This window comes from Vibrio sp. ER1A (assembly GCF_000733315.1).
In the GTDB taxonomy this organism is placed as follows: Bacteria; Pseudomonadota; Gammaproteobacteria; order Enterobacterales; family Vibrionaceae; genus Vibrio; species Vibrio mediterranei.
This window is the reverse complement of sequence record NZ_JPJA01000001.1, coordinates 56,436-113,171: the sequence shown is the minus strand read 5'-3', so window position 1 is coordinate 113,171 and position 56,736 is coordinate 56,436. Positions and strand designations below refer to the sequence as shown.

Here is a 56,736-nt window from a genome sequence, read left to right as displayed (position 1 = left end):
GACATCGCCAGGCTTTAAATTTGAAAGAGCCCGTTTGAAAAGACGGGCTTTTTTAGTCCTGAAGGGCAACCACTATGCTGATATAGCTCAGGTGGTAGAGCGCATCCTTGGTAAGGATGAGGTCCCCAGTTCGAGTCTGGGTATCAGCACCAGTATTTAGAGTCATCTTGCAGAGCAAGGTGAACCCAAGCAAGATTTTGTTTGGCGACCATAGCATTGTGGACCCACCTGATTCCATGCCGAACTCAGAAGTGAAACGCAATAGCGCCAATGGTAGTGTGGGGCTTCCCCATGTGAGAGTAGGACATCGCCAAGCTTTATTTCCACGCCTCAGCATTTGCTGGGGCGTTTTCGTATGTGTTGCTTGCAGATCGTCGCACCGTAGGATATTGCCAAGCTTTAATTCCACGTTTCCGCATTTACTTATAGTGCTTTGTTACTTATTTCCTTTCGCTACAGTTGTAGTAATGTTTGGATTTATTATTTAATTCCCTCCATCTTCTTCAAACTGCCATCTTTTATCACATCAAAACAGTGTTAGACTCGTTACTATCTTTACCTACTAGCAAGATTACGATGGAACGACATAGTCCCTTTATTATTACAGGCGGGCCAGGGTCTGGTAAGACAACACTGCTTGATGCTTTAGCCGCTCGTGATTGTAAGACGTTTGAAGAAGTACCGAGAAAGCTTATTGAAGAACAGTCGAAACTAGAAAATGGAATACTTCCTTGGAATCAATTAGCTGCTTTTGCTGAGCTATGCTTTAAGGATATGATGAATCAAAGGCAGGCAGCGTCGACAAGCGATCAACTGAGCTTTTTGGATCGTGCTATTCCGGATATATGTGCCTACTTAACCTTTGGAAACGAACCGGTTCCGCCAAGAGTAACGGAACAAGCTAAGCTAGGATATCAGCCTCTAGCTTTTACTTGCGAACCTAACACTGCGACATACGTTCAAGATGACGTTCGACCTTATCCGTTTGAAGAAGCATTAGAGATTCATCGACAATTGATAGAACAATACCAGTCTCTAGGATACCGCTGTATATCAGTGCCTTTTTTAAAACTAGAGCAACGAGTAGAGTTTGTTTTGGCCGAGTCTTATGCTCATTTGGGCCAGACAGCATAGCAAGGATTAATTAGATGCCAATCAAAAGCCCAGATGTGGTTATTAAGAGACTGTTATTTGTTGGGCAAGAAACCTTAAGTTTCTCCCGTTATTTAGCTCAAAGAATGTCTCACGATAGGATTAATGTGAATGCAGGTTATCTTGCCTATATCACTTTACTATCAATTGTCCCTCTTTTGACGGTACTGCTTTCCGTACTGTCCTCATTTCCTGTTTTTTCTAATACGGGAGAAGTGCTTCAAGACTTCATTATTCAGCACTTTGTTCCTGCTGCCGGAGATGCTGTGTACTCAGCGTTAGTCGAGTTTGTATCAAATACCGGTAAAATGACGGCAATAGGTAGTGCTTTCTTATTTATCGCGGCACTCATGTTGATTTCTAATATTGATAAGAATCTCAACTATATTTGGCGTGTTAGAGTTAAACGCCGCATGGTTTTTTCATTTTCCATGTACTGGATGATATTGACGCTTGGGCCAATTTTAATAGGCGCAAGTATAGTTGGTACTTCCTATGTGACCTCTTTGAAAGCTTTAGAACATAATGTGGTCAGCGGTGCTTTTAGTCTCTTTATCGCATGGTTACCAGCAATAATGGCGTTCTTTGCGTTTATCGGGCTGTACATGTTAGTTCCAAACAAAAAAGTACACTTCAGTCATGCTGTCGTTGGCTCAATAGTCGCTACCTTATTGTTTGAAATAAGCAAAAAGGGGTTTGCTTATTACATCACGCAGTTTCCGTCATATCAGCTTATCTATGGTGCTTTAGCGGCGATACCAATCTTATTCCTGTGGATCTATTTGTGTTGGTTTATTGTACTTATCGGTGCGGAGTTCACGGCTGCGATGGGGGAGAAAGAACACTGGCTACCCGATTCGGGCATGTTACAATCTGAAGCTGTGACTGAAATGCGTGATAACAAGGAAACCATAAGTGATAGCACTAATTCAAAGAGTGAGTGAATCGGCGGTAAAAGTAGAAGGCGAAGTCGTCGGAGAGATCGGTAAAGGTTTATTAGTGCTACTTGGTGTAGAAAAAGACGACGATGAAGCGAAAGCAAAACGTTTGGTCGAGCGAGTCACGACATACCGTGTTTTTGAAGACGAAGACGGAAAAATGAATCTCAACGTCAAACAAGTCGGTGGTAGTGTTTTAGTCGTATCGCAGTTTACCTTACCTGCGGATACTAAGAAGGGAACAAGAGCTGGGTTTTCGCGAGGGGCTCATCCCACTGATGCAGAGCGTCTGTATGATTACTTTTCAGATCATTGTTCTGAAGTTTTACCGACTGAACGTGGCCGTTTTGCTGCTGATATGAAAGTGTCATTAGTCAATGATGGGCCTGTTACCTTCTGGCTACAAGTATAATCGAGTAGAGCATTAGTTTGCATGCGAAAGGATATCTATGTTTAAGCTTATTACTCCTAAAACTGTCAACCAGTTAGCTAAATACTACCAATTTAGATGGCAGATGCTAAGAGAGCCGTGGCGACTACCAGTCGGTTCTGAACGTGATGAATACGATGAAATGAGTCATCACCGTATGATAGTGGATGGTCGAGGAAGACCTATGGCTATCGGACGTTTATACATTACGCCTGATAACGAAGGCCAAATTCGTTATATGGCGGTAAAAAGCAATCGCCGTGATAAAGGGATGGGCTCTCTTGTTTTAGTAGCATTGGAATCATTTGCACGTCAAGAAGGGGTGAAGCGCCTAGTTTGTAATGCCCGTGAAGATGCAATTTCATTCTACGAGAAAAATGGATTCACTAGCCAAGGTGAACTTAATGATCAGAAAGGTCCTGTTCGTCACCTACAAATGGTTAAACAGCTTGACCCTTTGGCTAAAGTATTAAGAAGACCTGAATGGTGTGCTGAGCTGCAAGAGCGTTGGGAGCAACAGATACCAATCAGTGACAAAATGGGTATTAAGATTAACCAATATACCGGTTACCGCTTTGAATGTGGCGCCCAACTAAATCCTAACCTCAATCCACACAATACAATGTTTGCCGGTTCTGCCTTTACTCTTGCGACATTAACAGGATGGGGGATGACATGGCTCTTGATGCGTGAGCGAGGTTTACATGCTGATATCGTGTTGGCAGACAGTAGCATTCGTTATCGTCATCCCGTAGAAATGAGTCCAGTATCGGTGACTTCTCTTGATGGTATCAGTGGCGACTTAGACCGATTGGCAACTGGCAGAAAGGCACGCATCATCATCAATGTTACGATCTACAGTGGAGATGTGCCTGCCGTCGAGTTTGTTGGTACTTATATGCTGCTACCAAACTATAAAGACACGCTACTTTCCACATAGTAATCTTAATCGCAGCAGGTTATGGTTGAACCTGCTGCTTTTTTTGATCTGCACATTCCACTTCTTCAAGCCCGATGTGACCAGTCAACAACTCGACATGATATTGAGAGCGGCACTCGGAGTGCAATGTTAATCGAAGTGAACGTAGTGGATCCTTTCTTAGGTCGATAGTGCTTTTTGCTTTCCCATTCCACTCTTGGCTCGAGACCTCGAATGCTGCAAGGGTCAGCTGCCCTCTATCTGCACTTAACTTAAATGGCGATAGAGAAACATTATAAGTATCAGTTTCTTCAGTTGTCATTTGAGTGTTGTAGAAATTGGCTTCAAGAGAGCCCGATAAAGTGTGCTGTAACGATAACTTGTCTGCCGTAAGAGCATTTACTGACAGCGCCACATCGGCTAAGCCGGAAATTTGTATTTGTTTACTGTCAGTTAAGTAATTGAGTAGCTCGACAGGGGCTGAATATGCTTCAGCATCAATTCGTAAAGGCTGACTTGGCGCAGCAAAGTCAAGTTCTGCTGAGGCGCTGATGTATCCTTTGTCATAAGGGATAAACAGCCGGTTGAGTTGCCACTTTCCATCAGTGCTTTTGGTTTCAATGGCCACTTGGTTGGCGATTGTTTTATCGATACTAGCGCTATTGGCTGACGCAATAGCGCTTCCCTGCCAAAAGCCCCAACGATAATCTTTTTTGATAAGTAGATCTTCAGCTTGTAGGTTTAGACCTGTGACTTGCCAATAAGGCTTTCGAGCAAGTTGAATCCATTGACTACGGTTGATATTCAGCGAGTCGATAGAGAGCTGTTTAAGATCGCTGAGATGCAAGTGAGTAAACAGATCCGTTAAAGAGTTATTTTGTTGTTCTTGGTAATACTTGATGCCATCTAAATCGACTTTGTTCAATGCTATTGAATTTGGAGTTAACGTACCTGCTATTTGAATCCGACCTTGTTCAAGGTTGGTATCGAGATCTTTGATGTCGAGTTTATCTGGTGAAAAGCTGAGTTCTAGAGTCGGCTCAATGAAATCAAACTGTTGCCATTGAAGCTTGTCAGCATCGAGCGAGAGATACGCTTGACTTTGTGTCCATATCGAGCGAGTGAGGTCGATGTTTTCTAACGACGCACTAACGTTTTCTGCATGCGCTCCCTGGTAGGTAATATCAGAGTTTAAAAGATCCAAACTGTTAATATGGCCAATCACAGAAGTGAGTGAACTTAACGGTCCTTGGCTGAGTTCTGACAAATCAAATTTTAGCTTATTGATAGTGGTGTTGACTAAAGACCAATGACCATTCTCAATCTGCGCTTGAGTGGTAACTTGCGCCTCTTTCCACGTGAATGAGGCACCGTAGATTTTCGTGTTGTCGCCAGCAAGGGAACCATCAAGGAGAAGCTCATCAATAGCTTCACCTTGATAGTAGACCTGGGAAGCACGAACTTGAAAGTCTGCTCTAGTACTTTCGATTGATGTACCTACCTCTAGGTTTCTTAGTTGGAGCTGCAGATCATTGATGATCACGTCGTGTCCAGAATAATCCACATGATCGAGAGCGATGTTGTTGATCTGGTAATCAGCTAATGCATCTAGGCCCAGCGTAAGGTTTGATAGATTGGCACCACTAACATACAACTCGTTAATGTGTAGCCACTTAGAAGTCGACGTTGGCAGTGAAAACCACACAGATAGCTTGTTGACACTAATGGAATCGTGTTCAGCTTTTGAAAAGTTGGCATTCGAAAAATCGATTCTATTAGGATAGTGATAACTTATCGCCTCACTATCCACTTTTATGTTCAGTGCTTGCTGCAGAGCATAAGTGATAATTGGTTTGGCATACTGTGTATGCAAGACACCAAAAACGATCAAAACTGAAAGTAAGCCAAGTGCAAGCAATGCTATCCAAAGCGCAATTATCTTTCTTATCACGAAGTTATTTTCCTACCTTCCAACATAAACAATAATTTAGCGTGAAAAACACGAAAAAGCCCCTCAAAAAGAGGGGCTAGAGTTAAAAAATTGAACGTTTATCTAACAATTAGTCCAATTGAGGGCCTGCGGCTACCAATGATTTACCTTCTGCATTATCAGTATACTTGTCGAAGTTATTGATAAAGCGTTTCGCTAGATCTTCGGCTTTGCTCTCCCATTGTAGTGGATCTACATAAGTGTCTCTTGGGTCCAAGATGGTTGGGTCAACGCCTGGAAGCGAAGTCGGTACCTCTAGATTGAACACAGGAATACTCTTCGTTTCTGCTTGTTCAATAGAGCCATCTAGAATCGCATCAATGATACCGCGTGTATCTTGAATCGAGATACGTTTACCACTGCCATTCCAACCAGTATTCACAAGGTAAGCTTCCGCGCCTGCTGCTTCCATGCGCTTCACTAGAACCTCTGCGTACTTAGTTGGGTGTAGTGTTAGGAATGCTGCCCCGAAACATGCTGAGAATGTTGGTGTTGGCTCTGTAATGCCACGTTCAGTACCCGCTAACTTCGCTGTAAAGCCTGAAAGGAAATGGTACTTAGTTTGCTCAGGTGTCAATTTAGAAACTGGTGGAAGTACACCGAACGCATCTGCTGACAAGAAGATGACTTTGTTCGCATGACCACCTTTCGATACTGGCTTCACGATATTTTCGATATGGTGAAGTGGGTACGAGACACGAGTGTTCTCTGTCTTCGAACCATCATCAAAGTCGATAGAACCATCGTTGCGAACAGTAACATTCTCTAGTAGTGCATCTCGACGAATCGCGTTGTAGATGTCTGGCTCAGCTTCTTTCGAAAGGTTGATTGTTTTCGCATAACAACCACCTTCGTAGTTGAATATACCGTCATCATCCCAACCGTGCTCATCGTCACCGATCAGTGCGCGTTTTGGATCGGTTGATAGCGTTGTTTTTCCCGTACCTGATAGGCCAAAGAAGACAGCCACATCACCTTCTTCGCCCATATTCGCAGAACAGTGCATGGATGCGATATCTTTTAGAGGAAGGAAGTAGTTCATCATAGCGAACATACCTTTCTTCATTTCACCGCCGTACCAAGTACCGCCGATAAGCTGCATTCTTTCCGTGAGGTTGAATACAGTGAAGTTTTCAGAGTTGAGTCCTTGTTCTTCCCATTTTTGGTTAGTGCACTTAGCACCGTTCATGACAACGAAGTCTGGCTCAAACGTAGCGAGCTCTTCTTCTGTTGGACGGATGAACATGTTCTTAACGAAGTGAGCCTGCCAAGCCACTTCGGTGATAATACGAATGCAGAGTCGAGTGTCTGGGTTCGCACCGCAATATCCGTCAATGACGAATAAGCGTTTGTTAGAAAGTTGACCTGTAACGAGTAGTTTGAGGTCATCCCATGCCTCTTTAGACATAGGTTTGTTGTCATTTTTAACTTTATCGGATGTCCACCACATGGTGTCGCGAGTGGTGTCATCATTAACGATAAATTTGTCTTTTGGTGAGCGACCAGTAAAGATACCCGTATCTACAGCGACGGCGCCAAGTTCAGTGACTACGCCTTTCTCGTAGCCCTCTAGACCTTCGCGAGTTTCCTCTTCAAATAACTGTTCGTAGCTTGGGTTGCGTACAATATCAGTTACGCCAGTGATTCCGTACTTGGTAAGATCGATTTGTGCAGCCTTATTAATGTCCATAACGGTCATAGGTGCTCCTTATTGGATTTTTGTAGGGATTTTAAAATTTTTTTGTAATTCGTTATTTATTATTTGTTTTTTATTTTGAACTCCATGCTAGCAACAGAGACCCGAGAAAACAGGGATATAGTTCAAAAATTATTCATCAGTTATTGATGGTTTTAAGTGTTTTGTCACATATTGAAATTAGGCTAATTCTCCCCAAAGCAAACCTTTGCGTTAGATCAAATGTAACACATGATTTACGTCTTTTGTTAGTGCATTTGCATTAATAATTTGCGTATTTGTTAAATAAAACGAACAAAAAAAGCCAGATCACATCTGATCTGGCTTTTATTCATTTTTACACTCTAAAAATTAGTGTACGGTTTTGTTATCCGATTGGGCATCTGCGTAAAGTGCTTTGATCTCTGGCTCGTCAAAAGCGTAGGTTGAACCGCAGTAATCACAGTGCAGGGCAACTTCGCCATCTTGAGCCAAAATGTCAAAAATTTCTTCCTGAGCGACAGTGACGATAGCTGCGCCACTACGCTCACGTGAACAACCGCAGAAAAATTCCACTTCTTTTGGTTCGAATAGCTGTACTTTATCTTGGTTATATAGACGGTAGAGCAACTCATTGGCTTCTAAACCAAATAACTCTTCATCTTTTACAGTATTCGTTAGCTGCTCTAGATGCTCGAAATCTTCTGGAGAACCGGTACCATCAGGCATAACCTGAAGCAGCATACCTGCCGCATGTTTGTGACCATCTACTTCACCAGTACGGATCCATAAACGAGTCTTCAACTGTTCAGAACGCTCGAAATAGCCCTCTAGCACTTCTGACAAATTGTCACCTTCCAATCCGACAACGCCTTGATAGCGTTCACCTTGATCTGGAGTAATGGTGATAACTAGGTAGCCTTTACCTATCATGTCGTGGATTGAAGCATCATCAGCAATATCGCCTTCCCAGCGAGCAACACCACGTAGTTTTTGGTTGTGGTCTCCATTAATCACCGCTAAGGAAACTGGGCCATCACCCTGCAACTGCATGGTAATTGAACCTTCGAACTTCAACGTAGCAGTTAGTAGACTTGTCGCAACAAGCAACTCACCTAGAAGAGTTTGCAGTGGAGCTGGGTATTCTTTGCTGGATAGTATCTCCTGATAGGCGCTATCCAATTGCACGAGCTCTCCGCGCACTGATAGCTCTTCAAAGAGGTAGCGATTTAATGTGTTGTTAGCCATTTAGGAAACTCCAGCTTATTGATGTTTAAACTTAATAATGTCGCGACGCTGTTTTTTGTCAGGTCGACGCTCAGGGCTTGGGTTGTGAGCATTCAGTTTTCTGCGCAACGCGTTATCTTCTCGTTTGGCAATACTCTCTGATGTTTCGGAGTAGAGAGTTTGGGCTTCCGGTGCACCTCTGCGTTGATCTGAAATACGCTCAATAGTCACTGTCTTTTCTTCATTGCCTTGTCTGAGGGCGATGACAGCACCTAATTCTACAATTTTACTTGGTTTAGAACGTTGTCCATTATAGTGGACTTTGCCACCATCGACCATGTTGCGAGCAATGCTTCTTGTCTTGTAGAAGCGGGCGGCCCACAGCCATTTGTCGAGGCGAACGGCTTTTTCTTCGGAACTCATGCTGAATCCTGCTATCTAACTCAATACCAGTGCTCTTGTGTTCAATAACCTGACAGTTTTAAGTAATTACTGACAAATTGAGGAGAGCTGCTGATAGGTTTATCATGCTAATATTCCTCTAAATGGAGTTTAGATCTAATTATTTCAACCCCATTCTGCGGATTGCACTACAGTCATAATAGATATGCTATAGTCAGATGATTAACCATACAAAAAACGATTGCTGATAATTTAGCAATAACAATTAATTACACAGTCAGTAAATGTTTAGTAGGGCAGGAAGTTAGGAGAGTGAAAGGAATATCCATATCGGCTGCGAGTATCAACACCGCTTCTATATCTTCATTTTTTCGTCGTTGTCTGCAGTATCAATCTCAAATTAGCCTAACGCTTACTCTAATCATGTTAGCGGTGTCCGCATGGATTGCCGGCGTTTTACTGTGGCAATTATTTCCTCAAACTCATTCTGTCAGTCAATGGGTTGCGCCCGTTGCTGTTAATAACCAAGCGCAAACTCAATCTAATAATTTACACTCTTCCGATATCAACAAAGCCAATATCTTTGGACAGTACAATCGCGAGCAAAAAGTAGTGCAGGCGCCAGTGGTGACTGATGCACCTAAAACACGGCTGAATGTGGTTTTAGTAGGCTCGGTAGTAAGCAGTAATCCTAACTTGAGTCTTGCGGTGGTTGCCAATCGTGGCAAGCAAGGTACGTATGGGATTGGAGAACAGATTGAAGGCACGCGAGCGACGGTGAGCGCCGTGATGATTGACCGAATCATTATTTCCAACTCCGGACGTGATGAGACGGTGATGTTAGAAGGCTTAGAATACAAAAAACTTGAGTTGAAGACGGCACCACAAGTCGCTGCCTCCAATATTGCGGGAAATAATCCTATTAATTCAGAAGAAAAGCTGACAGCAATTCGCAGAACGATCACTCAAGATCCACAACAGATTTTTCAGTATGTCCGACTTTCCCAAGTGAAAAGAGATGGTCAGGTAAAAGGTTACCGAGTCAGTCCTGGACGAGATCCAGAGTTGTTTAACGCCGTAGGACTTCAAAATGGTGATATTGCCGTAGCGCTTAATGGTGCCGATCTCACTGACCCTGCTGCGATGGGGAAAATTTATCAGTCTATTTCCGAGCTTACCGAACTCAATTTAACGGTAGAGCGTGACGGGCAACAACATGACATATTCATTCAGTTTTAGTTATGCGTAAGGCATTACAAGGGAGCAACAAGTGAAAAGTTGGCTTAAAACAAGTACCTGGTTATTGATGGGGAGCCTGATGGCTACGCCAGCGGTATCAGCCAATGAATTCAGTGCCAGTTTCAAAGGAACTGACCTACATGAGTTTATCAATATCGTTGGACGCAACCTCGATAAAACTATCATTGTTGATCCGTCAGTGCGCGGTAAAGTCGATGTGCGTAGCTATGATGTTTTAAATGAAGAGCAATATTACAGCTTTTTTCTTAATGTCTTAGAAGTCTATGGTTTCGCGGTCGTAGAGATGGACAATGGCATTTTGAAGGTTATCAAAGCAAAAGATGCCAAGACCTCGGCGATTCCTGTAGTTGGTGATTCCGATAACATCACTGGAGACAGTGTCGTGACACGTGTGGTCGCGGTGAAGAATGTTTCGGTAAGAGAGCTTTCTCCTTTGTTGCGCCAACTAAATGATAATGCTGGTGCAGGTAATGTGGTTCATTATGACCCTGCGAACATCATTCTTATTACCGGTCGTGCCGCAGTTGTTAATCGTCTAGCAGATATTATTCGCCGTGTAGACCAAGCAGGCGATAAAGAAGTTGAAGTGGTTGAATTAAAGAACGCTTCGGCCGCTGAAATGGTTCGTATTGTTGATGCTTTAAATAAGACGACGGACGCTAAAAATACCCCAGCACTCTTACAACCTAAGCTGGTGGCGGATGAACGAACTAACTCTATCCTGATTTCTGGTGACCCTAAAGTTCGTGAGCGTCTACGTCGTTTGATTAATCAACTTGATGTTGAGATGGCAACCAAAGGCAACAACCGAGTTCAGTATCTTAAATATGCCAAAGCTGAAGAACTTGTGGATGTCCTAAAAGGGGTGTCTGATAACCTTCAGAAAGAGAAGCAGTCTGGCTCTACCTCAGGCAGTGGAGCAAACCGCTCTGAAGTGATGATCAGTGCGCACCCTGATACCAACGCGCTTGTGATTACTGCTCCGCCAGACATTATGAAAGCCCTGCTTGAGATCATTAAGCAGCTAGACATTCGTCGTGCGCAGGTTCTAATTGAAGCGCTGATTGTTGAGCTTGCCGACGTTGATGGCGCTAACCTTGGCGTGCAATGGGGTAATGCCTCGGCGGGTAGTGTGGTTCAGTTTTCCAATACGGGAGCTTCTATCGGCAATGTTATGGTTGGTATGGAAGAAGCCAAAGACAAGACCACAACAGAAACTCGTTATAGAGCGGATGGAACGCCGTACAACGTTGAAACCAAAACCACAGGTGACTATACCAAGCTTGCTAGCGCACTCAGCGGTGTCCAAGGTGCTGCTGTGGGTATTGCTCTTGGCGATTGGACTGCTCTTATTACAGCAGTTTCCAGTACCTCCAACTCAAACATTCTGTCTTCTCCTAGCATTACTGTTATGGATAACGGCGAAGCGTCGTTTATCGTTGGTGAAGAAGTGCCAGTATTGACCGGTTCGACAGCTGGCTCAAACAACAGCAATCCATTCCAAACGGTTGACCGTAAAGAAGTAGGTATCAAGCTTAAAGTCGTCCCACAGATCAACGAAGGTAACTCGGTTCAGCTTAATATTGAGCAAGAAGTTTCCAATGTTCTTGGTGCTAATGGTGCGGTAGATGTGCGTTTTGCTAAGCGTCAGCTTAACACTTCGGTGATGATCCAAGATGGTCAGATGCTGGTATTGGGTGGTTTGATTGATGAACGTGCCGCTGAAAGTGAGTCGAAAGTTCCTTTCCTCGGAGATATCCCATATCTGGGTCGTTTGTTCACTTCCACCAGTACAACGGTTGAGAAAAAGAACCTCATGGTCTTCATTAAGCCGACGATTATCCGTGATGGCATGACGTCTGATGGTATCACTCAGCGTAAATATAACTACATTCGTGCAGAGCAGTTATTCAAGGCGGATAAAGGCTTGAAGCTGATGGATGACGGCTACATTCCAGTATTACCTGAGTTCAATAATACCACGCGCTACCCATCTGAAATTCAAGCATTCTTTGATCAGGTAGAAGCGAAGTAATTATGGACACTATCCAACAGCGCCCTTTGGTGACTCGCCTGCCGTTTAGCTTTGCTAATCGCTTTAAGGTAGTGTTCGAGTCTCTAGAGTCAGACGCCGTGCTCTACTATGTAGAGCCGCTGGCGTTGAATGCATTGCAAGAAGTTAAGCGAGTGTTTCGTCAGCCTTTTTCCTTACATGCTCTTTCTTCTGAGGAGTTTGATTCAAAGCTTACTCAAGCTTATCAGCGCGACTCGTCTGAGGCTCGTCAATTAATGGAAGATATTGGTGCTGACAGTGATGACTTTTTCTCTTTAGCAGAGGAGTTGCCACAAGATGAAGATTTGTTGGAGTCGGATGACGATGCGCCGATAATCAAGCTAATCAACGCCATGCTTGGCGAGGCCATCAAAGAAGGCGCCTCGGATATTCATATTGAAACCTTTGAAAAAGTACTGTCGATTCGATTTCGTATTGATGGGGTACTGCGTGATGTGTTGGCGCCAAGTCGTAAGTTGGCACCGCTGTTGGTATCACGTGTCAAAGTTATGGCTAAGCTGGATATTGCGGAGAAGCGAGTTCCCCAAGATGGCCGTATTTCATTGCGTATTGGTGGTAGAGCGGTAGACGTTCGTGTCTCTACGATGCCATCGTCACATGGTGAGCGAGTAGTGATGCGTCTACTAGATAAAAACGCGACGCGGCTAGATTTGCATAGTTTAGGTATGACAGCAGCCAACCATGAAAACTTTAGACACCTGATTAAGAGGCCACATGGCATTATTTTGGTGACCGGTCCAACTGGTTCTGGTAAATCCACGACTCTGTATGCAGGTCTGCAAGAGATCAATAGTAATGAGCGCAACATACTGACCGTTGAAGATCCTATTGAATTTGATATTGATGGTATCGGTCAGACGCAGGTTAACCCCAAAGTAGACATGACCTTTGCTCGAGGTTTACGTGCCATTCTACGTCAAGACCCCGACGTGGTGATGGTGGGTGAGATTCGAGATCTTGAAACGGCCCAAATTGCTGTTCAAGCCTCATTAACTGGTCACTTGGTGATGTCGACACTGCACACTAATACGGCTGTTGGTGCGATTACGCGAATGCGTGATATGGGCATTGAACCGTTTCTGATTTCCTCTTCTCTACTCGGCGTTCTAGCGCAGCGCTTGGTCCGTACCTTATGTAATGACTGTAAAGCACCTTATGCAGCGGATGGCGCTACTAAGCAGCTATTCGGGCTGGCCGAGCATGAAGAGCTGGTACTACATAAAGCTGTCGGCTGTGAGAAGTGTAACCACAAAGGTTATCGTGGACGTACTGGTATCCACGAACTCTTGATGGTTGATGAAACAGTACAGACCCTTATTCATGATGAAGCGGGCGAGCAGGCGATTGAAAAAGCAGTACGCTCACATACTCCGAGTATACGAGATGACGGTTTCCATAAAGTGAAGCATGGGATTACCTCTCTTGAAGAAGTCATGCGTGTGACCAAGGAAGCGTAAGTGGCAGCGTTTGAATATAAGGCTCTGAATGCCAAAGGAAAGCAAGTAAAAGGGTTAGTTGAGGGAGATAATGCTCGCCAAGCTCGCTTACGCCTGAAAGAGCAAGGCATGATTCCTATCGATATTGTCGAAGCGAAAGGTAAGTCGAGCAAAAGTGCCAATGGTGAAACGTCAAAACCAGCCTTTAAGCGTGGTATCAGTACGCCTGATTTAGCGCTTATTACACGTCAGTTATCGACGCTAGTTCAATCGGGCATGCCGTTAGAAGAGTGTTTAAAAGCCGTATCAGAGCAATCAGAGAAGCCACGAATTCGCAGTATGCTTGCTGCAATACGCTCTAAAGTCACCGAAGGTTATACCTTGTCAGACAGTTTGGCGGAGTATCCGCATATCTTTGATGAGCTATTTCGTTCCATGGTTGCGGCTGGCGAAAAGTCGGGCCATCTAGACTCTATCCTTGAACGTTTAGCTGATTACGCTGAGAACCGTCAAAAACTTCGTTCCAAACTACAACAAGCAATGATCTACCCAGTGGTGCTGGTGGTGTTTGCCGTTGCCATTGTGGCGTTCCTTCTAGCAGCCGTGGTACCCAAAATCGTCGGTCAATTTGTCCAAATGGGACAAGAGTTGCCTAAATCGACTCAATTCTTGCTTTCTTCCAGTGACTTTGTGCAGCAATGGGGCATTGTCGTTGTCGCGGTATTTCTGGTGTTGTTTTACCTATTCAAAGCTGCATTGAAAAGACCAGCAATACGAATGAGTTGGGATACCAAGGTGCTTAATCTTCCGTTGATTGGCAAAATAGCACGTGGTCTTAATACCTCTCGCTTTGCTAGAACATTGGCAATCTGTACCTCGAGCGCAATTCCAATTCTTGAAGGCATGAAGGTGTCAGTGGATGTGATGACCAATCATTTTGCTAAGAAGCAGGTTTCTAATGCCGCCGACAATGTACGCGAAGGTGCAAGTCTTCGTAAAGCACTGGAACAAACCAAACTGTTCCCTCCAATGATGCTGCATATGATTGCTAGTGGTGAGCAAAGTGGTGAGCTCGAAAGCATGTTAACGCGTGCCGCTGATAACCAAGATCAGAACTTTGAATCGACCATAAATATTGCTTTGGGAATTTTTACTCCCGCTTTAATCGCACTGATGGCTGGCTTGGTACTATTTATCGTAATGGCGACATTGATGCCAATTTTAGAAATGAACAATTTAATGTCTGGATAATCTAATCAGATAATGAAATCACAACCCTCTGTCTAGAGGCGTTTTCTTTGGAGTGAGAAATGAGAAAAACAAACAGAAAACAGGCTGGCTTTACGTTACTCGAAGTAATGGTGGTTGTTGTTATCTTAGGTATTTTGGCAAGCTTTGTTGTTCCTAATCTACTAGGCAACAAAGAGAAAGCGGATCAGCAAAAAGCCATTACCGATATTGTCGCGTTAGAAAATGCGCTTGATATGTACAAGTTAGACAACAGCGTTTATCCAACTACGGATCAAGGTCTGGAAGCGCTAGTGACTAAGCCGGGTAACCCTGAGCCGCGTAACTACCGTGATGGTGGTTATATTCGTCGTTTACCCAATGACCCGTGGGGCAATGACTATCAATATTTGAGCCCTGGTGACAAAGGCACTATCGACATATTTACGTTAGGTGCTGATGGTCAAGAGGGTGGTGAAGGCGCAGCAGCCGATATTGGCAACTGGAATATTCAAGACTTTCAGTAATCGGTAATCAGTAGGGCGAGTATTCGCCCTACCTTTTTCAGTGGTATGTCATGCGTTCTCTCATGCGACAACATCATCAAGGTTTCACTTTACTGGAAGTGCTCCTAGTATTGGTGCTGCTATCCATCAGTGCCGTCGCAGTCATTTCGACCCTACCTCAGCCGCAAGACGAGCAAGTGAAACAACAAGCTCAGCGCTTATTCCAAAGGCTTCAGCTCTTCAATGAAGAGGCCATGTTAGCTGGAAAGGACTTTGGAATACGAGTTGATGAAGATAAAAAGCAGTATGTGTTTCTGGAGCTCCAAGCTGACGGTTGGCAAAGAGTGTCATTGAATCAGATTCCTGAAGAAACCACGTTGCCGGAAGAGATGACTGTCAAACTCGATTTAAGCAATGGTGTCTGGGGCAATGATGATCGATTGTTTGAACCTGGTACTTTGTTTGATGAAGATATGTTTGCTGACATCGAGAAAAAGAAAAAAGCAGAAAAACCGCCGCAAGTTTTTATTCTTTCCAGTGGAGAGATTACGCCGGGAACCTTTGTTTTAGCGCCTGTAAACCGAGCGCTTAAAGCGCAGTCTTGGTATGTACAAATCCAAGATAATGGTTCGTTGCAGCTAATGGACGACAAGGATTGGAATGAAAACAAACGCTAGAGGGATGACCCTACTTGAGGTGTTGATTGCCCTTGCTATCTTTGCAACGGCGGCCATTGCGATCATTCGTTCAGTGAGTCAGCACATCAATACCTTAAACTATCTAGAAGACAAAGCTTTTGCCGCAATGGTGGTGGATAATCAAATGGCCAAAGTTATGCTGGATACGTCTGCGCTTAAAGCCCAAAAAGGGAGCGAGAAATTGGCGGGACGCGAGTGGTTTTGGAGCGTCACTCCCGTAAAAACATCTGATAATTTACTTAAAGCCGTTGATGTGAGTGTGGCACTAGATAAAAAAGCCAGTCCCATTGTGACGGTGAGGAGCTACGTTGATAGGTAAGCGTTCTCAAGGCTTTACACTGATTGAAGTATTAGTGGCTATCGCCATCTTCGCAAGTCTCAGTGTTGCTGCTTATCAAGTGGTTAACCAAGTTCAGCGAAGTAACGAACTCTCGCAGGAACGCAGTGCTCGTTTGCAAGAAATCCAGCGAGGATTTGTCTATCTGGATAGTGACTTTAGGCAAATGGCACTTAGGCAGTTTAGACACGAGGGAGAGGCGCCGTTAAATCGATTGATCTTGTGGCAGCAAAACTTATTGGAGTCTGAAGGAAAAGGGTTACTTTTTACTCGTCTAGGTTGGCTCAATCCGCAAAATCAATTTCCGCGAGGTGAAGTAGCGAAAATTGGCTATCGACTAAAACAGGACAAACTAGAAAGAGTATGGTGGCGCTACCCTGACACGGCTGTGGGCGAGCCTCCTGTGGTGCTCCCTATCTTTAGCGGTGTAGAAGACTTTGACATGCGTTTTTACAATGGAGAAGCGTGGCTTAAAGAGTGGCAAGCAGACTTGTCACTGCCATTAGCTGTGGAGATTAAGCTTACCTTCGAAGATTATGGCGAGATAACCAGGATTTACCTGACTCCGGCAGGCACCATCAACGCATCATCGGCACCTAATAATGGTGATGGGAATCAAGATGGTAGTGGGAATCAAGGTGGTAATAACCAAGGAGGCAACTCGTGAAGAGAGTGATGCCTAACTCCCAAAAAGGGGTTGCCTTGATTGTTATTCTGCTGCTTTTAGCCATCATGGTATCAATAGCCGCTACGATGTCTGAGCGCTTGTTTAGTCAGTTCACTCGAGCTTCGAATCAGGTTAATTACCAACAGGCTTATTGGTATGCCATTGGTGTTGAGGCATTGGCCTCTGTTGCGATAAAAGAGAGCTACAAAGATAACAAAGACAGTATTAATCTGAATCAGCCTTGGGCTCTTGAGGAGCGCACTTATCCACTGGATTATGGTCAGGCAACTGGCTACATTCGAGATATGCAGTCATGCTTCAATGTAAATGCTCTGGCGAATGTGACACCGAATGCCAATAGCGCCACTAAACCATTTTTGGTGCGTTTCTTTCAGCGATTGCTGGAAGAAAGTGAAGTCGAGAATTACCAAGCCGAACAAATTGCTGATTCGACTTGGGAGTTTATCAATAAGGAAACGACTGTTCGCTCCGTGTCTGGAGTTGGAGACAGTTACTACGAGTCTTTGTCGCCAGCGTACGTTGCCGCTAATGGCCTAATAGCTGACAGCTCTGAGCTGAGAGCCATTAATCAGATGTCTGGTGAGGCTATGTTGAAAATTGCTCCGCTAGTCTGCGCGTTACCGACATCCAGTTGGCAGCTCAATGTTAATACGATTTCGGTCGAGCAAGCACCGTTACTCGCTGCGCTATTTGCACCGAACTTGTCGGTGGATAATGCCAAACAGCTTATTGAAAACCGTCCCTTTGATGGGTGGTCTGGTGTGAATCAGTTTTTAGCAGAGCCACAAATGGGTGCAGTGGATGACAATACAAAGCAGCAAGGTTCTCCTTTTCTGACTGTGGACAGTGTTTACTTTGAGTTAGATGCGCAGGTAGTTGTGGACGAATCAAGACTGCGATTAAGAACCTTATTTTTTAGCCAAGATAGGCAAGATGTGACGGTAGTGCGCCGTCGATTTGGAGGATTTCGTGAGCGAGTTTTTAACCGTTCGCCTGAATAGTCAGCCGACTAGCCCTGTACATTGGGCGGTTTGGTCGACCAATCAGCAAGAAGTGATAGCGAGTGGTGTGCTAGACAGTTTAGCGCAGCTCGAAGAGATCAAGGAATACGCGCAGCAGCGTGTCACAATGCTTATGCTATGTGCACAGGATGTTCACTTCGCTCAAGTTGAGATCCCAGCAGGTGGAGCTAGGCAGTTTGAAACCATGCTGCCATTTCTTGTAGAAGATGATATTGCTCAAGATGTCGAGCAGCTTCACTTTACGATTCTCAATAAACACGCTGACAAAGCGGCAGTGTGTGCGGTTGATAAGCGCTATTTATCTGATGTGCTTGAGGCGTTTTTGCAACATGGTATTGAAGTTAAAAAGGTCGTTCCTGATGTTTTAGCTTTGCCCAAGACACAACATGTTTCTGCGATTGAAATGGATGAGCAGTGGCTGTTTCGTACCTCTGAATGGTCGGGTATGACGGTTGATAACAACTGGCTTGAAGCGGTTATTAAGTCGGATTATTTATCCTCTCGGGAGCAGCAAGATCAAGAAGAGTCTGCTGTAGTAGTCGTAGAGAGCTATTCAGAAGAACCTACGATTGTTGCTTCGTATTCTGACCATGTTTCATGGCAAACTTTGCCAGCAGAACCCGCCATGGCACTACTTTCAAAAGGAGTGGTGGATAGCGGCTTTAGTTTACTCAGTGGTGACTTTAAACCTAAAGCTTCTTTCTTAAAACATTGGAAGGTTTGGAAGAAAGTAGCTATCGCGGCCTCAATACTTATCGTTGCTCTGATTGCGGAACAAGTAGTGCTTGTTAATCAGTATGAAGCTCAAGCAGCAGCTTACCGAGCGGAAAGTGAACGTATTTTCCGAAGCGTGTTTCCAGATAAGAAACGCATTCCTACAGTGAGCTACCTGAAGAGACAAATGCAAGATGAGCTAGGCCGATTAGGTGGCTCCGATATCTCCAGTGCGTCTGTGTTGGAATGGTTGTCGAAATTGCCCGACACCGTGGGTCAAGTGAATGGCATGCAAGTTGAGAGTTTTACCTTTGATGGCAATCGCAATGAAGTTCGTATGAGTGTCACCAGCAAGGATTTTGAAAGCTTTGAAGCGGCAAGAATAAAACTGGAAACGCAGTTCGATGTGTCACAAGGTCCCCTTAACCGTAATGGTGAAGTGGTGATGGGTAACTTTGTGTTGAAGGCAAAATAGGGTCAATCATGAAAGGTCTACTTCTTAGCGCACAAAGCTGGTGGCTTAGCATCAGTCAAAGGGAACAGCGACTGGTTTTGGCATGTTCTGTCGTTGCCATTATTGGGATCATCTATTGGGGGATACTCGCCCCATTTGCTCAGCGAACTGAGAATGCCCAAATGCGTATTCAGTCAGAGCGTCAATTGCTGTCTTGGGTAAGTGAACAAGCCGATACCATCGTTGAAAAACGTCGTGCTGGCGGTGTGGTTGTTTCCAAGCAGCCTTTAAATCAGGTTATCACGTCATCAACAAATCGATTTAATGTCGAGTTGATTCGAATGCAGCCTCGTAACGACCAGCTGCAAGTCTGGATCAAACCGATCCCGTTTGAGTTCTTCGTAAATTGGTTATTCTATTTACAAGAAAACCACGGGGTGACAGTGGAAAATATGGATATTGATAAGGCGGATTTGAGTGGTGTGATAGAAGTGAACCGTCTGCAATTTAAAAGAGGTAGCTAAGTGAAACGAGTCATTAAGTACGCGTTACTTTGCACCAGTGTATTTACCGCTAGTGCTATCTATCACTTGCCTGCAAGCGTGGCATTGAGCTTCTCACCGTTGCCTCAAGGTGTGTTTATTGATGGTGCAGAAGGAACGGTTTGGCAGGGGCGAGCTCAAAATGTACGAGTTCAGAACTACCAACTGGGAGAACTTAACTGGTCCTTCTCATGGTCGAGTTTGCTAACTCTGTCCCCAGAATATGCCGTTAGGTTTGGCCGAGGCAGTGCTATTGGTCTCTCTGGCAAAGGGAACGTTGGTATCAGCTTCTCAGGACCTTACGTGGAGACCTTGTTAGCTTCGATACCGGCAGATACCGTTCTGCAATACTCTCCTATGCCCGTGCCTGTTTCGGCAGGGGGGCAGCTTGAATTGGCGATCAAATCGTTGCAATACCAATCTCCTTGGTGTGGAACAGGAGAGGGCAGTCTGTCATGGAGTGCTGGCTATATTGAAACCCCTGTCGGCAGCTTAAGCTTCGGGCCGACTATTGTTGATTTGGCGTGTAATGACAGTGTATTAACCGCGAAAGGCAGTCAATCTAGTAAGCAAGTCTCTAGTGAGTTCTCAGGGCAGCTGACGCCGAACCGACAATATCAATCCAGCGCGTGGTTTAAACCGGAAGGTGATTTCCCTGCGACCATGCGTCAGCAGTTGAGTTGGCTAGGTAACCCTGATAATCAAGGTCGTTATTCCTTTAATTATCAAGGAAGATTCTAGGAAATGGAGACGAAGTTGTTTGCTGAGTTAACAACTAAAAAGGAGGCTTAGCCTCCTTTTTAGTTTTATTGTAGTGTCTATTCTTGAATGAGAATCTTATCCCAAGCTAGCGATTGATCGCCAATCACAATGAAGTTTGGATTTTCCAATGTCTCTCTTTGATTGTAGGACAGCGGACCTAACTCGGTGCTTAAGATGGCACCGCCAGCTTCTTCGACAATGCATTGGGTTGCTGCTGTGTCCCATTCACCTGTTGGGCCTAAGCGCAGGTAACAGTCCACCGCGCCTTCTGCCACTAGACACGCTTTTAGTGCCGCAGATCCAAGAGGAACCAAATCGTAGTTCCACGCAGAGCTCATTCTTGCTGTGACACGGTTGATATTTTGGCGACGACTAATCGCAATGGCGATGGATTGATCTTGAGCATCATGTTTGAGGACGTTAATTCTCAAGCTTTCATCCATGGATGGGATTTTCCAAGCCCCTTTATTCTCGTAGGCATAATAAGTCACGCCTGACACGGGCGCATAGACGATGCCCATAATCGGCTTATGGTTGCGAACCAGAGCAATGATCGTAGCAAAATCGCCACTGCGAGCAATGAACTCTTGAGTACCATCAAGCGGGTCAACAAGCCAGTAGGTATCCCATTGTGAACGTTGTTCAAGGCTGATATCTGCTGCTTCTTCAGACAGTACAGGGATATCTGGTGTTAACTGACTGAGCTTTTCAACAATCAGCTTGTGAGCTGCGAGGTCGGCGGTGGTGACTGGAGTCTCATCTTCTTTGGTAAAAGCCTCATATTGCTTGTTTTCATAGATGTCTAATATGAGCTGCCCAGCAAGGCGAGCAATGCTGATGGCGTCGGGAATGAGGTGGGAGAGATCTTTATTCAGTGCCGTCACGTTATAGTCCTAGTTCTGACTTCATTCTTAACATCAGCAGTAATGCGGTAATACTGCGCGCTTCGGAGAAATCCATATGAGAGAGGAGTTCGTCTGCCTGAGCCAGTGGCCATTTCACTATCTCTAAAGGCTCTGGTTCATCGCCTTCAAGCTGTTCAGGGTACAAATCTTGAGCAACGAACAAGGTCATGCGACTTGAAAAATAAGACGGTGCTAAGATCACTTCTTTAAGCGGAGTCAGCTTATTTGCCCCAAAGCCGATTTCTTCTTTCAACTCTCGCACCGCTGCTTGGTCAGGTGACTCGCCAGGGTCGATAAGTCCTTTAGGAAAGCCCAGTTCGTATCGCTCTGTGCCAGCAGCGTACTCGCGTACCAATAAAATATCACCATGCTCTGTAATAGGAACCATCATGACTGCGTTACGACCACTTGGCTTCATTCGCTCATAAGTGCGCTTAGTACCATTAGAAAACGCTAAGTCTAACGCCTCAATCTTAAATAGCCGAGATTCGGCAACGGTCTTTTGGGCTAAGATTTCAGGTCCTTTTTTGGACGGCATGGCTTATCTCCTTAGCGTTGTTCCACATAGATTAATGATGTGAGCGTGCGGAACAGAAATTATTGTACTGCTTAATATATATAGGAATTGAGTCATCGCCAAATAGAACCATAAAAAAACAGAGCGCAAAGGTTTCCCTTGGCGCTCTGCTCGAACTTCATGGCCGCGTGGGCGAAAAAGTCACTTAGTAGTATGAGTGCTCGCCACGATCGTGCTCGGTCATATCTCTAACCGCTGTAAGTTCACCAGAGAACTCTTGAAGAAGTTGTTTCTCAATACCTTCTTTCAGGGTTACATCAACCATGGAGCAACCGTTACAACCACCGCCAAACTGAACGATGGCAATACCGTCTTCAGTAATTTCCATAAGACTAACGTGGCCACCGTGACCAGCAAGCTGTGGGTTTACTTGAGTTTGGATAGCATACTCGACACGTTCCATTAATGGCGCATCATCAGCGACTTTACGCATTTTCGCGTTTGGTGCTTTTAACGTAAGCTGTGAACCCATTTTGTCGGTGACGAAGTCGATCTCAGCATCTTCAAGGAAGGGTAGAGATAACTCATCAACATAAGCAGATAGGGCTTCGTATTTAAATTCTGTGTCGTTTGACTCAATCGCTTCTGGTGGGCAATAAGACACACCGCATTCAGCGTTTTGAGTGCCTGGGTTAACGACAAAAACACGGATGTTCGTACCCTCTGGCTGTTGAGCCAGTAGTTTGGCAAAGTGGCTTTGTGCACTTTCTGTAATAGTAATTGGATTTGACACGACGAATACCTGAGTATAGTTGTAGGTTATTACCACTATTCTACTCCTGTCGTGAGTAGATGCCAAAATTATTTGTCTGTATTGTGTGCAACTTGAAGTTCCAGTGGATTACCGACTCATTTTGGCGTGCGGCACAAGCAGTAAATATCGATTTTTTCTACCCCTACATCAAGCAATAATTCGCTTAAATGTCTGACAGTTGCGCCAGTTGTGACCACATCATCAATTATCGCAACATGACTTGCTTTTGGTCGCTGATGTAATGAAAACGCTTGGCGAACATTACGCAGCCGTGCGGTTTTATCTAAGGTTTTTTGCAATGGGGCTCGAGCATGTTTGAGAAATACATTAGGCATGAGTTGAGTTTGAGGCGCGGACTTAGCTATCTCGTTAGCGAGCACTTCACTAAGATTAAATCCCCTTAATAGATATTGATGCCAGTTCATTGGTACGGTGACCACTAAGGGAGCGGGGTGAAGAATTAAACCGCTGAGCATACGAGCTAGAGGAGGAAGTAGCCAATAGCGTTTCTGCCGCTTTATCTGCTGGATGAGCGTTGAAAGTGGGTATTGGTAGTCACCCAAACAGTACATTTGATGCCATGGAGGCGGTGACTTAAGGCACTGGCCACACTTATCGGCCTGTGTTTCTATCTTTAGACCGCAGCAACGGCAGCGTTTAATGTGTAACGTCATTTGTCGATGACAATGCGAGCACCATAAATGGTGCTCCTTGGTTGAGTCGATACGTAAACCGCATAAATGGCACAGAGAGGGTATTGGAAGTGACAGTTTCATTGGTCTAATTTGACGTTTGAGAATATCTGTTTAGCATGAAGCAAAACAACCCCAACGTAGTATGAATTCGGTAGGAGATAACGTGAGCTCAGCATCAAAAGTACATTGGCATTCTGAAGGTCAGGGACCCGATATCGTTTTGCTTCATGGTTGGGGCATGAATGGGGCGGTATGGTCCAAGTGCAGTGCCGAACTGGCTCAGTCTTTCACCGTGCATAGCGTTGATTTGCCCGGTTATGGTTTCAGTCATGATGTTGAGTATCAGTCCCTTGAGCAGTTTTGTGAGTTATTACTGGCGGATGCTCCCGACCAAGCCATTTGGTTGGGTTGGTCTTTAGGCGGGTTAGTGGCGACTCACATAGCTCATTATTATCCGCAAAGAATCTCGCAGCTGGTGACATTAGCAAGCTCGCCCAAGTTCTCTGAAGGTGAACAGTGGCGCGGGATTAAAAAGGATGTACTGGCTGCATTTACTGAACAGCTAACTGAGAACTTCAAGCTAACCATCGAACGATTTATGGCACTGCAAGCCATGGGCAGTCCAAGTGCTCGTCAAGATGTGAAACAACTAAAAGAAGCGGTGTTATCGCGGCCTATGCCTTCTCAAGAAGCTTTGATGCTAGGACTGAATTGGTTGGACTCCCTCGATCTGCGTCAACAGTTGGGAGAACTATCGATGCCAGTTCACCGTTGGTATGGTCGATTAGATGGTTTGGTGCCAGTGCGCGTTGCAAAACAACTAGATGAGCTCACATCCGGTCATCAATCTCATGTATTTAAGGATTCTTCGCATGCTCCGTTTATTACCGAGCAAAGCGGTTTTATCGACAAGGTGCAGGCGCTAGTTCGCTGATATTTGCAGGATTTTTACACAAAATCGGTAAAGTTTTATGCATTTTGTCCGATACTGTATGGAGATGATTGACGATATTTCAATCAGCTAAAGATAAGGCTAAGTGTAGAGGTATTGGCTGGAATCACTCATTGCAGAGGAGAGTGACCATGATCGTGTCACCCAACAGTGTAAGTGCCCCGGTTATTGCACCGTCCGTGAATCCACAGACAGAGCAAGTGGCTCGTGATAACAAAGTGAGAGAGCCGATCATTGCTCCCGTGGAACTGGCGAGAACCAATGCAGAACGACGCATCAACGAAGATGAAAAACGCCGTAAGCGCAGTGCCTGGGATCCTGCTGAGCACCCTGAGTATGAAACGGAAGAAGAGGATTCTCAGCCGCATAATCCGGTAGAAAATTGGTTTCGGTTATTGTCGCTCAATACCTATAGTCAGTCGCAAGGGAAAGGCTATGCCATGCGCTTTCGTTTACCGAAGAAAATAGTCGATGCAGCGATACTTGAAGGGAAGATGGCCAAACGTCGCACCGTGATTCGTTATCATTATGGCCATGCAGTAGCGCCTAATACACCTTCTGATATTCTTGCGGTTACTTAGTTGAACGGTTCGATATAACGTGAATCAAAAAGAGCACCTTAAGGTGCTCTTTTGTTATTGATAGAAACTACTTTTTCGCCTTGGCAAACGCCGCTGCGAATGCGCCACCCATGGCGCTATTGCCGGATTCCTGACGAGGTTTGTGTTGACGCTGTCCGCCTCGAGGCTCTCTCGGCTTTTGAGGTGAGCTGCGGCTAGTTCTGTTATCCTGTCCCGGCTCATCGTTTAAACGCATAGACAGGCCGATGCGTTTACGGGCTGCATCCACTTCCATTACCTTAACTTTAACGATATCACCTGCTTTAACTACTTCGCGAGGGTCGGCGACAAACTTATCCGTTAGAGCTGAAATATGTACCAATCCATCCTGATGTACACCAATATCCACAAAGGCACCAAAGTTAGCGACGTTAGACACCACACCTTCTAGCACCATGCCGGGTTCTAAGTCGGAGATCTTGTTGACCCCTTCTGCAAAGGTTGCGGTCTTAAACTCAGGTCGAGGGTCACGGCCTGGCTTATCCAATTCGCGGATAATATCAGTGACGGTTGGCAAACCAAATGTCTCGTCGGTGTAATCAATGGCGTTGATAGACTTCAAAAAGCTGCTATCACCGATAATCGTTTGCACTTTACGGCCAGTTTTCTCAGCAATTGTTTTGACTACTGGATACGCTTCAGGGTGAACCGAAGAGGCATCTAGAGGGTTTTTGCCATTCATGATGCGAAGGAAACCTGCGCACTGTTCAAAAGCTTTAGGACCTAGACGGGCGACTTTCTTCAAGGTTGTACGGGCCTCGAAGCGGCCATTTTCATCACGATAGTCGACAATGTTTTGCGCCAGTGTTGATGAAAGTCCTGCCACTCGAGTGAGTAGCGCAGCTGAGGCCGTATTTACATCAACCCCCACGGCGTTTACGCAATCTTCGACGACTGCATCTAGGCGTTTAGCCAGCATGGTTTGACTTACATCGTGCTGATATTGACCAACACCAATAGACTTAGGGTCGATTTTCACCAGTTCAGCCAGTGGGTCTTGCAGTCGGCGTGCAATAGAGACGGCACCACGTAGTGACACGTCCATGTTTGGGAACTCTTTGGCAGCAAGTTCCGAGGCTGAGTACACTGAAGCACCAGCTTCGCTGACGATAATTTTCTGAACTTTAAGATTGCCACGTTTAATCACATCGGCAGCAAAGCTGTCTGTCTCGCGTGAGGCAGTACCGTTACCGATCGCGATTAGGTCGACATTGTATTGACGCACTAACTGCTCAATAACCTGTGCTGACTTATCGTATTGCTTTTGCGGTGGATGAGGGTAGATGGTCTCTGTTGTTAACACTTTACCTGTAGTGTCGACGATAGCCACTTTACAGCCTGTTCTCAAACCAGGGTCTAGACCTAGTGTTGCTCTTGGGCCAGCTGGTGCGGCCATCAGAAGGTCTTTCAAGTTTGTGGCGAATACGGTAATGGCATCGACTTCAGAGCGTTCTTTGAGCGCGCCCATCAGTTCGGTTTCCATATGCATGGATACTTTGATACGCCATGCCCAACTGATGACTTGTTTGCGCCAAGCATCCGCTGGCGCTTGGCTTAGATGAACACCGTAATGCTCTGCAATGATGGTTTCACAGTGAGACTCGCGTGCGTTTTCTTGATTAGCTGGATCGGCGTTGAGGGATAATTGCAAGAAGCCTTCATTGCGACCACGAAGCATGGCCAGTGCACGGTGCGACGGAACTTTGCTGATGGCTTCGTCGTGTTCAAAATAGTCCTTGAACTTCTCGCCTTCGTGTTCCTTGCCTTGGATAACTCGAGCACTAAGTTCCGCATTACGGTTTAGGTAGTGACGAATTTTCTCTAATAGGTCTGCATCTTCAGCGATGCGCTCCATGATGATAGCGCGTGCACCATCAAGAGCGGCTTTGCTATCTGCGACACCCTTTGACTCATCAACGTACTGTTGGGCAGCGTCTTCCGGAGTATGACTTGGTTGATTCCAAAGTAGATCTGCAAGTGGCTCTAGTCCTGCTTCAATGGCAATCTGCCCTTTGGTGCGACGTTTTGGCTTATATGGTAGATACAGATCTTCAAGACGTGTTTTGTTATCGGCGTTTTCGATTTCAGCGCGTAATTCGGCACTGAGTTTGCCCTGCTCATCAATGGATTTCAGAATTGTCTGACGTCTTTCGTCCAATTCTCTTAGGTAACTAAGGCGAGAATCCAAAGTACGTAATTGGGTGTCGTCAAGCCCGCCTGTTACCTCTTTTCGGTAACGTGCAATGAAGGGTACGGTGTTGCCGTCATCAATCAAAGTGACAGCAGCTTCAACTTGCTTAGTGCTGACGCTCAGCTCTTTAGCAATCAGTTGACAGATAGCTTGGCTCATCCGTGTATTCTCTTGTTGTGTGTTAGGGAAAGGAAGGTCCTTTCTTCGATATCTATAGGATATAAGGGCTTGAGCTAAGTTTTGCAATTGCTTGGTTATTTTTCTCTATCACTTAGCCGTGAAACACTTCAGTAATTTGCTAATTTATTGATAATCGCGTGGATATTCCGTTAATTTTCTGTAAAGTTAAAGAGAGTTGGCAATGAATTACAGTGGCCGTTGTCTCAAGACAAACGGGGTATTAAAAGTCGGTCAATGAATGGATGTATTAAAATGAATAGAACAGCAACTAAGTTGGCGTTAATTCTCGCCTCAATGACCAGTGGGTGGGCTATGGCTGCACCAGATCTCTCTACTACTCAAGCACCTGTACTTTCTATCGAAGATAAACTCGTCTTAGGTCGTGTTGAGAGTGTGTACTATCAAGATATTGACGCGCTTAAAGGTATCCCTTTTGTTGGCAAGATTGATACCGGTGCGGACACTACATCGATGCACGCTGAAGATATCCATGTCACCAGCGACAACCCAAAGTACCAAGGGTTAACTGATGAGAAGCTGTTGCAGACCATCGTAGATGAGTATGGCGGCTCTGCCAGTGACTGGTGGCTAGAAGAATTTGATAATGAAGAACGAAACTTCGGTGGTATGGTGACTTTTACGCTTCGTCACCCATACACCGGAGAGAAAATCACCATGGAGCGACCCGTACTAGTGTGATTCGTAGTCGAACCAGTGCGACACCTATCTATCGCCCTGTGATTACTCTGCCGCTGACTATTGCAGGTAAAACGGTAGAAACCGAAGTGAACTTAACTGACCGAAGTGGTTTTAGTGCTCCTATCTTAATTGGTAAAACGTTCTTAGCTGACAATGCTTGGGTCATGGCTGGTTACGACTATTTGCAAGAACAGAAAGACGCTCAAGTTATTGGTCGTCGTGAGTCTGGTGAAGTTGATGGTGTGCCAGTCGATGTAAGCCTATCTTTGCAAAATAACTACAGCATTCTTAATGCGCAGAATGTTGAAGTAAATAAAAAAGATAACAGCGTAAGCTTTGACTTAGCGGGTAAAGAAAACGCGAAAAAGCGTGTGACGTATCCATTGGTGAAAATGCTCTCTGTCAGTGGTAATGAATACCCAGTTGTTTTTGTACCGTTCAAAGGTGGTAAAGACTTTGAACAGACGATTCAGGTGTATTTAAAAGACCGCTCTAAATACAGTACTCAGCTTCGATTGGGCCTAGACACACTTAGTAAAAACTTTATTGTCGATACGGGTGCCAAAGATAAGCTGGACAAGAAGAAGCAGAGCTTTGAGTCTCGTATGAAGAATAAACCGCTGGTGGTTTCACCTGTGGAAAGTCTGATTCTTGATGGCTACCAGTTAAACGCTGAGCCTTCTTTTGCGGTTAGCACGCCATTATTAAAAGTCGCTAGCTTTGAAATGATTGAAGCTAAAGGTCGTGATAAAGTGGAGTACTACTTATCTAACGACCAAGGTAATGAAGAAAAAATCCGCAAGACCATTCTTCGTAAAATCAAAGTAGGTGATACGGTGCGTCCTGTTGTCGACGGTGAGTTCATTGTTGGCGACAAAGAAGTGACGGTTGAATTTGCTTTGGAAGCGTTGGATAGTGATGAAGGTGAAGAGCCTTACTTCATCATAGGTAAGAAAGCGACGAAAGCTGGTGTTTTGGTGAATACTCGAAGCGAAAACCTGCTGGACGCCTATCCTATCTTTACCGCAGGTCACATAGAAAATGCAACGGTGGAAGGCTTGAAGTTCCCTGTGAAGCTTGATACCGGCGCTGATGTTAGTTCAATGAATGCATTGGATATTAAACAGTTCAAGAAAGACGGTAAAGACATGGTGACCTTCACTTATGCCAATGATATGGGGATGAAGCAAGAATTCACCCGTGAAGTGGTGGATGTAATGCGCATTAAAGCGAAGGCGGGTGAAAAAGCTAATGTACGCCCAGTGGTTGAAATGCGAGTGAAACTTGGCGATGTCGAGAAGACGGTTCGAGTCAACCTACAAGACCGCTCTCGTTTCCACTACAGTATGATTTTAGGGAAAAACTTCCTTAAGTACGGTGTGGTGGTCAGTAGTGATGAGAACTTCCTATTAGGAAATGATATTGGCAGTCACTAACTCAAACGTGAGCCAATAAAAAACGGCAGCGCCTAGGCGCTGCCGTTTTATTTTCTAGAGATTATTGCTGTTCATCTTTTTTGCTATCAGCATCGAGTTTCTTTTCTGAATCTGAGTTGCTATCGACTTCTTCGTATTCTTCATCATCAGAACCATCGATCATACTGTGCTTCTCTTTCCAGTGTTCCCAACGCTGGTAAGCCAGTTCTTGCATGTCTGTGGTTTTGTCTGCTTCGTCGACGATCTCTTGGCCTAGCAAGTGCTCAAAAATATCTTCTAGCGTAATGATGCCCTGTATGGTGCCATATTCATCCACAATCATTGCAATCTGTAGGCGTGCAGCCATCATTTGCTCAAAGGCTTTAGGCAACATAATCGTGTTAAACAACACGTGGATAGGGCGCATTACAGACCCTAACTGTTTTTCACCACTGCCTTGTTGCTGCAACTTGAACAATTCCAGACGGTGTACAAACCCTAGGATATTGTCTTTTTGTTGGCTATAGACCAGCGGGCGAGAGAACGGAGTCTCTTTATGCTGGTCCAAGAATTCATTGATGGTCATTTCAGCTGCAACACGGAAAACCACCGGGCGCGGTGTCATAACCTGCGTTACCGGAATATCTTGAATATTAAGAATATTGTTCAAGATATTGGATTCACCCTCAGCAAACTCACCACTTTCTTTTGCCAACATCGCCATCGCAGACAGCTCATCACGCATCTTTGGCGCTTCATGGCCACGAGCCAGACGCTTAGTGATCTGCTCAGAAAACCAAACAAATGGAGTTAGTGCCCATACCATCCAACGTAAAATTGTAGCTGCGGTAGGAGCAAGTTGACGCCAGTAGGTTGCACCAATGGTTTTCGGGACGATTTCTGACAACACTAAAATACCTAATGTCAGTACCGCTGAGAAAACGCCTAGCCATTGACTACCAAACACTTTAGCAGCTTGCGCACCTGCCGTTGCCGCGCCGATGGTGTGTGCGATGGTGTTAAGCGTCAAAATAGAAGCCAATGGTCGATCGAGTTCAGCTTTAAGCTTGCTAAGCTTGTCTGCTGCAGGGTGCTCTTGTTGTCGAAGCTGAGCTAGGTAGCTTGGTGTAATACTAAGTAACACCGCTTCAAGCACAGAACAGATAAAAGAAACACCGATAGCGATCGCTATGTAAACCGTTAAAAGAAACATTCATTTCCTAATATGTGCACACATCAACCTAACTTTGCTGCAAATGAGCCTGTGCATTGTTGGTGAGTGCTTAAAAAACAGTAGCCGCATAATAGATTTATCAGGCTTATTAATTGTGCGGCAGTGCATTTATGGGACTTTATGCAATAAATTACAAGGTTTCAAACTCAATCTTCACGTAACAAATTGTGAGTTATTGCTCATAAAACGGTTAAATCTCGGTCATAAGTGAGAAAGATCGGCTACAAACCTTTGCCAGATGGGGGCTTTATGATTTAGAGTGGGCTCTAACTCGATAACATGAAGAAGGGAAACCTAATGAACAAGACCCAATTAATCGACTTTATCGCTGAGAAAGCAGACCTATCTAAAGCACAAGCTAAAGCAGCGCTTGAAGCGACGCTTTCAGGTGTTTCTGAAGCGCTAACTGAAGGTGACCAAGTTCAACTAATTGGTTTTGGTACGTTCAAAGTAAACCACCGTGCAGCTCGCACTGGTCGTAATCCAAAAACTGGTGAAGAGATCCAAATCGCTGCAGCGAACGTTCCAGCTTTCGTAGCTGGTAAAGCGCTAAAAGACGCAGTTAAATAATTTCTACAGCACCGATGAGTTTTCATCGGTGCTGTTTTCCTTCCTATGCGGTTGATCGATAAACGTGTTAGCCGATGTAATGCGCTTATCCATCAATCTCTCCTCCAATACTCTGAATTGAAGTGAACGCCTTGTCATTAACGCTGTCCTACAGTTAGTAGAAGCTGTTGTTTGCCTACGTTGCTTTTGTTTGAGGTTATAGACATCAATGAAGAAAACTCTGTTGGTATCACTATTAGTTGCAACGCTCGCTGGTTGCTCTTCTTCTCCGTCACCATCTCTGAATCAGTATTCGGAATACACAGGTGGTCAAACGTTAGGGGATGCAACGAGTTTGTATTGGTATACCGAGCGGCTGACAAAACCGTTCAGTGCTGCTGACTATGTCAATATGAATGACTATGGTTGGTATAAGTCCAATTATCGTTGGAGTGGTGACACACTACGTGAGTTTGTGCGAGAAGGGGTGCAGAATGAGATTGAGTCAGGTTCAGTCAATTACCGTATTCACGTGCGCTTTAATAAAGATGGCGAAGCTATTTATCAACAATACCGTCGAAATGGTAAAGTCCTACCCATCAAACGTGCTCAGTTAGAAAACTACCAGCGTGAAGCTGACTTACTTGTGGAAAGAGTAAAAGAGCAGGATAGTGATGGTTTAGAGCTTATCCAAGGTCATTGGGATGGAAAATCGCTGGAAACCTGTAGCGGTATTGAATTTAACAATATTAAGTTTGAACAGAGTTTGCCAGACTTTGTAGTGCAGCGTTTGGCGGAAGTGGAAAGCTATGTCGCGTTTTTAGGCAGTACTCGACTGACTGGAGCAAAAGTAGAACAATTGCTAATGCTCTCTGATGGTTCGACCGATTGTATTCAGCGTCCCGTGCTTGCCACTGAATAACCAGTGCAACGTGACTAGACCACAGAATAAAAAAGGCGCTCTATTGAGCGCCTTTTTGCTACCGTTCGATAGAGCGAAAGCTACTCGCCTTGCTCGCGTGCAATGGCACGATAACCGATGTCGTTGCGGTGGAACATGCCATCCCAGCTGATCTTCTTAGTCAGCTCATAAGCGCGTGCTTGAGCTTCAGATACTGTGTTGCCCAGTGCAGTTGCACAAAGCACTCGACCACCGTTAGTCACAACATTGCCGTCTTTGTCTGCTGTACCTGCGTGGAATACTTTCTCGCCTTCCACTTCTATTGTTGGTAGACCAGAGATAACATCGCCCTTGTTGTAAGATGCTGGGTAGCCACCTGCCGCTAGAACGATACCGATAGAAGCACGTGGATCCCACTTAGATTCAACTTGGTCTAGTTTCTTATCGATCGCAGCTTGGCACAGCTCAACCATGTCTGATTGCATACGCATCATAATAGGTTGTGTTTCTGGGTCGCCGAAACGACAGTTGTATTCGATAACTTTAGGCGTACCGTCTTTGTCGATCATTAGACCCGCGTATAGGAAACCAGTGTATGGGTTACCTTCTGAAGCCATACCGCGAACCGTTGGATAGATAACTTCTTCCATGATGCGGTTGTGGATTTCTTGAGTAACCACTGGAGCAGGTGAGTATGCGCCCATACCGCCAGTGTTAGGACCTGTGTCCTTATCACCGACACGTTTGTGGTCTTGGCTGGTTGCCATTGGCAATACGTTTTCGCCATCAACCATCACGATGAAGCTTGCTTCTTCGCCATCTAGGAACTCTTCAATAACCACGCGGCTACCAGCGTCACCAAATGCGTTGCCAGCTAGCATGTCTTTGATTGCATCTTCTGCTTCTTCAAGCGTCATCGCAACGATAACACCTTTACCAGCAGCAAGACCATCAGCCTTAACAACGATTGGTGCGCCTTGCTCACGAACGTAAGCCAGTGCAGGTTCAATTTCCGTGAAGTTAGCATAAGCGCCAGTTGGGATAGCGTGACGAGCTAAAAAGTCTTTGGTGAACGCTTTTGAGCCTTCTAGCTGAGCTGCAGCTTGAGTAGGACCAAAGATCGCTAGACCCGCTTCTTGGAATGCATCAACAACACCAATCACAAGCGGTGCTTCAGGACCAACAATCGTTAGCTCGATGTTTTTATCTTTTGCAAATGCAACCAGACCTTGAATGTCTTCAACGTCAATCGCAACGTTCTCTAGCTTAGGCTCAAGCGCAGAACCTGCATTGCCTGGTGCTACGAAAACAGTTTCAACATTTGGATTCTGAGCCACTTTCCAACCCAGAGCGTGCTCACGACCACCAGCACCAATAATTAGAACGTTCATTTAATAATCCTTTCAAAATTTGGATTACTCTAAGCAGTTGGTGTTGCAGCACTAATGTGGCTACAGCACCAAATGCGACGAGTAATTAGTGACGGAAGTGGCGCATGCCTGTGAAGATCATCGCCATGCCATGCTCATCAGCGGCTGCGATAACTTCGTCATCGCGCATAGAGCCACCTGGTTGGATAACGCACTTGATGCCAGCTTCTGCTGCAGCGTCAATGCCATCACGGAACGGGAAGAACGCATCTGATGCCATTACGCAGCCTTCAACCTGCAGACCTTCGTCAGCAGCTTTGATACCAGCAATTTTCGCAGAGTACACGCGGCTCATTTGACCAGCACCTACGCCGATAGTCATGTCGCCTTTCGAGTAAACGATCGCATTGGATTTCACGTATTTAGCCACTTTCCAGCAGAATAGTGCATCTTTCAGCTCTTCTTCGGTCGGTTGACGCTTAGAGACTACTTTAAGGTCATCAAGTGATACCATGCCTTGGTCACGGTCTTGAACCAGAAGACCACCGTTAACGCGCTTAACGTCAAAACCGGTTGTCTTAGTTGTCCACTCGCCACACTCTAGTAGGCGAACGTTTTTCTTAGCGGCAACCACTTCTACTGCTTCAGCTGAAACAGAAGGTGCGATAATCACTTCAACGAACTGACGCTCAACAATGGCTTTCGCTGTGTCTGCATCTAACTCTTGGTTGAAGGCGATGATGCCGCCAAACGCTGATGTTGGGTCAGTTTTGTAAGCGCGGTCATACGCTTCAAGGATGTCTTTACCCAGAGCAACACCACATGGGTTTGCGTGCTTAACGATAACGCAAGCTGGCTCATCAAACTCTTTCACACACTCAAGTGCAGCGTCAGTGTCAGCGATGTTGTTGTAAGACAGCGCTTTACCTTGAATTTGGTGAGCGGTAGATACAGACGCTTCTTCTGGGTTTGCTTCTACGTAGAATGCAGCGTCTTGGTGGCTGTTTTCACCGTAGCGCATGTCTTGTTTCTTCACGAACTGTTGGTTGAACGTACGTGGGAATTTAGACTCTTCATCACCCTCTTTGTTCTCACCGTAAGATGGAACCATAGTACCGAAGTAGTTAGCAATCATGCCGTCGTAAGAAGCTGTGTGCTCGAACGCAGCGATAGCTAGGTCAAAACGTGTCTCTAGAGTCAGAGACTTTTCGTTTGCGTCCATTTCAGCAATAACGCGGTCGTAGTCGTGTGCGTTAACAACGATAGTCACATCTTTGTGGTTTTTCGCAGCAGAGCGAACCATAGTTGGACCACCGATATCGATGTTCTCAACGGCGTCTTCTAGCGTGCAGCCTTCTTTAGCAACCGTCTCTGCGAATGGATAAAGGTTAACGACAACCATATCGATAGGGTTGATACCGTGTGTTTCCATAACAGCGTCGTCTTGACCGCGACGACCTAGCACACCACCATGAACTTTAGGGTGCAGAGTCTTGACGCGACCATCCATCATTTCAGGGAAGCCTGTGTAGTCAGATACTTCAGTTACTGCGATGCCTTTCTCTGCAAGTAGGCGAGCTGTACCACCTGTTGATAGGATATCAACACCACGTTGTGCTAGCGCTTCGGCAAACTCAACAATACCAGTTTTGTCAGATACGCTGATAAGAGCGCGGCGAATTGGACGAGCGTTATTCATGCTTCTGTCTTCCTCAAAATCACGGAGTTAACGTTGCTGTGTGTAGGTGTTTATACCTACGGCATAAAGATAGTTGCCAAAATAGCGTGGCTTGCACCATCATAGGGACAGGTCACTAATACTTTGGCAATTATCCTTGAGCAAAAAAGCATCATTTGTGTCGATGGCGCGTATTCTAACCAATCTATTACAAAAAAGCTCGCGCAATCGTTTGGCATCGCAAAAAAAAGTGCAAAAAAAAGGATTATAGGCCAGTTTTGTAACAAAGAGGTTAATTTAAACGGTTATGTTTCAGATAGGTGAGTTAGCAAAACGCTGCAAAGTCACAGCGGATACGTTGCGATTTTATGAGAAAAACCAACTTATCGCTCCCGCAGGGCGCAGTGAATCTGGGTATCGTCTTTATAATGAAGAGAGCCAAAAGCAGGTTAGTTTTATTTTAAAAGCCAAAGAGCTCGGCTTGAGCCTAGACGAAATCAAAGAACTGCTAGGTATTAAACTTGAAGCTACCGAGCATAGCTGTGCAGAGGTGAAAGCTATCACCTCTGCCAAACTTAGCATTATTGATGAGAAAATAGCGGAACTAACACGTATTCGGACTGCGTTGAAAAAAATCAATGACGCGTGTTGTGGGCATGGCCATGATGCCAGTCATTGTTCTATATTGGCTGCGTTGGAATAACCACACCTCATAGGTATCCGCGAGGCTACCAACCTTAGTTTGCACCTTTGATCATCGGCATTGTATAGGTGAAAACTCTCAAGACCTCTATAATCGCGCCTTTCCACCGTCATCCGCTGGTAGCGTGGGGCTATAAAGTGCGGGGACGTGTATGTGAGAGACGAAAATTCATATGGTAGAGGTCTATTTTCAAATCAATGACTGGGTTCTCAGTGTTGATGAAAATAAGCTGTATCGACAAGATAGGGAAGTCTCTGTTGAACCACGCTTAATCAATCTATTACATTTCTTAGCCGAACACTCTGGCCAAGTCTACTGTCGCGACGAACTAATTCGTTACGTTTGGGACGGCGCCATCGTCACTGATCAGGTTGTGACTCAGTCTGTGTTTGAACTGCGAAAAATCCTCCGAGATGGTCGTGAAGAGAATCTGCATTATGTTGGAACGGTGCCCAAACGTGGCTACAAACTAGTGGCTGCCGTTACACCGATGACGCCGGAGCAATTTCTTCAATATCGAACGTCCTCTGTTACCTCTGCAAATTCGGAGACGTCAACGTTACACTCCAAATCCGCTCCAATAGTTGTGGAGAGTGATACTGATGCTCACGAAGCGATCGCTTTTCCGGCTGCGCCATTGACTCGAGCTCTGTACCAGAAGCAGAAGGCAACGCGAAGTAAAAAGCCCAAACGCCTGTTAAGTCCATGGCGTTTAGGGGTTATCAACGCAATTTGGATTGGTATTTTGGTGGCCGCGATTGGCATTTTTACCTACCAGCAGTCGGAGGTGAGCATAACTCAGGTTATCGATACGCACCTTATCGAGTTTGAGTTTCAAGATGGCATTCGCAGTTTAGGGCGCAGTTATGAACTGGCGGATGGTTTTGCTCAAAAGTTGATGTCAGATATTACTCAAGTCAGTGACTATCGAGTGATGCTGCATAAAACGGCATTCAAAACGGGGATTGTCCCCGGTAAAACTGTACTGGTAAGAGTCGATGAAGACGATGGCCGCGACTTTCTTGAATTGGAATATCGAGATAACTCCTCCGAAAAAGTGTTGTTTAGCCGTCAATATGCTTTAGCCGACAAGCATTTGAAATCTGTCCTCAAACAAAGCTCCTTAGATTTAATGCGAGTGCTTAATGTAGCCAATGCTGAGCAACGTGCGGTGACCATGATGGCAGGAGTACCTAGTGACCCTGAAGCACTAGGGTTATTTATTCGTGCTAACCATTATTTGAATATGTCTGATGTTAGGCAGTTTCAATATGGCATTGATTTGTTGGAAAAGGTGGTAGAGCAAGAGCCGGATAACGCCTATGTACAGTCTGAATTGCTGGCCGCCTATTATGTTAGAAGTGCTTTAGACGAGAGCAGGCCTTTAACTCAAGAAAAGCTAGGCAAACTCAGTGGTGCGCTAAAACAATACCTTGCGACATCGAATGGACCGATACAACCGCGTATCTACGAGGCATTGTCTTTACATGAAACCATGGTGGGAGACCAAGAGCAGGCTGCCGCCTACCTGAACCAAGCGCTTCAACTTCGTGATTCCGTGTTGGCTTATATCATTAAAGGTAAGCACGCTGAGTTATCAGGGGATGTGGATAGTGCAAGTGAGGCCTACAGTGAAGCCTTCTATATTGATACGTCCGTAGAAACCTACTTGTTGTGCGAAAATCTGATTTTTTATAGCAATCTAAAACAGATTGACCACGCCATGTATCGTGCAGTTCATCCTTCTGTTGTGCGACTTATCTAATTTTTGCTGAATGTGTAGAGAACCAGTAGCGCACTTATACTCAAATACTCGCCCTCCTTATTGGAGGGCGTTTTTGTATCTGGCATAGGGCTGTGTTGATATAAGGAAAGTGCGTTTTTGGTGATAAAGGCTCACCTTGATATTTTTAGAATGGTTTAGCTTGGTAGTTTATTTTGTTTATCTTATTGTTTTTGAATGGTTTAATTTTATTTTTAATAAGGTTTATATCAAGATTGAACGTTTCTAGCTAATGGTTTTATTGATAACTTCAGATTGATTTCTTTGCTTGAAATTGGGCGTAACCTGCATCTCGAAAATTCACGAGGTGTTGCTCAACCTTCTTACGGTGACATCTCGAATCGGCTTCAGTTTGAACGCATGACGTTCAAGTAGAACTAATTTGGAGATGTTATGTCATCGAATACAAAGAAAATCGGCCTCATTGCCTGTACTGGTGTTGTGGCAGGTAACATGATGGGCAGTGGTATTGCGTTGTTACCATCGAGCCTAGCGGCTGTGGGTTCCATTTCACTCTATAGCTGGGTGATATGTATTGTTGGCGCGTTGAGCCTTGCATTTGTGTTTGCACGTTTGGCAACGAAGAACCCTCAAGAGGGGGGACCTATCGCGTATGCCGGTGAAATTTCTCCTGTGTTTGGCTTCCAAACCGGTGTGCTCTATTACCACGCAAACTGGATCGGTAATTTAGCGATTGCAATTACAGGTGTTTCTTATCTTTCGGTCTTTTTCCCAGTCTTAAACAACCCGATTCCTGCCGGTCTTGCGACGATTGCCTCGGTCTGGGTATTTACTATGGTGAACTTGCTTGGTGGTAGTTGGGTTAGCCGCTTATGTACATTAGGGCTTGTGCTTATCCTCATCCCTGTGTTCGGTACCGCGTTATTTGGTTGGACGCACTTTGAACCTGCATTGTATAGCCAAAACTGGAATGTCTCTGCAGGCAGTGATAGTCACGCTGTTATCGCGGCGGTATTGATTTGTCTATGGTCTTTTGTTGGTGTCGAATCGGCAGCGGTGTCTTCCGGTATGGTGGATAACCCAAAACGTACTGTTCCACTAGCAACCATGTTAGGGACCGCTATTGCTGGTGTGATTTACATTGTGTCGACTCAAATGATCAGCGGTATGTTCCCTGCTTCTGAAGTCGCTGCATCTGGTGCACCGTTTGCACTAGCCACCACAGAGATCTTTGGTCACTGGACCGCGCCTTTCGTTGCCGCTTTCACTGCACTGGCCTGTTTTACCTCTTTGGGTTCTTGGATGATGTTGGTGGGTGAAGCCGGTAAACGTGCGGCCAATGATGGCAACTTCCCGAAAATTTATGGTGAAGTCGATAAAAACGGTGTTCCTAGAAAAGGTCTCATTCTAGCTTCCATCAAAATGACAGCATTAATGTGCGTATTAATGGTGTTCAGTTCAAAAACTGCTCACGCAGCAGACTTGTTTAATCAACTGACTACTGATGCCGTATTGCTCACTATGCTGCCTTACTTCTACTCCAGCATTAACTTGATTCGTTTTGAAGGTATGACGACTCGCAATGGTTTCGTGATGTTCTTCTCTGGTATCGCGTGCTTGTTCTGCATGGTGGCATTAGCAGGAGCAGAAGGAACAACATTAACAGCTACCTTCATCATGTCACTCATCATCTTGATGTTCTATAGCAAAAAAGCGGGCTTAGCTCAGTACATGGAGCAACACCCCAACGAACTGTCTTCGCAGCAAGCGAGTCACTAATTCTTCGCTGGTGCGAAGTGCACCAGCCCACTTATTCCTAGGCGCTCTATTTACTCACTGTCTTTGGCAGGGAGCGCCCTCATTCACCTTGGAGATGTCCAAATGAATATTTTCGCAATCCTTAATCACATGGGTGTGTTCTTCAAAGAAGAGCCAGTTCGTCAACTGCACGCTGCGCTAGAAAAAGCAGGCTATGACGTAGTTTACCCAGTTGACGACAAAGACCTAATTAAACTGATTGAAATGAATCCCCGCGTCTGTGGTGTGCTGTTTGACTGGGATAAATACTCGCTCAATCTTTGTGAGCGCATTAGCGCAGTAAATGAGAAGCTGCCAGTACATGCATTTGCTAATGACCAATCTACATTGGATATTTCACTGACGGATCTGCGTTTAAATGTCAGCTTCTTTGAGTACGCTTTAGGTATGGCGGACGATATTGTCATTAAAGTGAACCAAGCAACGGAAGCGTATAAAAACGCTATCATGCCGCCATTCACTAAAGCGTTATTTAAATATGTCGAAGAAGGAAAATACACTTTCTGTACTCCAGGACATATGGGAGGCACGGCATTCCAAAAAAGCCCAGCGGGAAGTATTTTCTACGACTTCTATGGACCAAACACCTTCAAGGCCGATGTCTCAATCTCTATGCCTGAACTAGGATCGTTACTTGATCATTCTGGTCCACACAAAGAAGCGGAAGAGTATATTGCGAGAACATTTAACGCGGACAGTTCTTACATTGTAACTAACGGTACATCGACATCGAACAAAATCGTCGGTATGTACTCAGCGCCAGCGGGCAGTACTGTGCTTGTGGATCGTAACTGTCATAAGTCACTAACTCATTTAATGATGATGAGCGATGTGACACCGATTTACTTCCGTCCAACTCGCAATGCTTACGGTATTCTTGGGGGGATTCCACAACGCGAGTTTAGCCGTGAGGTTATTGCTAACAAAGTAGCAAATACTGAAGGAGCTAGCGCACCGACCTATGCGGTAGTCACCAACTCAACGTACGATGGTCTACTTTACAATACCCAGTTCATCAAAGAGTCTTTGGATTGTAAGCACATTCATTTTGACAGTGCTTGGGTGCCTTACACTAATTTCAACGCTATTTATGATGGTAAGTGTGGCATGAGCGGTGAAGCAATGCCGGGTAAAGTGTTCTATGAGACACAATCGACTCACAAATTGTTAGCTGCCTTCTCTCAAGCTTCTATGATTCATATTAAAGGTGAGTTCGATAAAGCTTCTTTCAATGAGGCATTTATGATGCACACCTCAACCTCACCACAATACGGCATTGTGGCATCAACAGAAACGGCAGCGGCAATGATGCGTGGTAATACAGGGCGTAAGTTGATGCAAGACTCTATCGACCGAGCGATTCGTTTCCGTAAAGAGATCAAACGCCTTAGAGGTGAAAGTGAAGGCTGGTTCTTCGATGTATGGCAGCCTGACAACATCGACACAACAGAATGCTGGAAATTAGATCCTAAAGAGACATGGCATGGATTTAAAGATCTAGACGATGACCACATGTACTTAGACCCAATCAAAATCACGCTATTGACTCCGGGTATGAGTAAGTCTGGTGAGATGGAATCAACCGGTATTCCGGCTTCCCTAGTTGCTAAATACCTTGACGAACGCGGTATCGTGGTGGAGAAAACAGGCCCATACAATTTGTTGTTCTTGTTCTCCATTGGTATCGATAAATCTAAAGCAATGCAACTGCTGCGCGGTTTAACCGAGTTTAAACGCGGTTTCGACCTTAACCTAACCATACGTACTATGTTGCCGTCACTATACCAAGAAGACCCTCATTTCTATGAAGGCAAACGCATCCAAGAGGTGGCTCAGGGTATTCATGAGCTAACAATGAAATACCAATTACCAGAATTGATGTACAAAGCATTCGATGTTCTGCCTGAAATGAAAGTCACACCACATGCGGCTTGGCAACAAGAGCTACGTGGTCAAATTGAGGAGATTAACTTAAAAGAGATGGTGGGTCGTGTCAGTGCTAATATGATCTTACCTTATCCTCCAGGTGTGCCACTTGTGTTACCGGGTGAAATGGTGACTGATAGTTCACGTCCTGTGTTGGATTTCTTGGAAATGCTGTGTGAAATCGGCGCGCATTACCCAGGCTTTGAGACTGATATTCACGGTGTTTATCGTCAGAAAGATGGCTGCTATACCGTTAAAGTATTGAAAGACCAATAAATAGATTGATTAGGGCGTCTGATGTCGTTTTGCATGCTCCATCTTGATGCACTCATCCTAGAGAGTGGCCGCTACCCCGATTGACGACCGCTTAATATCAAAGGCGAACAGCGTGACTGTTCGCCTTTTTTATTCTTAGTACTTAAGGCTAAGAGACTTTAAAGGTGCTTATACCAGAACTGAGTTGATGGCCGTTTTCCATTAACCGCTCACTGGCTTGAGCTAGTTTTTGAGCTTCTAGAGCTGACTGATTACCGTGATCAGCAATTTGTGTTAGGTTTTGGCTAATTTCGTCAGTCGCCAAGGTTTGCTGTGAACTGGCTTCCGCGATTTGCTGATTCAGCGCAACGATAGCGTTCACTTGGGTGTCAATCTCTTGCAGCGCGAGCTTGGCGTTGCTCGCTTGTTCTAATGTTTGTTGTGACTGTTGCTGAGTTTGGGTCATCGATTGGCTTACTTGCGCCGCTTGATTTTGCAACTTCTGAATAATCAGTTCGATTTCGTCCGTGCTGCTTTGAGTGCGAGTGGCCAATGTGCGAACTTCATCTGCAACCACCGCAAAGCCTCGACCCTGCTCTCCCGCACGAGCTGCTTCGATAGCAGCATTGAGCGCGAGCAAATTGGTTTGTTCAGCCACGCCACGAATCACCTCTAAGACAGCCCCTACCTGTTGGGTGTCACTCGCCAGTAGCTTGATGTTGTTATCCGTTTCTGTAAGACGCTCTGAGAGGGACTGCATGTATGACGCGGCAAGTTCTATCACTTCACTACCTTGCTGTCCTTGTTCACTGGCTAAAGTGGCAGCATGAGCGGCATGCTGAGCAGAGTTGGCCACTTCTTGGTTACTGGCATGCAACTCGTTCATAGCGGACGCTACGGTATCCACAGCTTGTTGTTGCTGCTGTGATTGACTAGCTCCGTTTTGTGCTACAGCGTTAAGGGAAATAGCAGCTTGGGTGATGTTGTCGGTTACCGGCTTAATATCGCTAATGATATGTTCCAACTTATGTGTGAAGCGGTTAAATGCAGCGGCAATATGGCTCAATTCATCATTGCCTTGCTCTGGTAGTTTCTTCGATAGATCGCCGTCACCGCTGGCAATCTCTGTCAGTGCCTCTAATGTTTCACGGCAAGGTTTCGCAATACTACGGCTGATGAGGGTGGCACATGCCAACATAAAGCCCAATGCAATCAAGACGGTTATTAAGACTTTCTGTATGGCTTGCCAGACTTGCGCTTGAACATCATCGACATAGACACCAGTGCCGATAATCCATCCCCAAGGCTTAAAAGTCTTGATATAAGAGACTTTTTCTACGGGTGTTTCTGAACCAGGTTTAGGCCAGAGATAAGGTACAAAGCCCGCTTGTTGTTGTTTTGCAACTTGCACCATCTCAACAAACAGTTTTTTGCCACTGGGATCGGCAATTTGACTAAGGTTTTGCCCGTTTAGCTTGGGCTTGATAGGGTGCATGACCATGGTAGGGGTAAGATCGTTAATCCAAAAATAATCGCTCCCTTCATAACGAAGATTCTGTATCGCTTTAGCGGCCGCTGCTTGAGCCTGCTGTTGACTCAACTGACCGGACAATTGTTGCTGGTGGTAATGGTCGACAAGCGTGTAGGCACTCTCAACTAAGTGGCGAGTTTTAGTTTTCTTTGCCGCTATCAGGGACTGTTGATAATCAACTAGGGCGAGAACGAGTGGGACCATCAGCGTGATGGAGACAATCGCTATCAGTAGATAGAGACGAGTTTGAATAGTGCTACGGCGCAAAAATGTGGCATTCATCCTAAGAACTCCTTTTTCTTAAAGGTGAACACATTACCAACAGGGCTGTTGGCATGCTGACTTTCATTGTTTGTTATTGTGTGGCCAGTCTGACAAGGTTTTGTGGTTATTGTGTGTTCTACGATACGTGATGGTGAAACATCCGGCTATTCCCTAATGGTCTAAGATTTGACCCAAGTTCCGTTTTATCGAATGCAATATGGCTGATAACAGCAGAGTTGTGATCTACAGACAATAAAAAAGCCAGAGCTAGGCTCTGGCTTTTTCACAAAAACAATCACAATGGATTAGTTCATGCCGTATTTCTTAAGTTTCTTACGAAGAGTACCGCGGTTGATACCCATCATAGTTGCTGCGCGAGTTTGGTTACCGCGAGTGTACTGCATGATGGTGTCTAGTAGCGGCTGTTCTACTTCCGCTAGAACTAGTTCATACAATTCAGTGACGTCTTGACCATTTAATTGAGCAAGGTAGTTCTTTAGAGACGCTTTTACAGAGTCGCGTAGAGGCTTCTGTGTGATCTGGTCTTGAGATGTTACTGTAGTAACTGTCAATGGTTCTGAAGTCAAATTTTGTTCGAACATAATCGGTTTAGCTCTTCTCGTAATTATGATGCAACGTTTTCAAAATAGCCTTGCAATGCGTTTAGCTGCTCATTAGCCGCTTCAATCGCGTTGAAGGCACGGCGGAACTCACTGGCTTGTTCATGCTCTTTTAAATACCAGCCAACATGCTTACGAGCGATGCGTGGACCTAAATATTCACCATAAAACTGATGAAGTGCCTGAACATGACCTAGCAAAATGCCTTGTACGTCCTCGGTGGGACGCTCTGGCATCAGTGTACCGTTTTCCAAATAGTGTTGGATTTCCTCAAAAATCCATGGCCGTCCTTGGGCCGGACGTCCAATCATCAAAGCGTCTGCACCGGTATAATCCAGTACGAATTTCGCTTTCTCTGGGCTATCGATATCACCGTTAGCAATAACCGGTATAGAGATAGCGTTTTTAACCGCTTTGATGCTGTCGTATTCTGCCTCGCCTTTGTACATACAAGTTCTAGTTCGACCGTGAAGGGCGAGTGCTTGTATGCCGCAGTCTTCGGCTAGTTTTGCAATTTGGACACAGTTCTTATTGTCTGTATCCCAGCCCGTACGGGTTTTCAATGTCACAGGGACATCTACGGCATCAACCACAGTACGCAGAATATCTTCGATAATGTCTGGGTACTTAAGCAGAGCTGAGCCCGCGAGCTTTTTATTCACTTTTTTAGCAGGGCAACCCATGTTGATGTCGATGATTTGCGCACCGTTCTCAACACTGAATTGTGCCGCCTCAGCCATAAGCTTGGGATCGGCACCTGCTATTTGCACCGAGCGAATACCAGATTCACCCTCGTGCACCATGCGTTGCTGTGACTTAGCTGTTTTCCACAGTTTCGGGTTGGATGACATCATTTCACTGACCGCCATTCCCGCACCGTAACGAAGGCACAACTCTCGAAACGGTCTATCAGTAACACCCGCCATAGGCGCCACAATTAGATTGTTCTTAAGTTGGTATTGTCCGATTCTCAAAACATTGCCACAGGTTTACACAAGCAAGGGCGCGCATTTTACGCATTTTTTCGGTGCGTGAAAAGACTAATATTTGAGCATTTACAATTTGTTTCTGCAAATTGCCTGATTTTCAGGCGTTTAGTGGTAAAACTATTCTGTATCAACAAAAAAAAGCAGTGCGTTAGCAAGCTAACGCACTGCTTTGTAAATAATAATGGTTACTTTTTACCCGAGATTCGGCACCATTCATTGAGCTCAACGATTGGGTCGATAGTCATCTCATCACGGTAATAGTTCGCAACATCTTCTGCTTGGGTGTCTAACACGCCAGACATGGCAAGTTGGCCACCTTCTTTCACTAAGCCTTTAATGATGCCAGATAGGTCACGAAGAGGACCCGCAAGAATATTGGCAACGACCACATCGGCAATTAAGCCTTCCGGTTGGTTTTGTGGTAGGAATAGCTCCAATTGGTCAGCAACGCCATTGCGCTCAGCGTTATCTTTCGATGCGGTTAGAGCTTGAGGATCGATGTCGATCCCGATTACTTTTGCTGCACCAAGCTTGATCGCGGCGATTGCTAGGATCCCAGAGCCACAACCAAAGTCGATAACGGTTTTACCAGCAAGGTCTAAAGATTCAAGCCACTCAAGACACAGAGCTGTAGTAGGGTGCGTGCCTGTGCCAAAAGCCAAACCAGGGTCTAGCATCACATTTACGGCATCTGGCTCTGGAACATCGCGCCAGCTTGGGCAAATCCACAAGCGTTCGCCAAACTTCATTGGGTGGAAGTTTTCCATCCACTCACGCTCCCAATCTTTGTCTTCGAGCTGTTCAACTTTATGAGCAAAGCCCTCAGCGAGCATGTTTGACGCAGTGATTTGGGTCAAAATAAGCTTGGTGTCTGCTTCTGCATCGTACAGGGCTACGATGTCAGTATCGCCCCACAGACGAGTTTCGCCAGGTAACGGCTCAAAAACAGGGGTATCATGTGCATCTAGGAAGGTGACAGATAGAGCGCCAGTTTCTTCCATCAACATATCGCCGATTTGTTCAGCGTTTTCGTTGGTTGCATTTAGTTTGATTTGAATCCAAGGCATGAGTTGGGTCCTTGCTTGACGAATTTTGCGCAGAGTGTAGCAGATTCGCGTTAAGTGAGCATAAAAAAACCCACCGTAGTGGGTTTTTAGTATTTTTAGAAAGGGCTTAACTCATGCCAAGCTTTTTCTCTAGGTAATGAATGTTGGCACCACCGTGTTGGAAGTTCTCATCATTCATAATCGATTCTTGAAGTGTGATATTAGTTTTAATACCTTCCACAATCATCTCACCCAGTGCGTTTTTCATACGAGCAATGGCAACATCGCGGTTCTCACCAAAAGTGATTAGCTTACCGATCATTGAGTCGTAGTGAGGAGGCACAGTGTAGCCAGTGTAGATATGAGATTCCCAACGTACACCCATACCACCTGGCGCGTGGAAACGCGTGATAGTACCTGGACATGGTAAGAAACGCTCAGGATCTTCCGCATTGATACGACACTCGATAGCGTGGCCACGAAGTTTGATGTCATCTTGAGTGAAAGACAGTGGCTGACCTGCTGCAACACGAAGCTGCTCTTTGATTAGGTCTACACCTGTTACCATCTCTGTTACTGGGTGCTCTACCTGAATACGAGTGTTCATTTCGATGAAGTAGAACTCACCGTTTTCGTATAGGAATTCGAACGTACCTGCACCACGGTAACCAATTTCAATACATGCACGAGTACAACGCTCACCGATGTACTTACGCATTTCTTCTGTAATGCCTGGAGCTGGAGCTTCTTCCACTACTTTTTGGTGACGACGCTGCATAGAACAGTCGCGCTCACCTAGGTGAATTGCGCCACCTTGGCCATCAGCAATCACTTGAACTTCAACGTGACGTGGATTTTCTAGGAATTTCTCCATGTAAACCATATCGTTGTTGAAAGCGGCTTTTGCTTCTGCACGTGTCATAGCGATAGCTTCAATAAGCTCACCTTCGCTACGAACAACACGCATACCACGACCACCGCCGCCGCCAGAGGCTTTGATGATGACTGGGTAGCCAATGCGCTTAGCGTGCGCTTTGTTCTTTGTTTCGTCGTCGTCTAAAGGACCATCAGAACCAGGCACGCAAGGAACACCCGCCTTCTTCATTGAGTTGATTGCCGAAACTTTGTCACCCATCAGGCGAATCGTTTCTGCTTTTGGACCAACAAAAATGAAACCACTACGCTCTACTTGTTCAGCAAAGTCAGCGTTCTCAGATAGGAAACCATAACCCGGGTGGATAGCAACGGCACCAGTCACTTCCGCTGCACTAATGATGCGTGGGATATTTAGGTAGCTATCGATGCCGCGTGCAGGACCAATACAAATGGTTTCGTCTGCTAGTAGCACGTGCTTAAGATCGCGGTCAGCCGTTGAGTGAACAGCAACCGTTTTGATACCTAGCTCTTTACATGCTCGCAGAATACGTAGTGCAATTTCACCACGGTTCGCGATTACTAATTTATCTAACATAATGAGCGCTCTCTATTATTCGATAATTACTAGAGCTTGATCGAACTCAACAGGTTGGCCATCTTCAACAAGGATTGCTGCAATCACACCAGACTTGTCTGCTTCGATTTGGTTCATCATTTTCATCGCTTCAACGATACATAGAGTATCGCCAGCGTTAACTTGTTGGCCTACTTTTACAAATGGTTTCGCATCTGGGCTTGGAGCGCTGTAGAACGTACCAACCATTGGAGAAAGAACTTGGTGACCAGCTGGAGCTGCTGGTTCGTCTGCTGATGCCGCTGGCGCTGCTGCAGGTGCTGCTACAGGTGCTGGCGCTGCTGCTGGAGCAGGTGCAGCAGCATATTGAACTGGTGCTGGTGCTGCACTTACCGGACTGTTGCGGCTGATACGTACCGATTCTTCACCTTCAGAAATTTCTAGCTCTGCAATGCCAGATTCTTCTACAAGTTCAATAAGCTTTTTAATTTTACGAATATCCATGTTTCTTTCTCTTTATCTTGTGAGTAAGACGGCCTCAAATATTGAGCCGTAGAGTATTTGGTTATTTTGCTTTCAGGGCTTTTATTGCAGCAGAAAGCGCAAATTCATAGCCTTGCGAACCCAATCCGCAGATAACACCTTGGGCAACATCAGACAAATAAGAATGATGACGGAATGTTTCTCGGGCATGAACGTTAGATAAGTGCACTTCAATAAATGGGATTGAAACACCCAGTAATGCATCACGTAGTGCAACACTCGTGTGCGTAAAAGCAGCAGGGTTAATAATGATAAAATCAGTATTACCATGCGCAGCATGGATGGCTTCAATCAGTTCATATTCACGATTTGACTGGAGATGGGACAATTCAATATCCGCAAGTGATGCTTGAACAGTTAAGTTATCAACGATTTGCGCTAGTGTTTCATTTCCATAATGACCAGGTTCTCTTAGACCTAAGAGGTTAAGATTTGGTCCATTTAAAACTAGAATTCGTGACTTTGCTGCCATAATGTCGCCATCTTCGGTTAACGTGAAATAAACGTGATTTATTTCAAGTCTACATAAAAAAACGAGGGTATGAAAAGCTCATAACCATCATATTTTTAAAAATTGACCAAGATTATAGCTAATTCACAGCATTTAGCAGCAATTTACTGGTCTAATCACCTCTTGTCTGTCAGAAAAATTGCAACACAGAGCACATTTTGACGTCACCTTGATAAATCCTGATACAAAAAAACCGCCCGAAAAGCGGGCGGTTTGTTGATTAAGTGTCAAATAAGTTAAGCAAGTTCGGCTTTTTCTGCAATCAGCTTATCTACGACGCTTGGATCTGCCAAGGTCGAGGTATCACCAAGGTTGCTAGTATCACCAGTCGCAATTTTGCGTAGGATACGGCGCATGATTTTACCTGAACGAGTCTTAGGCAACGAGTCAGTCCAATGAAGTACATCTGGTGTAGCGATTGGGCCAATCTCTTTTCTCACCCAATCTTTCACTTCTTTATGCAGCTCTGCCGATGGGAATTCACCGTCATTAAGAGTGATATAAGCGTAAATTGCCTGACCTTTAATATCGTGTGGGATACCAACAATGGCCGCTTCAGCAATTTTATCGAAGGCAACCAAGGCGGATTCAATTTCGGCAGTTCCCATACGGTGGCCTGAGACGTTCAGCACATCATCAACACGACCAGTAATCCAGTAATAGCCATCTTCGTCGCGACGAGCACCATCACCAGTAAAGTACATGCCTTTAAATGTAGAGAAATAAGTTTGCTCAAAGCGGTCATGGTCACCATAAACTGTACGCATCTGACCTGGCCATGAATCAAGAATGACAAGGTTACCTTCGGTGGCACCGTCAATAACATTGCCCATGTTGTCTACCAGAGCAGGTTGAACACCAAAGAATGGACGTGTCGCTGAGCCAGGTTTAAGTTCGGTTGCCCCCGGTAATGGGGTAATAAGAATGCCACCCGTCTCAGTTTGCCACCATGTGTCGACGATTGGTGATTTCTCATTGCCGATGGTCTTGTAATACCATTCCCAGGCTTCTGGGTTAATAGGTTCACCAACCGAGCCCATGATGCGCAGACTATCGCGAGTCGTGCCTTTGACAGCTTCATCACCTTTAGCCATTAATGCGCGGATTGCTGTTGGAGCGGTATAAAGAATATTAACCTGATGCTTATCAACCACTTCACTCATACGACTTGTGTCAGGGTAGTTTGGTACACCTTCAAACAGAATCGTTTTAGCCCCGTTTGCCAGTGGTCCATAAACCAAATAAGTATGGCCAGTGATCCAACCTACATCAGCGGTACACCAGAAGGTTTCACCGGGTTGATAATCGAAGACGTATTTAAAGGTCATGGTGGCGTACACGAGATAACCACCAGTAGTATGAAGTACACCTTTTGGCTTACCAGTAGAGCCAGAGGTGTACAGAATAAACAGCGGGTCTTCCGCTTTCATCTCTTCTGGAGGACAAACGTCAGAAGCTTGTGTTGTCGCTTCATGCCACCAAACGTCGCGGTGCTCGTGCCATTCGACATCGCCTCCGGTGCGTTTTAGCACCATCACTTTGCTAATGGTTTTTACATCTGGATTGGTCAGTGCTTCATCGACATTTTTCTTAAGTGGAACTGCACGTCCACCACGTACTCCTTCGTCCGCCGTAATAACGACCTTGGCATCGGAGTCGATAATGCGTCCAGAGAGTGCTTCAGGCGAGAAACCACCAAATACCACCGTATGAACTGCACCAATACGAGTACAAGCTAACATAGCGATGGCGGCTTCTGGCACCATTGGCATATAGAGGCAGACGACATCGCCTTTGTGAACTCCTTGAGCTTTTAATGCATTAGAGAACTTACACACTTCTTTATGAAGCTCATTGAAAGTTAGAGTCTTGTCATCTTCTGGGTTGTCGCCTTCCCAAATAATGGCAACCTCATCACCTTTATCCGCTAAGTGACGATCGATACAGTTGGCAGATACGTTCAGGGTGCCATCTTCAAACCAACGAATATCAACGTGTCCAGTGTCGAATGAGGTTTGCTTTACTTTGGTAAATGGCTTAATCCAATCAACGATTTTTCCATGCTCACCCCAGAAGGCTTCAGGATCGCTGACGGATTGTTGGTACATGGATAGGTAAGTGTCGTCATCCGCGTGAGTGTTTGTTTTAATATTTTCTTTTACCGGATAAACATGAACTTCACTCATTGCTTCTCTCCTTGTGAATTGAGCTTTTTTGACTAGGGCTGAACTAGATCGTGTATTAACTCTCGGCTAGATTGCGGTATTCAGCAATTAGACTTTAGGCTTAGTATAGGAAAGGCAAACAAAATTAATGACTTACAAGCCTGCGTTAATGAGAGCTAAGTCGCATTCTGACCGATTAGCATAATTAGCTCTGTGGGCGAAAGGGTGGAAGTGAGCCTCGAGTCAGCTTGAGATAGACCATGGCGGCGGCTTTAGCGTCTTCCAATGCATCATGTTTGTGATAATTAGGAATCTGCAAATGTCGACAGATTGCCTCCAAACTTAGATCGAAGTAACCATTGGGAAGCAGCTTGAGTAGTTTATCATTGTAGATCTGACTAACTTCAATGAGCTCATTGGGTAGGGGGAACCCAAGGTGTTTTTTAGCTGCGCGATCAAGAATCTTCTTATCATAACGGATGTGATAGCCTACCAAAGGTCGATTACCGATAAAGTTCAGCAGTGCTGACATCGCTTGCTTTTCGCTAATGCCGTGTTTGAGCTCATCGTGAGTAATATGGTGAATCTTCACCGAGTCTTCTCCTAGAGATTTGGGGGCGGATAAACGCACTTCAAATGGGTCACTAGTGATTATTCGGTTATCAATAATTTTAGTTGCGGCGATGGTGACAATCTCTGCCACACTTGGGTCTAAGCTTGTCGTCTCACAGTCCAAGGACACATACTCATTGTGTTTGGGGCGAGCAAACAAGTGCCGATGTGGCGAGTGGCGCAAATGATAGCGCCAATAGGCTCTTGAGATAATATTCATGGTACTGCCTTGCTCCGCTGAAATTAGTGACGTATTTGGTAGTGATATCCCAGCCACTGTTTAAATTTTTTCACGACATGGAATCCATGTCGTAGTAAGTCTCGCTCTGGTCTCTCTAAATCATTAAGTTGAATGGCATTGCTAATATCGTGATGAGACAGCTGCTGCTGCAGTCTGAGTTTAAAGAAATGCTTGAGCGCTTCGGCCAAATTTTCTGCGGTGGAGGTTTCCAATACTCGCTTACTGACCAGTTGTTCGATGCGATCAAAGGTGTTGGTTTCGTTGATACCATACTCAAGACTGATGGCGCGCACCCCATGAACTATTGGGAAGATACCGCCTTGTTTAAGATCCACACCTTGTTTTGATGATTTAACATTACCAAACAAAGTCAGAGGCACTGCAAAGTTGAGGGCTGGGCGAGTGAATTCGGTAAGGATTGCTTCTTGACCTTCCATCTGCTGTTGCAAATGTTGCTTAACTGGTGTTAACAATTCAGCGTTTCCTGCGACAGCTCTGGCGTCGGCCAGAATCGCGATTTCCATGACACTTTCACTACTAGCGCTACTCACGAGTTGTTCTATGCGCTGTTTCCATTCGCTGGTGGTGTTGACCCAATGAGCATTGCTGACCATCACATTGCCAGGGCAAAGTGGGTAACCTAGCCTGGCTAGTGTATGGTTTAACTCCTTGAGCGCGCTGTCTTTATTAGGCCAATCAATACCATCTTCTAAGATAAGCGCGTTATCTTGGTCAGTTTTTAGAATCTGTTCTCCACGACCTTCTGAGCCCATGACGATAAGACAGCAGTGACCGTGCATCGCAGGTGGCAGAATAAGCTCAAACGCGCGCTCAATGATTTGCTCGTTGATAGCAGAAACCAGCTCCATCATAAATCGAGTTCGGATTCCGTTAGTCACGAGACTATCTACCAGTTGCTGCTGTCGATTAGATGCTAACGCCAACTCATCAACATTGTTGGCTCTGGCGATACTGAGTGACAGCACATGCGAGTGTGTAGAGAAAGCACTGAGGATTTGAGTCATATCGAGCATGCCCACCGCTTTCTTCCCTTCGCATACCATTAGTCGCTTTACCCGTTGTCGAGTCATAGTCACCATTGCATTGAAAAGGAACTCTTCTTTGTCGACTTGGTGGACTGGAAAAGTAGCAATCTCACTGATTGGAGTGGTATTAGGTAGGTTTTCTAGCACGACGGCATGGAGCATATTGGTGCGAGTGACTATGCCGTAAGGCAGGGTATTAGGGTGGCGCTGCTGCGTGTCAGTATCCAGATTCAGTTCAATTAATGCGGCGTCGACACCATGATTGAGCAGCCGCTTAGTAACGTCAGTAATGGTTAAGTCTGGCCCTAGAATTAAAGGAGGGTGGTAGATGTCTTCGTCGACTTTGGTCAAGATGAACTCAGCAAGGTTTTGTTGCTTCTGTGCTTCTTCTATCAACTGCTGACGGGTAGCCAAACTGGTATCAAAGTAGGCCGCAAACTGCCCGTTACTATGATAAAGAGATAAGAATACCTCTTTAGGTAACAAGTAAACTAAGGTGTCCTCTAAAGCGACATAATTGTGTTTCACGCTATCGCCCAGTAATGCACGGACGTCGAAGAGATCATCATAGGTATAGTGGGCAAATACTTCTTGGTTGTGTTCATCGCGCTCTTCGACAGAGCCTTTAATAATAATATGTAAACTGTCGCTGGGTGACCCGGCACGCAGCATGACGTCCTTATCTCGAAAGTACGCGACATCTAAGGCTGTTCTTAGCTGATTTTGTTGTTGTTCGGTGAGTCTGTCGAAAGGAGGTGACGACATATTGAATTTATCAGGCATAAAAACGAGCTCCGTAACCGTGGCTATGCTGATAGTCTGGCAAAATTAACGACAAGCTCCAGACGACTTTAGTCGAATATTGGCCACGTAATATTTAAGGCATTTTGATATGGGGAAATTCATTTCTATAAACAATTCCCTTTTTTGCAAACGTTTCGCATTGCATAATGGGCGCGATCTTATTCAGAGCGTCTCTTTGCTCTCTTTCCTGTCGTTGTTTTAGGTTGCTGCTATGTTGAGTCCATCCCCATTCGCTTGGGTATCCCAATATTTATTTGGTTTCTTTTTTGCCTACGGTGTTTATCTGCCTTTCTGGGCGTTATGGTTTGAAGATCAAGGGGTATCTGCAGCAGATGTCGGTATGTTGATGGGATTAGGCTTTGCGACTCGCTGCGTTGCAAACCTATTGATTACCCCACGAATTCACAAAGCAGAAAGTCTGTTACCAGCACTACGCTGGGCAACGTTAGCGTGCACCATTTTTGTCGCTGCTCACCTAGCAGCAGGCCCAAGTTTTATGATGCTAGCCTTGGTCACAGTTCTGTTTAACCTCAGCTTTGGCCCGGTTGTGCCTTTATCCGATGCGATGGCTAACCACTATGCGAACCGCAGTATGTTGGATTATGGCCGTACCCGACTTTGGGGCTCTATTGCCTTTATAGCGGGTTCTTCTGTGGTGGGTTATTTAGCCTCACAGTTTGGCGCGAATATGATTGTTTACACCGCAATTGCGGGTTTCGTGTTCTCGATGCTGTTGGTGATGCGTAGTCCAGCGACTATGCCAGTTTCTCAACATGAAGATGATGCTGTTAGGCCAAAGCTGACATTACTGTTAAAAGATTGGTCGGTGATACGCTTTTTGGTGCTTATTGCGCTTATTCAGGGAAGCCATGCGGCTTATTACAGCTTTAGCTCTATTTATTGGAAGGAAGCAGGGCACCCAGAAAGCCTAATCGGCTATTTGTGGAGCCTAGGTGTGGTATCGGAAGTGCTATTGTTCGCTTTCAGTAAGAAATGGTTTGCAGGATGGTCGCTACGCACTCTGTTTGTTATTTCTTCTGTGGGTGTCATGGTTCGTTGGGGTTTGACGGCTTCAACGACCGCCGTTGGGGCACTTGTCGTTATCCAGTTACTGCATGGTGTGACGTTCGCAATCGCTCATATTGCTGCCATTCAATATATCCAAAAGTCTGATGCTAACAAGATGGTGGCATTGCAGGCCCTGTATAACGCCATCCCATTAGGTGCATTTATTGCGTTGATGATGGCCGTCAGTGGCTGGGGCTACGAACTGTGGGGAGCCAACGTTTTCTGGGGGATGGCGGCGATGGGCTTCTTCGCACTGTTTATTAAAGTTGAGCCGAAAAACAAAGGTGTGCGAGATATCAACGAAAATTCTCAGCCTGAGCCACAGAATTGAGGCTGAACATTTGTGAAAATTAGTGATAGCCCTTTAAATAATAGTTAAGGAATTTAAAGGGATATCACAACATGCAAGGATGGGTAGTCGTCCCCGTTTCACTGGCGTATTTGGGGATTTTGTTTCTTATTGCGTGGTATGGAGACAGACAAAAGAAATGGTTGTCTAACTGGCGACCTTGGGTGTATAGCCTGTCTATTGCTGTGTATTGTACTTCGTGGACCTTTTACGGAACCGTTGGTCAAGCCAGCTCCAATCCTTGGGCATTTCTACCCATTTATATCGCCCCCATTATCGTCTTCACATTAGGCTGGCGTGTTATTGCTCGCCTTATTTTGATAGCAAAGCGCGAACACATTACTTCAATCGCGGATTTTATTGCCGCACGATATGGCAAGTCTCAAGGCTTAGCGGTAGTGGTGACGCTGATTGCGGTAGCCGGCATCTTGCCTTACATAGCATTACAGCTTCGCGGTATTACGATGGGATTGGATGTCGTCGCACCGAATCTAGCGGATGAACTGGGCTATCAAGATAATCATATTTCGTGGTTTGTTGTTGGTGCGCTAGCAATTTTTACCATGCTGTTCGGCACTCGCCATATCGATAATACCGAGCACCATCGCGGCATGATGATGGCTGTTGCTTTTGAATCAATTATCAAATTGGTAGCATTCCTCGTTGTTGGCTTTTTCATTCTTTACTTGGCATGGCAACGCCCAGATATCCATCTTGGTGAACTGGCATCGAATACCTATCAATCCCCTAATATTCCTACCTTGCTAATTCATACCGGCCTGACCATGATGGCGATCGTGTGTCTGCCGCGTCAGTTCCACACGATTGTAGTGGAGAATGAGCGCGCCCAAGATTTACATACTGCAAGGTGGTTGTTCCCCGCGTATTTGGTCCTGATGGGGATATTTGTGCTGCCAATTGCTTGGGTAGGACAAGGGTTATTGATGGGAACATCTCCAGATACCTTTGTCATCAGTATTCCTAAGTTTGCAGAGGCGAACAATATCGCCTTATTGGCGTTTTTAGGAGGCACATCAGCCGCCAGTGGTATGGTGATTGTGTCTACCATTGCATTGGCGATTATGGTGTCGAATGATCTGGTGATGCCATTGTTACTGCGCCGAATTAAACTGGCGCACCGCTCACACCGTCATTTATCCGGTCTGCTGCTTATTATTCGTAGAGCACTCATTTGCTTGCTGTTGTTTGGCGCTTGGGCGTTTTATCAGGCGCTGGACACAATACACTCGCTATCGGCGATTGGTTTTTTGTCATTTTCGGCTATTACCCAGTTTGCACCTGCTTTGATAGGGGGGATGTATTGGCGTCTCGGTAATCGAAAAGGGGTGTATGTCGGACTGTTTGTTGGATTCGCCATTTGGCTGATCACCCTGATGAGTGAAACCGGGCTTTTAGCTGGCGATGCGACCAATAACTTACTTTTACGAGTGATTACGCCGCCCGATATTCTCTCATCTCTGCATATTGAAAGCTCTGACTGGGGCATGCTGATTAGCGTCGTGTTGAATGCTATTTGCTTTGTAGTGATTTCACTGGCCACTCGTTCAAGCCTAACAGAAAGACTGCAATCGGCTTCGTTTGTTGGTACGCCACTTCCTGAAAGTGAGAATCTCAGCTTATATCAAAGCCGAGTCACAGTGGCTGAACTGGAGATGCTTGCTTCTCGGTTTGTTGGCAGAACCAGAGTCAGAAGTGCATTTCGACAGTTTTGGAAGCAGCAGGAAAAGCAGCCTTTACCCAATCAGCAAGCCTCAGCAGAGCTAATTCGTCATACCGAACGTGTTTTAGCTGGGGTGTTTGGTGCGTCATCGGCCAAATTGGTGTTAACGTCGGCCTTGCAGGGACGAAATATGCAGC

The 56,736-nt window shown here is 45.4% G+C and carries 47 protein-coding genes, 1 tRNA gene, 1 rRNA gene and 3 pseudogenes (1 of these 52 cut by a window edge); 29 read left to right on the top strand and 23 right to left on the bottom strand.

The features are described from left to right. Window positions 1-76: 76 nt before the first annotated feature. The 6 genes from HW45_RS00550 to HW45_RS00525 all read left to right on the top strand — a co-directional run bounded on the left by HW45_RS00550 (window position 77) and on the right by HW45_RS00525 (window position 3,460). Window positions 77-152: transfer RNA gene (locus HW45_RS00550), tRNA-Thr, on the top strand. Between the two features lie 48 nt (window positions 153-200). After that, window positions 201-316 (top strand): 5S ribosomal RNA (gene rrf, locus HW45_RS00545). Window positions 317-576: 260 nt separating this feature from the next. After that, window positions 577-1,134 carry an AAA family ATPase gene (locus HW45_RS00540; RefSeq protein ID WP_038223906.1) on the top strand — a complete coding sequence of 186 codons (558 nt, stop codon included), beginning with the start codon at window positions 577-579 and terminating at the stop codon, window positions 1,132-1,134. 14 nt (window positions 1,135-1,148) lie between these two features. After that, a complete protein-coding gene (locus HW45_RS00535) occupies window positions 1,149-2,096 on the top strand; it encodes a virulence factor BrkB family protein (protein WP_051867622.1) in 948 nt (315 codons plus the stop codon). After that, complete coding sequence (dtd, locus tag HW45_RS00530; RefSeq protein ID WP_038223904.1) at window positions 2,068-2,502, top strand: D-aminoacyl-tRNA deacylase; 435 nt, start codon at window positions 2,068-2,070, stop codon at window positions 2,500-2,502. The genes HW45_RS00535 and dtd overlap by 29 nt, the downstream gene beginning before the upstream one ends. A gap of 37 nt (window positions 2,503-2,539) precedes the next feature. After that, window positions 2,540-3,460 (top strand): bifunctional GNAT family N-acetyltransferase/hotdog fold thioesterase, encoded by a 921-nt coding sequence (locus HW45_RS00525; protein WP_038223901.1) that lies wholly within the window; start codon window positions 2,540-2,542, stop codon window positions 3,458-3,460. Window positions 3,461-3,479: 19 nt separating this feature from the next. Here the strand turns inward: HW45_RS00525 and HW45_RS00520 are convergent, their stop codons facing one another. From HW45_RS00520 to hslR, 4 genes are all read right to left on the bottom strand, one after another. After that, entirely contained in the window at window positions 3,480-5,390 is a 1,911-nt protein-coding gene (locus HW45_RS00520) for an AsmA family protein (protein ID WP_038223900.1), read from the bottom strand. 109 nt (window positions 5,391-5,499) lie between these two features. Next, window positions 5,500-7,128, bottom strand: coding sequence for a phosphoenolpyruvate carboxykinase (ATP) (gene pckA / locus HW45_RS00515; protein WP_038223898.1), 1,629 nt, complete (start codon window positions 7,126-7,128; stop codon window positions 5,500-5,502). 348 nt (window positions 7,129-7,476) lie between these two features. Further along, a complete protein-coding gene (gene hslO / locus HW45_RS00510) occupies window positions 7,477-8,352 on the bottom strand; it encodes an Hsp33 family molecular chaperone HslO (protein ID WP_038223895.1) in 876 nt (291 codons plus the stop codon). A 15-nt stretch (window positions 8,353-8,367) separates the two neighbouring features. Beyond that, on the bottom strand, window positions 8,368-8,754 hold the full coding sequence (hslR, locus tag HW45_RS00505; RefSeq protein WP_006073354.1) for a ribosome-associated heat shock protein Hsp15: 387 nt from the start codon (window positions 8,752-8,754) through the stop codon (window positions 8,368-8,370). 291 nt (window positions 8,755-9,045) lie between these two features. Between hslR and gspC the strand changes: the two genes are divergently transcribed. Genes gspC through HW45_RS00445 form a run of 12 tightly spaced genes read left to right on the top strand, consistent with a single transcriptional unit; the run spans window position 9,046 to window position 20,432 of the window. Next, window positions 9,046-9,972 carry a type II secretion system protein GspC gene (gene gspC / locus HW45_RS00500; RefSeq protein WP_038223893.1) on the top strand — a complete coding sequence of 309 codons (927 nt, stop codon included), beginning with the start codon at window positions 9,046-9,048 and terminating at the stop codon, window positions 9,970-9,972. Between the two features lie 31 nt (window positions 9,973-10,003). Beyond that, on the top strand, window positions 10,004-12,028 hold the full coding sequence (gene gspD, locus HW45_RS00495) for a type II secretion system secretin GspD (protein WP_038223891.1): 2,025 nt from the start codon (window positions 10,004-10,006) through the stop codon (window positions 12,026-12,028). A 2-nt stretch (window positions 12,029-12,030) separates the two neighbouring features. Then, window positions 12,031-13,524, top strand: coding sequence for a type II secretion system ATPase GspE (gene gspE / locus HW45_RS00490; protein WP_038223889.1), 1,494 nt, complete (start codon window positions 12,031-12,033; stop codon window positions 13,522-13,524). After that, window positions 13,525-14,754, top strand: a complete 1,230-nt coding sequence (gene gspF / locus HW45_RS00485) for a type II secretion system inner membrane protein GspF (protein WP_038223887.1) — start codon at window positions 13,525-13,527, stop codon at window positions 14,752-14,754. 59 nt (window positions 14,755-14,813) lie between these two features. Then, a complete protein-coding gene (gspG, locus tag HW45_RS00480) occupies window positions 14,814-15,257 on the top strand; it encodes a type II secretion system major pseudopilin GspG (protein ID WP_006073367.1) in 444 nt (147 codons plus the stop codon). Window positions 15,258-15,307: 50 nt separating this feature from the next. Then, window positions 15,308-15,913: a type II secretion system minor pseudopilin GspH gene (gspH, locus tag HW45_RS00475; RefSeq protein WP_081875728.1), complete on the top strand. Its 606-nt coding sequence runs from the start codon at window positions 15,308-15,310 to the stop codon at window positions 15,911-15,913. Then, the gene (gene gspI, locus HW45_RS00470) at window positions 15,897-16,253 is read left to right on the top strand and encodes a type II secretion system minor pseudopilin GspI (RefSeq protein ID WP_006073375.1); all 357 of its coding nucleotides are present in this window, start codon (window positions 15,897-15,899) and stop codon (window positions 16,251-16,253) included. The genes gspH and gspI overlap by 17 nt, the downstream gene beginning before the upstream one ends. Continuing rightward, a complete protein-coding gene (gene gspJ, locus HW45_RS00465; protein ID WP_038223883.1) occupies window positions 16,243-16,938 on the top strand; it encodes a type II secretion system minor pseudopilin GspJ in 696 nt (231 codons plus the stop codon). The genes gspI and gspJ overlap by 11 nt, the downstream gene beginning before the upstream one ends. Before the next feature lie 8 nt (window positions 16,939-16,946). After that, a complete protein-coding gene (gene gspK / locus HW45_RS00460; protein ID WP_038222770.1) occupies window positions 16,947-17,960 on the top strand; it encodes a type II secretion system minor pseudopilin GspK in 1,014 nt (337 codons plus the stop codon). Further along, window positions 17,929-19,170 carry a type II secretion system protein GspL gene (gspL, locus tag HW45_RS00455; protein WP_006073379.1) on the top strand — a complete coding sequence of 414 codons (1,242 nt, stop codon included), beginning with the start codon at window positions 17,929-17,931 and terminating at the stop codon, window positions 19,168-19,170. The genes gspK and gspL overlap by 32 nt, the downstream gene beginning before the upstream one ends. Before the next feature lie 8 nt (window positions 19,171-19,178). Beyond that, on the top strand, window positions 19,179-19,673 hold the full coding sequence (locus HW45_RS00450) for a type II secretion system protein M (protein ID WP_031493654.1): 495 nt from the start codon (window positions 19,179-19,181) through the stop codon (window positions 19,671-19,673). Then, entirely contained in the window at window positions 19,674-20,432 is a 759-nt protein-coding gene (locus HW45_RS00445) for a type II secretion system protein N (RefSeq protein ID WP_038223882.1), read from the top strand. Between the two features lie 77 nt (window positions 20,433-20,509). Here HW45_RS00445 and cysQ read toward each other — a convergent pair whose 3' ends face one another. The 4 genes from cysQ to HW45_RS00425 all read right to left on the bottom strand — a co-directional run bounded on the left by cysQ (window position 20,510) and on the right by HW45_RS00425 (window position 23,363). Further along, on the bottom strand, window positions 20,510-21,337 hold the full coding sequence (gene cysQ, locus HW45_RS00440) for a 3'(2'),5'-bisphosphate nucleotidase CysQ (RefSeq protein ID WP_370736794.1): 828 nt from the start codon (window positions 21,335-21,337) through the stop codon (window positions 20,510-20,512). Between the two features lies 1 nt (window position 21,338). Next, entirely contained in the window at window positions 21,339-21,896 is a 558-nt protein-coding gene (nudE, locus tag HW45_RS00435) for an ADP compounds hydrolase NudE (protein WP_031493657.1), read from the bottom strand. 184 nt (window positions 21,897-22,080) lie between these two features. Then, entirely contained in the window at window positions 22,081-22,668 is a 588-nt protein-coding gene (gene nfuA / locus HW45_RS00430) for a Fe-S biogenesis protein NfuA (RefSeq protein WP_031493658.1), read from the bottom strand. A gap of 116 nt (window positions 22,669-22,784) precedes the next feature. Next, window positions 22,785-23,363, bottom strand: a complete 579-nt coding sequence (locus HW45_RS00425; RefSeq protein WP_051867620.1) for a ComF family protein — start codon at window positions 23,361-23,363, stop codon at window positions 22,785-22,787. 163 nt (window positions 23,364-23,526) lie between these two features. On the opposite strand from HW45_RS00425, the gene bioH reads away from it, so the two are divergent. Then, the gene (gene bioH, locus HW45_RS00420) at window positions 23,527-24,318 is read left to right on the top strand and encodes a pimeloyl-ACP methyl ester esterase BioH (protein ID WP_006073396.1); all 792 of its coding nucleotides are present in this window, start codon (window positions 23,527-23,529) and stop codon (window positions 24,316-24,318) included. Window positions 24,319-24,467: 149 nt separating this feature from the next. Then, window positions 24,468-24,917: a hypothetical protein gene (locus tag HW45_RS00415; RefSeq protein ID WP_006073398.1), complete on the top strand. Its 450-nt coding sequence runs from the start codon at window positions 24,468-24,470 to the stop codon at window positions 24,915-24,917. A gap of 67 nt (window positions 24,918-24,984) precedes the next feature. On the opposite strand, the gene HW45_RS00410 is transcribed toward HW45_RS00415, so the two are convergent. Further along, entirely contained in the window at window positions 24,985-27,306 is a 2,322-nt protein-coding gene (locus HW45_RS00410; RefSeq protein WP_038223878.1) for a Tex family protein, read from the bottom strand. Between the two features lie 273 nt (window positions 27,307-27,579). Between HW45_RS00410 and HW45_RS00405 the strand changes: the two are divergent. Continuing rightward, window positions 27,580-29,462 (top strand): annotated as a pseudogene (locus HW45_RS00405) (putative ATP-dependent zinc protease). A gap of 61 nt (window positions 29,463-29,523) precedes the next feature. Here HW45_RS00405 and HW45_RS00400 read toward each other — a convergent pair. Beyond that, a complete protein-coding gene (locus HW45_RS00400) occupies window positions 29,524-30,654 on the bottom strand; it encodes a CNNM domain-containing protein (protein ID WP_038223876.1) in 1,131 nt (376 codons plus the stop codon). 318 nt (window positions 30,655-30,972) lie between these two features. On the opposite strand from HW45_RS00400, the gene hupA reads away from it, so the two are divergent. Both hupA and HW45_RS00390 read left to right on the top strand, forming a co-directional pair. Then, window positions 30,973-31,245, top strand: a complete 273-nt coding sequence (gene hupA / locus HW45_RS00395; RefSeq protein ID WP_006073404.1) for a nucleoid-associated protein HU-alpha — start codon at window positions 30,973-30,975, stop codon at window positions 31,243-31,245. A 208-nt stretch (window positions 31,246-31,453) separates the two neighbouring features. Further along, window positions 31,454-32,146 carry a DUF1481 domain-containing protein gene (locus tag HW45_RS00390; protein ID WP_038223875.1) on the top strand — a complete coding sequence of 231 codons (693 nt, stop codon included), beginning with the start codon at window positions 31,454-31,456 and terminating at the stop codon, window positions 32,144-32,146. An 80-nt stretch (window positions 32,147-32,226) separates the two neighbouring features. Here HW45_RS00390 and purD read toward each other — a convergent pair whose 3' ends face one another. The 3 genes and pseudogenes from purD to HW45_RS30225 form a co-directional block, all read right to left on the bottom strand. Further along, window positions 32,227-33,516 carry a phosphoribosylamine--glycine ligase gene (purD, locus tag HW45_RS00385; protein WP_038223873.1) on the bottom strand — a complete coding sequence of 430 codons (1,290 nt, stop codon included), beginning with the start codon at window positions 33,514-33,516 and terminating at the stop codon, window positions 32,227-32,229. Window positions 33,517-33,601: 85 nt separating this feature from the next. Then, window positions 33,602-35,194 carry a bifunctional phosphoribosylaminoimidazolecarboxamide formyltransferase/IMP cyclohydrolase gene (gene purH, locus HW45_RS00380; protein WP_038223871.1) on the bottom strand — a complete coding sequence of 531 codons (1,593 nt, stop codon included), beginning with the start codon at window positions 35,192-35,194 and terminating at the stop codon, window positions 33,602-33,604. Window positions 35,195-35,353: 159 nt separating this feature from the next. Further along, window positions 35,354-35,449 (bottom strand): annotated as a pseudogene (locus HW45_RS30225) (phosphoribosylamine--glycine ligase); the annotation flags it as partial. 31 nt (window positions 35,450-35,480) lie between these two features. Between HW45_RS30225 and zntR the strand changes: the two are divergent. The 4 genes from zntR (at window position 35,481) to HW45_RS00360 (ending at window position 41,640) form a co-directional block, all read left to right on the top strand. Beyond that, window positions 35,481-35,876, top strand: a complete 396-nt coding sequence (gene zntR, locus HW45_RS00375) for a Zn(2+)-responsive transcriptional regulator (protein WP_006073412.1) — start codon at window positions 35,481-35,483, stop codon at window positions 35,874-35,876. A 172-nt stretch (window positions 35,877-36,048) separates the two neighbouring features. Then, the gene (gene cadC / locus HW45_RS00370) at window positions 36,049-37,641 is read left to right on the top strand and encodes a lysine decarboxylation/transport transcriptional activator CadC (protein WP_038223870.1); all 1,593 of its coding nucleotides are present in this window, start codon (window positions 36,049-36,051) and stop codon (window positions 37,639-37,641) included. A 411-nt stretch (window positions 37,642-38,052) separates the two neighbouring features. Next, window positions 38,053-39,399 carry a cadaverine/lysine antiporter gene (gene cadB / locus HW45_RS00365; protein ID WP_038223869.1) on the top strand — a complete coding sequence of 449 codons (1,347 nt, stop codon included), beginning with the start codon at window positions 38,053-38,055 and terminating at the stop codon, window positions 39,397-39,399. A 102-nt stretch (window positions 39,400-39,501) separates the two neighbouring features. After that, window positions 39,502-41,640, top strand: coding sequence for a lysine decarboxylase CadA (locus HW45_RS00360; RefSeq protein WP_038223867.1), 2,139 nt, complete (start codon window positions 39,502-39,504; stop codon window positions 41,638-41,640). A gap of 148 nt (window positions 41,641-41,788) precedes the next feature. Here the strand turns inward: HW45_RS00360 and HW45_RS00355 are convergent, their stop codons facing one another. The 10 genes from HW45_RS00355 to HW45_RS00310 all read right to left on the bottom strand — a co-directional run bounded on the left by HW45_RS00355 (window position 41,789) and on the right by HW45_RS00310 (window position 53,420). Further along, on the bottom strand, window positions 41,789-43,432 hold the full coding sequence (locus tag HW45_RS00355; protein ID WP_038223865.1) for a methyl-accepting chemotaxis protein: 1,644 nt from the start codon (window positions 43,430-43,432) through the stop codon (window positions 41,789-41,791). A 287-nt stretch (window positions 43,433-43,719) separates the two neighbouring features. Next, complete coding sequence (fis, locus tag HW45_RS00350; RefSeq protein WP_006073423.1) at window positions 43,720-44,016, bottom strand: DNA-binding transcriptional regulator Fis; 297 nt, start codon at window positions 44,014-44,016, stop codon at window positions 43,720-43,722. A gap of 23 nt (window positions 44,017-44,039) precedes the next feature. Beyond that, window positions 44,040-45,008 carry a tRNA dihydrouridine synthase DusB gene (gene dusB, locus HW45_RS00345; protein WP_031494196.1) on the bottom strand — a complete coding sequence of 323 codons (969 nt, stop codon included), beginning with the start codon at window positions 45,006-45,008 and terminating at the stop codon, window positions 44,040-44,042. A gap of 200 nt (window positions 45,009-45,208) precedes the next feature. Continuing rightward, window positions 45,209-46,090: a 50S ribosomal protein L11 methyltransferase gene (gene prmA / locus HW45_RS00340; protein WP_031494195.1), complete on the bottom strand. Its 882-nt coding sequence runs from the start codon at window positions 46,088-46,090 to the stop codon at window positions 45,209-45,211. Between the two features lie 106 nt (window positions 46,091-46,196). Then, window positions 46,197-47,540, bottom strand: coding sequence for an acetyl-CoA carboxylase biotin carboxylase subunit (gene accC / locus HW45_RS00335; protein WP_038223863.1), 1,344 nt, complete (start codon window positions 47,538-47,540; stop codon window positions 46,197-46,199). 15 nt (window positions 47,541-47,555) lie between these two features. Further along, window positions 47,556-48,023: an acetyl-CoA carboxylase biotin carboxyl carrier protein gene (accB, locus tag HW45_RS00330; RefSeq protein WP_038223862.1), complete on the bottom strand. Its 468-nt coding sequence runs from the start codon at window positions 48,021-48,023 to the stop codon at window positions 47,556-47,558. 61 nt (window positions 48,024-48,084) lie between these two features. Then, complete coding sequence (aroQ, locus tag HW45_RS00325; protein ID WP_038223860.1) at window positions 48,085-48,534, bottom strand: type II 3-dehydroquinate dehydratase; 450 nt, start codon at window positions 48,532-48,534, stop codon at window positions 48,085-48,087. Window positions 48,535-48,809: 275 nt separating this feature from the next. Then, window positions 48,810-50,759, bottom strand: a complete 1,950-nt coding sequence (acs, locus tag HW45_RS00320) for an acetate--CoA ligase (protein WP_038223857.1) — start codon at window positions 50,757-50,759, stop codon at window positions 48,810-48,812. A gap of 184 nt (window positions 50,760-50,943) precedes the next feature. Further along, complete coding sequence (locus HW45_RS00315) at window positions 50,944-51,570, bottom strand: 3'-5' exonuclease (RefSeq protein WP_038222766.1); 627 nt, start codon at window positions 51,568-51,570, stop codon at window positions 50,944-50,946. Between the two features lie 23 nt (window positions 51,571-51,593). Beyond that, window positions 51,594-53,420, bottom strand: coding sequence for a putative nucleotidyltransferase substrate binding domain-containing protein (locus HW45_RS00310; protein WP_038223855.1), 1,827 nt, complete (start codon window positions 53,418-53,420; stop codon window positions 51,594-51,596). Window positions 53,421-53,652: 232 nt separating this feature from the next. On the opposite strand from HW45_RS00310, the gene HW45_RS00305 reads away from it, so the two are divergent. Next, window positions 53,653-54,840: a 3-phenylpropionate MFS transporter gene (locus HW45_RS00305; RefSeq protein WP_006073437.1), complete on the top strand. Its 1,188-nt coding sequence runs from the start codon at window positions 53,653-53,655 to the stop codon at window positions 54,838-54,840. A 71-nt stretch (window positions 54,841-54,911) separates the two neighbouring features. Then, a pseudogene (locus tag HW45_RS00300) lies at window positions 54,912-56,736 on the top strand (hybrid sensor histidine kinase/response regulator); it runs 1,604 nt beyond the window's last position.

Excerpts from the sequence above, each read along its gene's own strand:
- HW45_RS00540 (WP_038223906.1), top strand. The coding sequence starts at position 577 with ATGGAACGACATAGTCCCTTTATTATTACAGGCGGGCCAGGGTCTGGT.
- HW45_RS00535 (WP_051867622.1), top strand. The coding sequence starts at position 1,149 with ATGCCAATCAAAAGCCCAGATGTGGTTATTAAGAGACTGTTATTTGTT.
- HW45_RS00525 (WP_038223901.1), top strand. The coding sequence starts at position 2,540 with ATGTTTAAGCTTATTACTCCTAAAACTGTCAACCAGTTAGCTAAATAC.
- pckA (WP_038223898.1), bottom strand. The coding sequence starts at position 7,128 with ATGACCGTTATGGACATTAATAAGGCTGCACAAATCGATCTTACCAAG.
- hslO (WP_038223895.1), bottom strand. The coding sequence starts at position 8,352 with ATGGCTAACAACACATTAAATCGCTACCTCTTTGAAGAGCTATCAGTG.
- hslR (WP_006073354.1), bottom strand. The coding sequence starts at position 8,754 with ATGAGTTCCGAAGAAAAAGCCGTTCGCCTCGACAAATGGCTGTGGGCC.
- gspE (WP_038223889.1), top strand. The coding sequence starts at position 12,031 with ATGGACACTATCCAACAGCGCCCTTTGGTGACTCGCCTGCCGTTTAGC.
- gspG (WP_006073367.1), top strand. The coding sequence starts at position 14,814 with ATGAGAAAAACAAACAGAAAACAGGCTGGCTTTACGTTACTCGAAGTA.
- gspH (WP_081875728.1), top strand. The coding sequence starts at position 15,308 with ATGCGTTCTCTCATGCGACAACATCATCAAGGTTTCACTTTACTGGAA.
- gspI (WP_006073375.1), top strand. The coding sequence starts at position 15,897 with ATGAAAACAAACGCTAGAGGGATGACCCTACTTGAGGTGTTGATTGCC.
- gspK (WP_038222770.1), top strand. The coding sequence starts at position 16,947 with ATGCCTAACTCCCAAAAAGGGGTTGCCTTGATTGTTATTCTGCTGCTT.
- HW45_RS00450 (WP_031493654.1), top strand. The coding sequence starts at position 19,179 with ATGAAAGGTCTACTTCTTAGCGCACAAAGCTGGTGGCTTAGCATCAGT.
- nudE (WP_031493657.1), bottom strand. The coding sequence starts at position 21,896 with ATGCCGTCCAAAAAAGGACCTGAAATCTTAGCCCAAAAGACCGTTGCC.
- HW45_RS00425 (WP_051867620.1), bottom strand. The coding sequence starts at position 23,363 with ATGACGTTACACATTAAACGCTGCCGTTGCTGCGGTCTAAAGATAGAA.
- bioH (WP_006073396.1), top strand. The coding sequence starts at position 23,527 with ATGAATTCGGTAGGAGATAACGTGAGCTCAGCATCAAAAGTACATTGG.
- HW45_RS00415 (WP_006073398.1), top strand. The coding sequence starts at position 24,468 with ATGATCGTGTCACCCAACAGTGTAAGTGCCCCGGTTATTGCACCGTCC.
- HW45_RS00410 (WP_038223878.1), bottom strand. The coding sequence starts at position 27,306 with ATGAGCCAAGCTATCTGTCAACTGATTGCTAAAGAGCTGAGCGTCAGC.
- HW45_RS00400 (WP_038223876.1), bottom strand. The coding sequence starts at position 30,654 with ATGTTTCTTTTAACGGTTTACATAGCGATCGCTATCGGTGTTTCTTTT.
- hupA (WP_006073404.1), top strand. The coding sequence starts at position 30,973 with ATGAACAAGACCCAATTAATCGACTTTATCGCTGAGAAAGCAGACCTA.
- HW45_RS00390 (WP_038223875.1), top strand. The coding sequence starts at position 31,454 with ATGAAGAAAACTCTGTTGGTATCACTATTAGTTGCAACGCTCGCTGGT.
- purD (WP_038223873.1), bottom strand. The coding sequence starts at position 33,516 with ATGAACGTTCTAATTATTGGTGCTGGTGGTCGTGAGCACGCTCTGGGT.
- purH (WP_038223871.1), bottom strand. The coding sequence starts at position 35,194 with ATGAATAACGCTCGTCCAATTCGCCGCGCTCTTATCAGCGTATCTGAC.
- zntR (WP_006073412.1), top strand. The coding sequence starts at position 35,481 with ATGTTTCAGATAGGTGAGTTAGCAAAACGCTGCAAAGTCACAGCGGAT.
- cadC (WP_038223870.1), top strand. The coding sequence starts at position 36,049 with ATGGTAGAGGTCTATTTTCAAATCAATGACTGGGTTCTCAGTGTTGAT.
- cadB (WP_038223869.1), top strand. The coding sequence starts at position 38,053 with ATGTCATCGAATACAAAGAAAATCGGCCTCATTGCCTGTACTGGTGTT.
- HW45_RS00360 (WP_038223867.1), top strand. The coding sequence starts at position 39,502 with ATGAATATTTTCGCAATCCTTAATCACATGGGTGTGTTCTTCAAAGAA.
- HW45_RS00355 (WP_038223865.1), bottom strand. The coding sequence starts at position 43,432 with ATGAATGCCACATTTTTGCGCCGTAGCACTATTCAAACTCGTCTCTAT.
- fis (WP_006073423.1), bottom strand. The coding sequence starts at position 44,016 with ATGTTCGAACAAAATTTGACTTCAGAACCATTGACAGTTACTACAGTA.
- prmA (WP_031494195.1), bottom strand. The coding sequence starts at position 46,090 with ATGCCTTGGATTCAAATCAAACTAAATGCAACCAACGAAAACGCTGAA.
- accC (WP_038223863.1), bottom strand. The coding sequence starts at position 47,540 with ATGTTAGATAAATTAGTAATCGCGAACCGTGGTGAAATTGCACTACGT.
- accB (WP_038223862.1), bottom strand. The coding sequence starts at position 48,023 with ATGGATATTCGTAAAATTAAAAAGCTTATTGAACTTGTAGAAGAATCT.
- aroQ (WP_038223860.1), bottom strand. The coding sequence starts at position 48,534 with ATGGCAGCAAAGTCACGAATTCTAGTTTTAAATGGACCAAATCTTAAC.
- acs (WP_038223857.1), bottom strand. The coding sequence starts at position 50,759 with ATGAGTGAAGTTCATGTTTATCCGGTAAAAGAAAATATTAAAACAAAC.
- HW45_RS00315 (WP_038222766.1), bottom strand. The coding sequence starts at position 51,570 with ATGAATATTATCTCAAGAGCCTATTGGCGCTATCATTTGCGCCACTCG.
- HW45_RS00310 (WP_038223855.1), bottom strand. The coding sequence starts at position 53,420 with ATGCCTGATAAATTCAATATGTCGTCACCTCCTTTCGACAGACTCACC.
- HW45_RS00305 (WP_006073437.1), top strand. The coding sequence starts at position 53,653 with ATGTTGAGTCCATCCCCATTCGCTTGGGTATCCCAATATTTATTTGGT.